This window comes from uncultured Metabacillus sp. (genome assembly GCF_947503125.1).
In the GTDB taxonomy this organism is placed as follows: Bacteria; Bacillota; Bacilli; order Bacillales; family Bacillaceae; genus Metabacillus.
Genome location: NZ_CANNCR010000025.1, coordinates 1 through 57,671 on the forward strand (window position 1 = coordinate 1; position 57,671 = coordinate 57,671).

57 protein-coding genes, 4 pseudogenes, 1 riboswitch and 1 other annotated feature (1 of these 63 running past the window's edge) are annotated in these 57,671 nt (G+C 39.5%); of the genes and pseudogenes, 55 read left to right on the forward strand and 6 right to left on the reverse strand.

What is annotated here, in order from left to right; genetic code table 11:
* Nucleotides 1–77 precede the first annotated feature (77 nt).
* The 12 genes and pseudogenes from Q1B07_RS15815 to cotJC all read left to right on the forward strand — a co-directional run.
* Nucleotides 78–572, forward strand: a pseudogene (locus Q1B07_RS15815) (asparagine synthase C-terminal domain-containing protein); the annotation flags it as partial.
* Between the two features lie 150 nt (nt 573–722).
* Complete coding sequence (locus Q1B07_RS15820; RefSeq protein WP_299091906.1) at nt 723–1,613, forward strand: M23 family metallopeptidase; 891 nt, start codon at nt 723–725, stop codon at nt 1,611–1,613.
* A 713-nt stretch (nt 1,614–2,326) separates the two neighbouring features.
* Complete coding sequence (gene spoIIID, locus Q1B07_RS15825) at nt 2,327–2,602, forward strand: sporulation transcriptional regulator SpoIIID (protein WP_046588600.1); 276 nt, start codon at nt 2,327–2,329, stop codon at nt 2,600–2,602.
* Nucleotides 2,603–2,819: 217 nt separating this feature from the next.
* Nucleotides 2,820–3,821, forward strand: coding sequence for a rod shape-determining protein (locus Q1B07_RS15830; RefSeq protein WP_299091908.1), 1,002 nt, complete (start codon nt 2,820–2,822; stop codon nt 3,819–3,821).
* A 211-nt stretch (nt 3,822–4,032) separates the two neighbouring features.
* Nucleotides 4,033–4,839 (forward strand): flagellar hook-basal body protein, encoded by an 807-nt coding sequence (locus tag Q1B07_RS15835; protein ID WP_299091911.1) that lies wholly within the window; start codon nt 4,033–4,035, stop codon nt 4,837–4,839.
* 15 nt (nt 4,840–4,854) lie between these two features.
* On the forward strand, nt 4,855–5,685 hold the full coding sequence (locus Q1B07_RS15840) for a flagellar hook-basal body protein (protein WP_299091914.1): 831 nt from the start codon (nt 4,855–4,857) through the stop codon (nt 5,683–5,685).
* Between the two features lie 12 nt (nt 5,686–5,697).
* Nucleotides 5,698–5,964: a DNA-directed RNA polymerase subunit beta gene (locus Q1B07_RS15845; protein ID WP_299091917.1), complete on the forward strand. Its 267-nt coding sequence runs from the start codon at nt 5,698–5,700 to the stop codon at nt 5,962–5,964.
* A 394-nt stretch (nt 5,965–6,358) separates the two neighbouring features.
* Nucleotides 6,359–6,799: a 3-hydroxyacyl-ACP dehydratase FabZ gene (gene fabZ / locus Q1B07_RS15850; protein WP_046588608.1), complete on the forward strand. Its 441-nt coding sequence runs from the start codon at nt 6,359–6,361 to the stop codon at nt 6,797–6,799.
* Between the two features lie 160 nt (nt 6,800–6,959).
* A complete protein-coding gene (locus Q1B07_RS15855) occupies nt 6,960–7,292 on the forward strand; it encodes a hypothetical protein (protein ID WP_299091923.1) in 333 nt (110 codons plus the stop codon).
* 274 nt (nt 7,293–7,566) lie between these two features.
* Nucleotides 7,567–7,812: a spore coat associated protein CotJA gene (locus tag Q1B07_RS15860; protein WP_299092056.1), complete on the forward strand. Its 246-nt coding sequence runs from the start codon at nt 7,567–7,569 to the stop codon at nt 7,810–7,812.
* 5 nt (nt 7,813–7,817) lie between these two features.
* Nucleotides 7,818–8,078 carry a spore coat protein CotJB gene (locus Q1B07_RS15865; protein ID WP_299091925.1) on the forward strand — a complete coding sequence of 87 codons (261 nt, stop codon included), beginning with the start codon at nt 7,818–7,820 and terminating at the stop codon, nt 8,076–8,078.
* A gap of 56 nt (nt 8,079–8,134) precedes the next feature.
* Nucleotides 8,135–8,704, forward strand: a complete 570-nt coding sequence (gene cotJC / locus Q1B07_RS15870) for a spore coat protein CotJC (protein ID WP_299091927.1) — start codon at nt 8,135–8,137, stop codon at nt 8,702–8,704.
* 189 nt (nt 8,705–8,893) lie between these two features.
* Here the strand turns inward: cotJC and Q1B07_RS15875 are convergent, their stop codons facing one another.
* Together Q1B07_RS15875 and Q1B07_RS15880 are read right to left on the reverse strand one after the other, a co-directional pair.
* A complete protein-coding gene (locus Q1B07_RS15875; RefSeq protein WP_299091930.1) occupies nt 8,894–9,334 on the reverse strand; it encodes a YwpF family protein in 441 nt (146 codons plus the stop codon).
* A 204-nt stretch (nt 9,335–9,538) separates the two neighbouring features.
* On the reverse strand, nt 9,539–9,949 hold the full coding sequence (locus Q1B07_RS15880; protein WP_299091933.1) for a helix-turn-helix transcriptional regulator: 411 nt from the start codon (nt 9,947–9,949) through the stop codon (nt 9,539–9,541).
* A gap of 240 nt (nt 9,950–10,189) precedes the next feature.
* On the opposite strand from Q1B07_RS15880, the gene Q1B07_RS15885 reads away from it, so the two are divergent.
* The 9 genes and pseudogenes from Q1B07_RS15885 to Q1B07_RS15925 all read left to right on the forward strand — a co-directional run bounded on the left by Q1B07_RS15885 (nt 10,190) and on the right by Q1B07_RS15925 (nt 16,859).
* Nucleotides 10,190–10,606: a hypothetical protein gene (locus Q1B07_RS15885; protein ID WP_299091936.1), complete on the forward strand. Its 417-nt coding sequence runs from the start codon at nt 10,190–10,192 to the stop codon at nt 10,604–10,606.
* A 189-nt stretch (nt 10,607–10,795) separates the two neighbouring features.
* A complete protein-coding gene (gene ssb / locus Q1B07_RS15890) occupies nt 10,796–11,143 on the forward strand; it encodes a single-stranded DNA-binding protein (protein ID WP_299091939.1) in 348 nt (115 codons plus the stop codon).
* A gap of 148 nt (nt 11,144–11,291) precedes the next feature.
* On the forward strand, nt 11,292–11,738 hold the full coding sequence (locus Q1B07_RS15895) for a hypothetical protein (protein WP_299091942.1): 447 nt from the start codon (nt 11,292–11,294) through the stop codon (nt 11,736–11,738).
* Nucleotides 11,739–11,914: 176 nt separating this feature from the next.
* A complete protein-coding gene (locus Q1B07_RS15900; RefSeq protein WP_299091945.1) occupies nt 11,915–12,625 on the forward strand; it encodes a GntR family transcriptional regulator in 711 nt (236 codons plus the stop codon).
* A gap of 213 nt (nt 12,626–12,838) precedes the next feature.
* A complete protein-coding gene (locus Q1B07_RS15905; protein WP_299833047.1) occupies nt 12,839–13,936 on the forward strand; it encodes an amidohydrolase/deacetylase family metallohydrolase in 1,098 nt (365 codons plus the stop codon).
* Nucleotides 13,914–15,017, forward strand: a complete 1,104-nt coding sequence (locus Q1B07_RS15910) for a DgaE family pyridoxal phosphate-dependent ammonia lyase (protein ID WP_299091950.1) — start codon at nt 13,914–13,916, stop codon at nt 15,015–15,017. The genes Q1B07_RS15905 and Q1B07_RS15910 overlap by 23 nt, the downstream gene beginning before the upstream one ends.
* A gap of 1 nt (nt 15,018) precedes the next feature.
* Nucleotides 15,019–15,336: pseudogene (locus Q1B07_RS15915) on the forward strand (KDGP aldolase); the annotation flags it as partial.
* Nucleotides 15,332–15,436: pseudogene (locus Q1B07_RS15920) on the forward strand (sugar kinase); the annotation flags it as partial. The pseudogenes Q1B07_RS15915 and Q1B07_RS15920, both read left to right, overlap by 5 nt.
* Nucleotides 15,437–15,536: 100 nt before the next feature.
* Entirely contained in the window at nt 15,537–16,859 is a 1,323-nt protein-coding gene (locus Q1B07_RS15925; RefSeq protein WP_299091953.1) for a gluconate:H+ symporter, read from the forward strand.
* Between the two features lie 365 nt (nt 16,860–17,224).
* Here Q1B07_RS15925 and Q1B07_RS15930 read toward each other — a convergent pair whose 3' ends face one another.
* Both Q1B07_RS15930 and Q1B07_RS15935 read right to left on the reverse strand, forming a co-directional pair.
* Nucleotides 17,225–19,987: a DEAD/DEAH box helicase gene (locus Q1B07_RS15930; RefSeq protein WP_299091955.1), complete on the reverse strand. Its 2,763-nt coding sequence runs from the start codon at nt 19,985–19,987 to the stop codon at nt 17,225–17,227.
* The gene (locus Q1B07_RS15935; protein ID WP_299091957.1) at nt 19,980–21,611 is read right to left on the reverse strand and encodes an SWIM zinc finger domain-containing protein; all 1,632 of its coding nucleotides are present in this window, start codon (nt 21,609–21,611) and stop codon (nt 19,980–19,982) included. The genes Q1B07_RS15930 and Q1B07_RS15935 overlap by 8 nt, the downstream gene beginning before the upstream one ends.
* A gap of 267 nt (nt 21,612–21,878) precedes the next feature.
* Between Q1B07_RS15935 and Q1B07_RS15940 the strand changes: the two genes are divergently transcribed.
* From Q1B07_RS15940 to Q1B07_RS16005, 14 genes and pseudogenes are all read left to right on the forward strand, one after another.
* Nucleotides 21,879–22,022: a hypothetical protein gene (locus Q1B07_RS15940; RefSeq protein ID WP_197089672.1), complete on the forward strand. Its 144-nt coding sequence runs from the start codon at nt 21,879–21,881 to the stop codon at nt 22,020–22,022.
* A gap of 259 nt (nt 22,023–22,281) precedes the next feature.
* Nucleotides 22,282–22,464: a hypothetical protein gene (locus Q1B07_RS15945; RefSeq protein ID WP_299091966.1), complete on the forward strand. Its 183-nt coding sequence runs from the start codon at nt 22,282–22,284 to the stop codon at nt 22,462–22,464.
* A gap of 272 nt (nt 22,465–22,736) precedes the next feature.
* Nucleotides 22,737–23,126: a GerAB/ArcD/ProY family transporter gene (locus Q1B07_RS15950; protein ID WP_299092059.1), complete on the forward strand. Its 390-nt coding sequence runs from the start codon at nt 22,737–22,739 to the stop codon at nt 23,124–23,126.
* 116 nt (nt 23,127–23,242) lie between these two features.
* Nucleotides 23,243–23,725: a hypothetical protein gene (locus Q1B07_RS15955; protein ID WP_299091970.1), complete on the forward strand. Its 483-nt coding sequence runs from the start codon at nt 23,243–23,245 to the stop codon at nt 23,723–23,725.
* 297 nt (nt 23,726–24,022) lie between these two features.
* Nucleotides 24,023–24,202, forward strand: coding sequence for a hypothetical protein (locus Q1B07_RS15960; RefSeq protein WP_299091973.1), 180 nt, complete (start codon nt 24,023–24,025; stop codon nt 24,200–24,202).
* 18 nt (nt 24,203–24,220) lie between these two features.
* A pseudogene (locus Q1B07_RS15965) lies at nt 24,221–25,024 on the forward strand (substrate-binding domain-containing protein); the annotation flags it as partial.
* Nucleotides 25,021–26,460 carry a sensor histidine kinase gene (locus Q1B07_RS15970; protein WP_299091975.1) on the forward strand — a complete coding sequence of 480 codons (1,440 nt, stop codon included), beginning with the start codon at nt 25,021–25,023 and terminating at the stop codon, nt 26,458–26,460. The pseudogene Q1B07_RS15965 and the gene Q1B07_RS15970, both read left to right, overlap by 4 nt.
* Nucleotides 26,457–27,914, forward strand: a complete 1,458-nt coding sequence (locus tag Q1B07_RS15975; RefSeq protein ID WP_299091977.1) for a response regulator — start codon at nt 26,457–26,459, stop codon at nt 27,912–27,914. Before Q1B07_RS15970 ends, Q1B07_RS15975 begins: the two co-directional genes overlap by 4 nt.
* A 103-nt stretch (nt 27,915–28,017) precedes the next feature.
* Nucleotides 28,018–29,313 carry an ABC transporter substrate-binding protein gene (locus Q1B07_RS15980; protein WP_299091979.1) on the forward strand — a complete coding sequence of 432 codons (1,296 nt, stop codon included), beginning with the start codon at nt 28,018–28,020 and terminating at the stop codon, nt 29,311–29,313.
* Nucleotides 29,314–29,453: 140 nt separating this feature from the next.
* Entirely contained in the window at nt 29,454–30,419 is a 966-nt protein-coding gene (locus tag Q1B07_RS15985; RefSeq protein WP_299091981.1) for a carbohydrate ABC transporter permease, read from the forward strand.
* 1 nt (nt 30,420) lies between these two features.
* Entirely contained in the window at nt 30,421–31,242 is an 822-nt protein-coding gene (locus Q1B07_RS15990; protein ID WP_299091983.1) for a carbohydrate ABC transporter permease, read from the forward strand.
* Between the two features lie 246 nt (nt 31,243–31,488).
* Entirely contained in the window at nt 31,489–33,027 is a 1,539-nt protein-coding gene (locus Q1B07_RS15995; RefSeq protein ID WP_299091985.1) for a YifB family Mg chelatase-like AAA ATPase, read from the forward strand.
* A 97-nt stretch (nt 33,028–33,124) separates the two neighbouring features.
* Entirely contained in the window at nt 33,125–33,496 is a 372-nt protein-coding gene (locus Q1B07_RS16000; RefSeq protein WP_299091987.1) for a hypothetical protein, read from the forward strand.
* Nucleotides 33,497–33,729: 233 nt separating this feature from the next.
* On the forward strand, nt 33,730–34,917 hold the full coding sequence (locus tag Q1B07_RS16005; protein ID WP_299091989.1) for a YecA family protein: 1,188 nt from the start codon (nt 33,730–33,732) through the stop codon (nt 34,915–34,917).
* Nucleotides 34,918–34,965: 48 nt separating this feature from the next.
* On the opposite strand, the gene Q1B07_RS16010 is transcribed toward Q1B07_RS16005, so the two are convergent.
* Entirely contained in the window at nt 34,966–35,097 is a 132-nt protein-coding gene (locus Q1B07_RS16010; protein ID WP_299091992.1) for a hypothetical protein, read from the reverse strand.
* A gap of 23 nt (nt 35,098–35,120) precedes the next feature.
* Nucleotides 35,121–35,177: riboswitch (cyclic di-GMP riboswitch) on the reverse strand.
* 93 nt (nt 35,178–35,270) lie between these two features.
* The gene (locus Q1B07_RS16015; protein WP_299091995.1) at nt 35,271–35,957 is read right to left on the reverse strand and encodes a GntR family transcriptional regulator; all 687 of its coding nucleotides are present in this window, start codon (nt 35,955–35,957) and stop codon (nt 35,271–35,273) included.
* Nucleotides 35,958–36,291: 334 nt separating this feature from the next.
* Here Q1B07_RS16015 and dapA point away from each other — a divergent pair, with 334 nt between their 5' ends.
* The 20 genes from dapA to Q1B07_RS16115 all read left to right on the forward strand — a co-directional run.
* Complete coding sequence (dapA, locus tag Q1B07_RS16020; RefSeq protein ID WP_299091998.1) at nt 36,292–37,191, forward strand: 4-hydroxy-tetrahydrodipicolinate synthase; 900 nt, start codon at nt 36,292–36,294, stop codon at nt 37,189–37,191.
* A 55-nt stretch (nt 37,192–37,246) separates the two neighbouring features.
* A complete protein-coding gene (locus Q1B07_RS16025) occupies nt 37,247–38,254 on the forward strand; it encodes a tripartite tricarboxylate transporter substrate binding protein (RefSeq protein ID WP_299092001.1) in 1,008 nt (335 codons plus the stop codon).
* A gap of 173 nt (nt 38,255–38,427) precedes the next feature.
* Nucleotides 38,428–38,877 (forward strand): tripartite tricarboxylate transporter TctB family protein, encoded by a 450-nt coding sequence (locus tag Q1B07_RS16030; protein ID WP_299092004.1) that lies wholly within the window; start codon nt 38,428–38,430, stop codon nt 38,875–38,877.
* A gap of 10 nt (nt 38,878–38,887) precedes the next feature.
* On the forward strand, nt 38,888–40,393 hold the full coding sequence (locus tag Q1B07_RS16035) for a tripartite tricarboxylate transporter permease (RefSeq protein WP_299092006.1): 1,506 nt from the start codon (nt 38,888–38,890) through the stop codon (nt 40,391–40,393).
* A 22-nt stretch (nt 40,394–40,415) separates the two neighbouring features.
* Complete coding sequence (locus Q1B07_RS16040) at nt 40,416–41,366, forward strand: phosphoglycerate dehydrogenase (protein WP_299092009.1); 951 nt, start codon at nt 40,416–40,418, stop codon at nt 41,364–41,366.
* 43 nt (nt 41,367–41,409) lie between these two features.
* Complete coding sequence (locus Q1B07_RS16045; protein WP_299092011.1) at nt 41,410–42,576, forward strand: iron-containing alcohol dehydrogenase; 1,167 nt, start codon at nt 41,410–41,412, stop codon at nt 42,574–42,576.
* Between the two features lie 96 nt (nt 42,577–42,672).
* Complete coding sequence (locus tag Q1B07_RS16050) at nt 42,673–43,980, forward strand: four-carbon acid sugar kinase family protein (protein ID WP_299833057.1); 1,308 nt, start codon at nt 42,673–42,675, stop codon at nt 43,978–43,980.
* On the forward strand, nt 43,967–44,971 hold the full coding sequence (gene pdxA, locus Q1B07_RS16055) for a 4-hydroxythreonine-4-phosphate dehydrogenase PdxA (protein ID WP_299092017.1): 1,005 nt from the start codon (nt 43,967–43,969) through the stop codon (nt 44,969–44,971). Before Q1B07_RS16050 ends, pdxA begins: the two co-directional genes overlap by 14 nt.
* 454 nt (nt 44,972–45,425) lie before the next feature.
* Entirely contained in the window at nt 45,426–46,208 is a 783-nt protein-coding gene (locus Q1B07_RS16060; RefSeq protein WP_299092020.1) for an IclR family transcriptional regulator, read from the forward strand.
* 27 nt (nt 46,209–46,235) lie between these two features.
* Nucleotides 46,236–47,702, forward strand: coding sequence for an alpha-ketoglutaric semialdehyde dehydrogenase GucD (gucD, locus tag Q1B07_RS16065; RefSeq protein ID WP_299092023.1), 1,467 nt, complete (start codon nt 46,236–46,238; stop codon nt 47,700–47,702).
* Nucleotides 47,703–47,796: 94 nt separating this feature from the next.
* Nucleotides 47,797–48,699: a dihydrodipicolinate synthase family protein gene (locus Q1B07_RS16070; protein WP_299092025.1), complete on the forward strand. Its 903-nt coding sequence runs from the start codon at nt 47,797–47,799 to the stop codon at nt 48,697–48,699.
* 4 nt (nt 48,700–48,703) lie between these two features.
* The gene (locus tag Q1B07_RS16075) at nt 48,704–49,657 is read left to right on the forward strand and encodes a U32 family peptidase (protein WP_299092028.1); all 954 of its coding nucleotides are present in this window, start codon (nt 48,704–48,706) and stop codon (nt 49,655–49,657) included.
* A gap of 16 nt (nt 49,658–49,673) precedes the next feature.
* A complete protein-coding gene (locus Q1B07_RS16080; protein ID WP_299092031.1) occupies nt 49,674–50,630 on the forward strand; it encodes a fumarylacetoacetate hydrolase family protein in 957 nt (318 codons plus the stop codon).
* Between the two features lie 205 nt (nt 50,631–50,835).
* Nucleotides 50,836–51,966 carry a 2-keto-3-deoxygluconate permease gene (locus tag Q1B07_RS16085; protein ID WP_299092034.1) on the forward strand — a complete coding sequence of 377 codons (1,131 nt, stop codon included), beginning with the start codon at nt 50,836–50,838 and terminating at the stop codon, nt 51,964–51,966.
* Between the two features lie 49 nt (nt 51,967–52,015).
* Nucleotides 52,016–53,140: a UxaA family hydrolase gene (locus Q1B07_RS16090; RefSeq protein WP_299092037.1), complete on the forward strand. Its 1,125-nt coding sequence runs from the start codon at nt 52,016–52,018 to the stop codon at nt 53,138–53,140.
* Nucleotides 53,141–53,158: 18 nt separating this feature from the next.
* A complete protein-coding gene (locus tag Q1B07_RS16095; protein ID WP_299833062.1) occupies nt 53,159–53,476 on the forward strand; it encodes a UxaA family hydrolase in 318 nt (105 codons plus the stop codon).
* Entirely contained in the window at nt 53,473–54,630 is a 1,158-nt protein-coding gene (locus tag Q1B07_RS16100) for a UxaA family hydrolase (protein ID WP_299092042.1), read from the forward strand. Before Q1B07_RS16095 ends, Q1B07_RS16100 begins: the two co-directional genes overlap by 4 nt.
* Nucleotides 54,631–54,865: 235 nt before the next feature.
* Nucleotides 54,866–55,378 (forward strand): MarR family transcriptional regulator, encoded by a 513-nt coding sequence (locus tag Q1B07_RS16105; RefSeq protein ID WP_299092062.1) that lies wholly within the window; start codon nt 54,866–54,868, stop codon nt 55,376–55,378.
* A 9-nt stretch (nt 55,379–55,387) separates the two neighbouring features.
* Nucleotides 55,388–55,603: a binding site (T-box leader), on the forward strand.
* A 246-nt stretch (nt 55,604–55,849) separates the two neighbouring features.
* Nucleotides 55,850–56,101 carry a hypothetical protein gene (locus Q1B07_RS16110; RefSeq protein ID WP_299092045.1) on the forward strand — a complete coding sequence of 84 codons (252 nt, stop codon included), beginning with the start codon at nt 55,850–55,852 and terminating at the stop codon, nt 56,099–56,101.
* Nucleotides 56,082–57,671, forward strand: the 5' portion of a protein-coding gene (locus Q1B07_RS16115) for an insertion element protein (RefSeq protein WP_299092048.1). The gene runs 372 nt beyond the window's last position; 1,590 of the gene's 1,962 nt are visible here — the first part of the coding sequence; its start codon is at nt 56,082–56,084; its stop codon lies beyond the right edge, outside the window. Before Q1B07_RS16110 ends, Q1B07_RS16115 begins: the two co-directional genes overlap by 20 nt.

The following is a 57,671-nucleotide window of genomic DNA, read 5'->3' on the forward strand; positions in this document are numbered from 1 at the left end:
GTGGCAAGTTTTTTGCATTTAAAGCCCTTAAATTCAAAGATTATTAACTTTTTTAATATAAAAGTTTTTACAATACGCATACATGGCTGAAGGGGGATATATTACTTAAGGCAGATAAAATGACGATGGCTAACTCGTTAGAATTGCGAGTCCCATTTCTAGATAAAGAGGTTTTTCATCTTGCTTCAAAAATTCCAACAGATATGAAGCTTGCTAATAGAACAACAAAGTATATTCTTCGAAAGGCAGCGGAAGGGATTGTTCCTGAACATATATTAAATAGAAAAAAATTAGGCTTCCCCGTTCCAATTAGAAGCTGGTTAAAAAATGAACTATATGACTGGGCCCTGCTTGTTATTCATGAAAGCGAAACTAATTATTTTATCAATAAGAAGTATGTGCTTCGCCTGCTGTCAGAGCATTGTACCGGAAAGAAGGATAACAGTCGAAAGCTTTGGACGGTGCTGATCTTCATGATCTGGCATCAAGTGTTTATCGAAAAAAAATATAGCTTTAATGATGATGCCTTAAATGGAAATGTTGCAGCTGAATATAAATCGAGAAGACAATAAACTGTGCCTTTGCAATTATCACAATTATAGAAATATTTAAGGAAGCACATATTATTTTAAATACTGCACATACTAAATTTTAAAAAATTTTTTAAGATGTGTATATAATTCAGCAATTGTGTTCAGAATGATTGCTGAGGTGATGATAGAATGAGAGAGGAAGAAACTAAACGTACTTCTCAATCAAAAATTCAACAATTTTTTAGAAAACGTTGGGTATTTCCGGCAATCTACCTAATGAGTGCAGCAGTTATCCTTACAGCGGTTTTATGGTATCAAAGCATCAGCAACAATGTAGCTGAAGACTTACAAAAAGAAAACCAAGGAGAAACAGCGCCAGAAGCAGTAGAAGTAAATACATTAAAAGAGAACGTTGCAATGCCTGCTGTAGATTCTGAAGCTGTCCAAGTTGTTAAAAAGTTCTATGATCCAAATGCTTCAACAGAAGAGCAAGAAGCCGCACTTGTATTCTATAACAATTCCTACAGAATGAACAAAGGAATTGATATTGCAAGAGAAGATCAAAAAGAATTTGATGTTGTTGCATCGCTAAGCGGTACAGTAACAAACGCAACAAAAGACCCAATCCTTGGCCATGTTGTTGAAATTGAGCATGAAAATGATGTCGTAACTGTTTATCAATCATTAGCAGATGTTAGTGTACAAGCTGGTGACAAGGTAGAACAAAACGAAGTAATCGGTAAAGCTGGTAAGAGCCTATACAACGAAGAAGATGGTGTACATGTACACTTCGAAATTCGTCAAAACGGTGTAGCTGTGAACCCAGAATCTTATATGGATAAGCCGGTAACATCCATCGAGGTTACAGAAGAAGAAGCATCTCAAGAGGAAGCTACTGAAGAAGAAGCCACTCAAGAAGACGCTGAAATGAGAGAAGAAGCTCCAAAAGAAGACGCTGAAACAGGTGACCAACCTGCAGAAGAATCTCCAGAAGCAGATAAAGATGCTGAAACAGGAGAAACTGAAGACAGCCAACAATCTAGCGAGCCAGAAACTAAAAATAACACATTAAATTCGTAAGGATAGATCCAATACGAGGTTGAACTCACACAATAATGAGGTCGGCCTCGATTTTTTTTGGGAATTGGAAATTGGAGAGTGGTTCGATTCCTGAGGTTGGTGGTTCAAAAATATTGGTATCTGGTTCATATATATCGCTAGGTGATACAATCATGAAGTAAGAGGTTCAAATCCATTATCCGCTGGTTCAATTCTTAAAGAACGTGATTCAAAAAAATCAGTTAGTAGTTCAAAATAATCATTTATGTGGTTCAATAAAACTCTGAACAAACCTTTCTCCAATTTAGAGCTCAAATCTAACCAGCTAAATTCTCTAAAAAGCATTCATCCTAACTAACCAAAATTTGGAATCCTCCTTATTCATCTCGACAAATTTCTCAGGAAATAATTTAGAAATAAACATTCCCGTTAAAATAATTTCCTGCAAACAATCACCTTAAAATACATTAAATTCAGGCAAAAACTTAATAAATTTATAAAAAAATGAATAAAACCCTTGTCCCTCTTGACTTTTCTTGCATATTCCCTAACCCAAGCTAATAAAATGTTACAAACCTATCAAAGAGAGTGTTTGAGGTGAGGGATCGTGAGTGTATATTTTAATCGCAGTAGCAGGGGCATCATACGATCATCTAAGAGAAAGTCAGCCAAAATGTCTTGGTATGCGAGTCTCATTTCACACTTCTCACATCCATATTAGGGAGGCGAGTGGTGTGCACGATTACATCAAAGAACGCACAATCAAGATTGGGAAGTATATCGTGGAGACAAAGAAAACAGTTCGCGTGATTGCGAAGGAATTTGGCGTTTCCAAAAGTACCGTCCATAAAGATTTAACGGAGAGGCTACCTGAAATTAATCCTGATCTTGCGAATGAGGTAAAGGAGATCCTTGATTACCATAAATCAATTAGGCATCTCCGTGGTGGAGAAGCAACAAAGCTGAAATATAAAAAAGACGAGATTTTAGAAGAGCAGCCAGTAAAATAAAGCGTTTGTATCTGTTTCTTAAGTTTTGGAGGTTTGAGTGTCGTATACTCATTTCTATGCTATTAGCTTCTATTTCATTCTATGTGAATCGACAAATTCCTACATAAACCAGTGAATTTATTTTACAAAATCATACTTTTTTTTTGAATTTATGATACAATATTTAATTAGGTCAGTTATTCTGGGAATGAAGATTTGCAAGGAGGATATAGAGATAATGTTTGCTAGGGATATAGGTATAGATCTTGGTACGGCAAATGTATTGATACATGTTAAAGGAAAAGGCATCGTGCTGAATGAGCCATCGGTTGTTGCATTAGACAAGAACTCAGGAAAGGTTCTTGCTGTTGGTGAAGAAGCCAGACGTATGGTAGGACGTACTCCTGGGAATATCGTTGCGATTCGCCCTTTAAAAGATGGCGTTATTGCAGATTTTGAAGTGACTGAAGCGATGTTAAAGCATTTTATTAATAAACTGAATGTAAAAGGTTTATTGTCTAAACCGCGCATGTTGATTTGCTGTCCGACAAATATTACATCAGTTGAACAAAAGGCGATTAGGGAAGCCGCTGAAAAAAGCGGAGGGAAAAATGTGTTTCTTGAAGAAGAACCAAAAGTAGCAGCGATTGGTGCTGGTATGGATATCTTTCAGCCATATGGGAATATGGTAGTTGATATTGGCGGTGGAACAACTGATGTCGCTGTTTTATCAATGGGCGATATTGTCACCGCCTCTTCAATTAAAATGGCTGGGGACAAGTTTGACCTTGAAATTCTAAATTACATCAAACGTGAGTATAAGATGCTAATTGGCGAACGTACAGCTGAAGACATCAAAATAAATGTTGCAACAGTATTCCCAGGCGGACGTAATGAAGAAATAAGCATACGCGGCCGCGACATGGTTACAGGTTTGCCTAGAACGATTACAGTCAATTCGAAGGAAGTGGAAGATGCCCTTCGTGAGTCTGTTGCTGTTATTGTACAAGCCGCTAAGAGTGTCCTAGAGCGTACTCCTCCAGAGCTTTCAGCTGACATCATCGACCGCGGTGTTATTTTAACTGGCGGTGGAGCATTATTACATGGATTGGATCAGCTTTTAGCAGAAGAGCTTAAAGTACCGGTTCTCGTTGCAGAAGCACCAATGGATTGCGTGGCAATCGGAACAGGTATTATGCTTGATAATATGGATCGCATTTCACGCAAAAAATTAGTTTAATATATTGTTCGATTAAGAGTCTGATTTTCAGACTCTTTTTTTCATAAATGAATCCTTTGTCCTATAGTTTTTTTGTTTTTTCTAAAATATAACAACCATTTCCTGAAAAAATGTAATGAGAAAACAGTTGTACTCCTTTATAATAAATGGTAGGGAATTCTGTCGAAAGAATTCGGATTGTGCGGTAATTTATACAAAGGTGGTGTATGAGATGTTAAGAGGATTATACACAGCAACAGCAGGCATGCTGACACAGCAAAGGCGGACAGAAATGCTTTCAAACAATATGGCGAATGCCAACACACCGGGCTACAAAGCAGATCAATCATCGATTCGCGCCTTTCCGGAAATGCTGTTAAAAAGAATGGAAAATGTTGCAGTCCCTGCCACAGTGGGGTGGTTACATACAGGTGTTTACATACAAGAGCTAAATAGTCATTATCTCCAAGGTGATCTGCGGGAAACGGGCTTAAAGAGTGATGTAGCCCTTGTTGAGCAAAATGTTCCGGTTCATCAAGAAACAAATGTAAAGGGCGCGCTGTTTTTTGCAGTAGAGAATGAATCAGGAGACGAGCGTTATACACGTAATGGACATTTTACTCTTGATGAAAATGGGAGACTGCTTTCAAATGGAAATCAAGTATTATCTGTAACCGGCCAGCCAATTTTCATACAATCTGGTGAGTTTCAAGTGACTGAGGATGGTGATATTTTCGCTGACGGAGAATTTGTTGCACAAATTGATGTCCGCTTTGAAGCAGATGTCCGAAATCTTGTAAAAGAAGGAAACGGCTTATATCGGACGGCAAACAATCAAGCCCTGCCTTCAGCCGCTAATAATGCTGAGATCGAATACAATTTGAAACAAAACTTCCTGGAAGGCTCTACCGTTGATGTTGCAAGAACGTATACAGAGATGATGACTGCATACCGTTCATTTGAAGCAAACCAAAAGGTGCTGCAAGCTTATGACAAAAGTATGGATAAGGCCGTTAATGAAATTGGCCGCTTAAGATAATAGGGGGAACATATCATGTTACGCTCAATGATTACAGCGACGAATACGATGAGCCAGCTGCAAAAACAGCTTGATACAATTGGCCATAACCTGGCAAATATTGATACACAAGGCTTTAAACGGACCGAAACCTCTTTTTCCGAGCTTGTGAGACAGCAAATCGACAACCAGCCAAATGAACAGGATAAAATCGGTCGGTTTGGCGAATTAGGGATTAGGCAAGGAACGGGAGCAAGACTGGGCAGCAGCCTGGCTTTGACGCAAGGAAGCTTGAAGCAAACAGGCAGAGCGCTTGATATTGCTTTTTCAGTTCCAAATCAATTTCTGCAAATCGATGTAGATGGGGAAATTCACTATACAAGGGACGGCGCCTTATATTTATCACCAGCAGTCGATGGGACAAACCGTTTAATGCTTGCCACCGCTGAAGGAAGGCCGGTTCTGGATGAAAATCAAAATCCGATTATGGTTGAGGATACCTTTAAAGAACTTGTCATTTCAGAGGATGGAACAATTACAGCGATCCCGCAAAATGACGGAGATCTCCCGCAGGTCTTCAGTCTCGGCGTTGTCCAAATAGATCGCCCCCAATTGCTTGCCGAAAATGGCAGCAACCGTTACAGGTTAACGGACTTAGGCAATAATCAACAAGGTGATGTTCTCACCTATTTAGAAGGAGCATTGCGTGGGAACGTCTCGTTGAAGCAAGGTTCATTGGAAATGTCCAATGTAGATTTATCAAAGGAACTGACCGATTTAATGATCTCACAGCGGTCCTACCAGATGAATGCAAAATCGATCACAATGGGTGACCAAATGCTTGGATTAATAAATGGTGTAAGATAGGAGTATAGACTATTGGTTGAAAAACAGACGGCAAAAGCAGCTAGTCGAGAAGAAGTGAAAAAAGCCAAAAAGACAAAGGAAAAACAGCAAGAAAAAGTAAAGATCCGTGTCAGATTAATACCGATATGGTTAAGGGTGCTGCTTGTACTCATTTTCATGGTCATCAGCACTATCGTTGGCGTCATTGTAGGATACGGTGTGATCGGAAATGGCGACCCTGCTGACGCACTTGATAAATCAACCTGGCAGCATATCATCGATTTGGTTGAAAAAGAATGACAAGAAGATTATACTTTGCATATAAGGGAAGGTGAATGCCTTCCTTTTGTCGTATACTTATTAATAGGATTTTTTAAAAAACTATTTGTAATTATGAACGCAATTTAAAGTTTGAAATGAGAGGTTGGATGTTGGATTAATAGGAATCGGCGAACCACAGATTCCTTATATTCTAGAAAAAGATGAATTTTATTACTTTCTTTAACCTTAAGACTTTTTCTATAAGTTTTTAAGGTATAAATAGAAGGTATATAAAGGCAATCGGTGAATTGCCGATTGCTTCCAGTCCCCCCTCTCATCTCGACTTCAAGAGTAACTCTCCTTCGAAGTGATTTACTCTATATCGAAATGAAACGACATACAAAAAAATAAAAAATAGTAAGGAGCCATACATATGTTAGATACTCAACAAATAAAAGAAATCATCCCGCATCGCTATCCATTTTTATTAGTTGACCGTGTGTTAGAGGTTGAAGAAGGCAAGCATGCAGTTGGCATAAAAAATGTAACAGCGAATGAAGAGTTTTTTAATGGCCATTTCCCGGACTACCCGGTTATGCCTGGAGTGTTAATTGTTGAAGCACTTGCCCAAGTAGGTGCAGTTGCCATGCTTAAAAAAGAAGAAAACCGCGGCCGCTTAGCATTTTTTGCTGGAATTGATAACTGCCGCTTTAAAAAGCAAGTAAAACCTGGTGATCAATTGCGCCTTGAGGTTGAAATTACACGTGCACGCGGCGCAATTGGAAAAGGAAAAGGAATTGCAACGGTTGATGGAGAAGTCGCATGTGAAGCGGAAATCACGTTTGCACTAGGTGAGAAAAAGGAAGAAGCATAAGAAGCAAAGAGACAAATGGACCATAATCACAGGTCGTTTGTCTCTTTTTTTGCCTATTGTTTGAAAAAGCAATCTCGTTCACCAAGAATCAAATCAAAAAAACAGGGGAACCTAATAAAAGAACATGGCCTCATTCATAATGAAGAAAGGAGCAATACACATGAATAAGAAATGGTTATTAACATTATCTGGCTCACTGCTTGCAGGCATGATTGTAACAGGATGTGCCGATGATGCAGACCCTGCACCACCGGATGAAACACATGACCAGCTTCCTGATGAGAATGGCAATACTCCGTCAGATGAGGGCGGCCAATCTCCAGTTGATGAAAACTTAGATGAAAACATGGACCCTCAAGGTGATGGACAAGAGCAATTAGAACAGGATGCAAGGGAAGATACGAATGGGAATGCCGGTGAAGATACGACAAAAGAAGGCAATCAAGATGCGACTGAAAATGATATAACCGAAGATGATCAAATTAAAGAATAAATGAGAAAAGGGCTGACCGCTTTGGTTGGTCTTTTTTACATTAAGAAAGAAATTGGCAGTGGTCGCTTCTCAGCAAGTTTTCTTTATTTTCAATTTGGTTACCCCGCTAATTTTCTTCTATTTTAACCCCATGAAATTTTAACTTTTTCCATAAATCATTCATAAGTAGGATTCGTAACTGAATATGATGGTGATAAAGGACTTAAAAAGTGTGACAAATAAGCTGTGGAGAAGTTGATTTTTCCGCAAAAAAGAGGTGTAAAAGGTGAAAGATATGAATTATCCTCATGAGCAGCCGGCAACATTCACTAGAATGAAGGCGTATCGACCATTTCATAGCCGCTTTGATCCTTGCCCGCCAATTGGATTAAAGTTTTATTCAACACCGCCTCATTTATATATGGGATTTCAGCCGCCCAACCTTCCGCAGTTTCCGCCTAGGGTTGCCTTGAAAAAGGGTACGCTTTGGCCTGCATTATACGATCCATATGAAAACCCGTATGAAGGAAAAGGGAGGTAGTGAATGTGAAGCAATTACCTGATGAATATTACCACTTGCTTGAGGAAATTCAAGCGATCGACTTTGTCCTTGTCGAACTGACCCTTTATCTTGATACCCATCCAAATGATATGCAGGCTCTTCAGCAATTTAACCAATATGCCTTAAAAAGCAAAGAGTTGAAGCAAGTGTTTGAGTCAAAATTCGGGATGCTGCAAGGCTATGGAAACAGCTTTGCAGATGCAAATTGGAGCTGGGGAACTGCTCCATGGCCATGGCAGGTTTAATATGATAAAGGATCGGTGCTACCCGGTCCTTTCATTACGAAAGGAGACAACAGATCATGTGGGTATATGAAAAGAAGCTTCAATATCCAGTAAAGGTAAGCACATGTAATCCGACTCTTGCGAAATATTTAATTGAACAATACGGCGGTGCAGATGGGGAATTAGCAGCGGCATTGCGTTATTTAAACCAGCGTTATACGATTCCGGGTAAAGTTATAGGCTTATTAAATGATATTGGAACAGAAGAATTTGCTCATCTGGAAATGATTGCAACAATGGTTTATAAATTAACCAAAGATGCTACACCTGAGCAGCTAAAAGCAGCAGGTTTAGGTGAACATTATGTCGATCATGATTCGGCCTTGTTTTATCACAATGCAGCGGGTGTACCATTTACAGCAACTTATATTCAAGCAAAGGGTGACCCAATTGCAGATTTGTATGAAGATATTGCTGCAGAAGAAAAAGCGAGGGCTACATATCAATGGCTTATTAATATTTCAGACGACCCCGATATAAATGATAGTCTTGCCTTTTTAAGAGAACGGGAGATTGTCCATTCACAACGATTTAGAGAGGCAGTCGAAATTTTAAAAGAAGAACGTGATCGTAAGAAGTTCTTTTAAAGGAAATCTCGGAGCGACGGTGCGTTCCGAGATTTTTCTATGGAAACAATAAAAGGATTAACTGTGGACAAGCGCTCACGTATCAGCTCCAAGGCACAGGACGTGTAAATGCAGTAAAGATACGAGGACATCGCTTTTTTGACTGCATCTAGTTCCTATTCGCCTTATGCTTGTCGCCTTGCGCTTTTCTTACAACTTCGTTGATTCTTTCCGCTGATGAACGTTTTCTGAAAATGTTTTAATGAGGGCATCTCCTGATAAGCCCTGCCCCATTAAGGAACGAAGCAGCTGCTCTGGATCATGGATTGGTCTGGATGTTAATAGTCGGCCATCTAATAAAATTGATAAATGATTTTCTAAAGGAGTAATGGTTTTAACCTTTGCCATGATTTGGGCAGGCGCATTTGTCTTTTTCGAAATGGTCACTAGGACTTTCATTTTCTTTTTCGCTTCCGATAGCTTTTCGAAGTAGGTTTGAAACTCTTCTGGAATGAGTGCCTCAATTAACCAGGAGTTCTCTCCATCCTCGAGGTTAATGATTAACCCATCTTCAAGCGGGATCTCTTTGATTGTTTTCTCTTGAACCATATCTTGTTCAATTTTCAAGCCCACAAGCTTAAATGTTTTCATCGCCATCACCCCTGTAAGCAAATTTTTTTATGAAAAAGAAAGTTATTGTACTTAGTTTTATTGTCAAGCTCCGAGACACAGGACGCCTATTTTTAACTGCTAGTGTCTAGTACAAAAAAATTTCTACTCATGCGCTTCCTCTTTTTGTTAAATGAAGTCCTTATTTATTATACCATAGGAATAATTAATGCAAAAAAATGATCGTTACTCAGATAATTTCTTCGTTTTTTCGATGACGGTAATTAACATTTCTTCAATCAGCTTGCGGTTCTTTGGTTTAGCTAGTAAAAGCTGTTGCAGACATGCCAGCATTTTAGGATTCTTAATTAAATAATCAATAACTTGTGGCAGTGAAGGCTCCTCACAATAGTCTCCATATACCTCAAAAAGGTAATCATTTGTTTGTTGCTTCCTTCCAATCAGTTCATCGATGCTAATATTAAATGCATTGCTTAAGGAAAGCAGATAGGATAAGGCGGGCTCTTGGACACCTGTTTCAAGTCGCGTTATAACCGGTCGGGATACATTTATCCTTTCAGCGAGCTGTTCCTGCGACCATCCATTTTGCTCCCGATAATATTTCATATTCATGATAAATGTTTTTAGCTCTCTCATTTAGACCTCCTGCATGTTCTACTACTGAACATCCTGCCAACTGTTCGATAATTAAACGAAAATAGATATTTGGACCTATATTGAGAATAGCGAAAAAATATGAAGAAAGAATGAGATGAGTGTTAAGTTTTTCTTAAAATTCGTCAAATATCACCAAATATCATTATTCGCTTTATACAGTCATCATGAAAAATGACATATAATGACATTGTAAATTATTTGAAATGAGGTTATAAAAAAATGGTTCTATTTAAATTAAAAAGTCTTTATGTCAAACAGAAAAAAAGAGAGTCATTACAGGTTAATGAGACACCAACTGAGGGCGACATCGTATTGAAAATAGCTGATTTTAAAAAAGGCAAACAGAAAGATTACTATTTTCTCGTTCCTACTCAAGCAATCGTTGAAATTCACTATGAAACAATCGATCAAAAAAATTTATTGCGTTTTGTTTTCTATTTAGAACAACGAAATCTATCTATTCAATACTTCACATGGAATGAGGTAGAACAACACTACATAGAAGCACCCCTTAAAAATGAAATAATTCAATCCCATTCCTTCCAAGTCATTCTTCAGAGTATAAGCTATTCAGGCGATCAGCATATTTCATTCATTGTAAATTCAATTCAACGCTTAACAGACTTACCGAACTAACTGAAAAAACAATGAAATTGGCGAAATTTGCGGAAAGAATAAGTGATCATTTTTCAAATTAAAAAAATGTATTAGGTGATAAAAGAGTTTCAGGAGCTGCTAAAAAATCAAAATAAATTTTTACTGATTTTCCCAACAGAGTGAAATCTATTACAATTCATTTGTACATAAAAGGAAAGGAGGGACAAGGTGATCAATCAAATTATTTTAGTAGGTCGTCTAACAAAAGATCCAGAACTTCGCTACACAGCAGATGGATCGCCAGTCGCAAACATCACGTTGGCTGTAAGCCGGCAATTTCGTAATGCAGCAGGTGAAATTGATACAGATTTTGTTAACTGTACACTTTGGAGACGAACAGCAGAAAATACAGCAAACTATTGCCGAAAAGGCTCAATTGTTGGTGTGACAGGAAGAATACAGACACGCAGCTATGAAAATGCTGAACGAACCCGTGTCTACGTCACTGAAGTTGTAGCCGATTCCGTTCGCTTCATGAGCGGCAAACCACGTGAATTAGTAGAGCAAGAAAGCTAGTTCCGCTTTACTCTGTACTAGAAAAAATCAAAAGTACCCCCTTAACTCCTCGAAGATTGAGAGGCTGGTTACTGCTAGATTCCCTCAGCAAGCCAGCCTATTTTTAGGAGAAATAATGGTATAATAGCTAAAAGGAGGTGAAAGAAGGATGGAAGAATTATTAAAAACCTTTATGAGTCAAATGAATCAGCAATTTTTACTTTTAACGAAGGAAATCCACGAAATAAAAGATGGTGTAGCACGTTTAGAAGGAAGAATGGATAAGTTAGAAAGCAAGATGGGACTCCTTGAAGGAAGAATGGACAAGTTAGAAGGCAAGGTTGATTCTTTAGAAGAAAGAATAGAGAAGCTTGAAAAAAGGATAACTGTTTTAGAAGAAAATCAAAATGAATTAAAGCAAACGATCAATCAGCATGCCACAGAATTTAGAAGCCATTTTAAAAAGATTGAGGAAGAGCTTAAACAGCATCGCGAAGCTTTTAATATTTATGCTGCAGATCTAAGCTCAGTAAAAACAAATGTTGAGTATTTAAGTGGGAAAACAGGTGTGCACGATATGAAAATAAACAACATCGAAAAAAGGCTCGAAGTATAATAACCTACTATTCCCACTACCGCTATTTTTTTATATGCTGCTTCAAAATAAAACTTCTCCAGTCATTCCTCAAGAAAATTAGATTCCTACACTTTCAAAAAAATTATTGGTACAATAAGGGAGAGATAAAACAACTATATGAACAATGAGTAGATACATTGGAAAGGTAGATCTTAATGAGATTGTTACGAAATAAGGGACCATTTTATATTCAAGTGAAAAATGAATTGAAAGAGCGGATTATTAAAGGCGTATACCCTAAAAATTCGTTAATCCCACCTGAACCCGAATTAGAAAAGGAGTTTGGCGTTAGTAAAATTACGATACGCAAAGCGGTCGAACAACTGGCGATTGAAGGCTATGTGGAAAAGCATAGCGGTATCGGCACGAAGGTATTGGCGAATCGGGCCGTCTCAAAATTATCGAAAGGGCAGGGGTTTTCAGAATATTTATTATCAACAGGATATACCTTGAAAAAGGGCAATGTAACGATCTCTAAAGTTGATGTATCAGACCATCCCGTTTTGTCTGATCATTTTGAGCAAGAGTGCTATTGTATTGAGCGCATTTATACGTTAAATGATCAGCCATATATTCATTTTACCCACTATATTCCCAATCGTTTTTCACTATCATTAGATCCTGAAATGTTTAAGGATTCCTTGTATGAATTGTTGTATGAAAAAGGCGTTTATTTTAATCGGTTTCAAGATGAATTTGGTGTGGACACACCGAATGAAAAAATCGCCAAATTGTTAAAGATTGACCCGAAGCCGCTATTCCAACGAACCCGCTTTTCTTATGATATCAATGAACAATTAATCGAGTATTCGATCGGCTACTATAATACCGATATTCATAAATATGTCGTTAATCTGAATGTATAGGGTAGAAACATAGTGATTTCTATCCTTCTAGCTGCATGGAATATTTTACATGCAAATTTTCTCATTAAACATTATAACGTTATATTTACTTTATTCTTTTTCTATGTTATCTTTACGTTACATTAAGAAATTATTTTTTATCCCAAAACATTATAACGTTATGATCAATAAAATTGTAAGCGTCTTTAATTGACTATGAAAAAGGTGATATAGATGAAGGATTTTGTATTGCGTCATGTAAAGCGATTAAATGAAGAGGAAATCGATATCGTCATTGAGGACGGAAAAATTGCCCAGGTAATGAAGGCTGGGGATGGTCATGGAGAGCATGTTATCGATTGCTCCGGCCTATATGTATCAAGCGGGTGGATTGATTTACATGTCCATGCCTTTCCGGAATTTGACCCGTACGGTGATGAAATCGACGAAATCGGAGTAAAGCAGGGAGTAACGACTATTGTTGATGCGGGAAGCTGTGGCGCTGATCGTATTGCCGATTTAGCAGCAAGCGGAGAAAAAGCAAAAACGAATGTATATGCCTTTTTGAATATTTCATGTATTGGCTTAGAAAGAGTTGATGAATTATCAAGGTTAGAGTGGATTGATAAAGGGAAGGTTGTACAAGCTGTAAAGGAATATAAGGATATAATTGTTGGCTTAAAGGCACGGATTAGTAAAAGTGTTGTTTGTGAAAATGGTATTGAGCCTTTGAGAATCGCTCGTGCCCTTTCTAGTGAAACAGACTTGCCGATAATGGTTCATATCGGCTCGGGACCGCCAAAAATCGATGATATTATTCCGCTTTTGGAAAAAGGAGATGTCATTACCCATTATCTTAATGGAAAGCAAAACAATCTTTTTGATGAACATGAGAACCCCCGCCAAGTATTAAAAGATGCCATTAAACGCGGTGTTCATTTAGATGTTGGTCATGGTACCGCAAGCTTCTCCTTTAAGGTGGCGGAAGCAGCAAAGCGTCATCATATCGCTTTAAATACTATCAGTACAGATATTTATCGGATGAACCGATTAAAAGGGCCTGTTTACAGTATGGCTAATGTTTTGACGAAATTTCTGTCCTTAGGATATTCGCTTGAAGAGGTTATCGCAGCGGTTACGATCAATGCCGCTAACTGGTTGAAAAAACCGGAGCTTGGCTGGATAAAGGCTGGAGATGTTGCTAATCTGACTCTTTTTGCAGTGGAAAATGAGCCGATTACTTTAATCGATTCAGACGGTGAAAAGCGCGTATCAGATCAACGAATCGAAACTAAAGGAGTGGTTGCAAATGGCGAATTCATTAAATGCTAAATATGGACTTAAACGTGTGATTAATGCAAGTGGAAGAATGAGTATATTAGGTGTTTCAGCTCCAACGGATACGGTAATGGAAGCAATGAAACAAGGAGGTCAAAACTATGTGGAGATTGCAGATTTAGTTGATAAAGCCGGTGATTACGTAGCTAGGATTTTAGGTTCAGAGGCAGCCGTAATCGTAAACTCGGCATCAAGCGGGATTGCCCTTTCTGTTGCCGCAATGGTGACACAAGGAAATCGCCGTAAAAGTGAGCGTCTTCACCAAGAAGAAATTACGAAAAGAGAAATCATCATGCTGAAAGGTCACAACGTACAATACGGAGCACCTGTTGAAACGATGATCTATTTAGGCGGGGGAAAATTAGTTGAGGTAGGCTACGCCAATGAAGGAAAGGCGGAGCATATCGAGGATGCGATATGTGAACATACAGCGGCTATCCTTTACGTCAAATCACACCACGCCGTCCAGAAAAATATGATTTCAGTTGAAGAAGCTTGGGAGGTTGCCAAACGAAATGGTGTTCCACTGATTGTTGATGCGGCAGCAGAAGAAGATCTTCAAAAATATGTGCAATACTCAGACCTGGCAATCTATAGTGGCTCAAAGGCGATTGAAGGACCAACCTCAGGGATTGTGGCCGGTAAACGCAAATACATTGAGTGGCTAAAGGTTCAATTACATGGCATTGGCCGCAGCATGAAGGTCGGAAAAGAATCGGCATTTGGCTTACTTCAAGCGCTTGATGAATACGGCAATAAAGAAGACAAAAGCGAACAAGAGAAAGAAACCTTGCAGACATTAATGACATTGAATGAACTCAATGGCATCAAGGTGACAATTGTCCAGGATGAAGCAGGTCGGGCTATATTCCGGGCGCGTATTCACATTGATCCATACGGGGCACATCTAACCGCAAAAGAAGTGAATACAAGGCTGCGCGAGGGTGACATAGCCATTTACACTCGTGATTATGGTGTGAGACAGGGCTATTTTGATATCGATCCCCGTCCTCTGCAGCATGATGATATTGAGGTAATTGAAGCGAAAATCCGTGAAATTGTAGGGGGTAAATAAGATGGCAAACATAACAAATCGATTTTACAAAGACCGTGTCGCATTAAATGTGCTAGCAAATAGTGTAGAAAATGCAAAAGAGGTATTTGAAGCAGCTGAAGGCTATGTATTAGTCGGTGTTCTTTCAAAGGATTATTCGACAGTGGAAGAAGCAGTTGCCGCAATGAAAGACTACGGTGAGCAAATTGAAGATGCCGTATCGATTGGGTTGGGCGCTGGTGATAACCGTCAGGCAGCTGTAGTAGCTGAGATTGCGAAACACTACCCTGGCAGTCATATCAACCAAGTGTTCCCTTCTGTCGGAGCAACACGCAGCAGCAGGGATGCTTGCCCATACTATAGCGGGTGATACTCCAATGTCAACAGAGCGTGACATCATTCAAGCGATGACTGTATCGCTAGGCGATATACAAAGATAACCATAATTAAAAATAGAGAGACTGCGAGAAAAGGGGAAAAAGCTCCCTTTCTCGCAAAGTGAATGAAAACGTTTACGTACAGGGAGAAGGGGGAAGACCTATGGAATTATATTTGTTAACGATTACCTTGCTGTCAATTGTCATTGTTATTTTAGGTGTCGCATGGTGGAAATGGCATGCGTTCATTAGTTTAACGGTTGCCAGCTTGTTTTTAGCGGTGATGTCCGGATTATCAATGGACAAAATCGTCACTGCTTATGAAACCGGAGTAGGCAGCGTGTTAGGTCATTTAGTCGGAATTTTAGCGTTGGGGACGATTTTAGGAAAGTTGATGTCTGATTCAGGTGCTGGAATGCAAGTAGCGGATTTCTTCATTCGCATCTTTGGTGTAAAAAAATTGCCATGGGCGATGCTGCTTTCAGGCTTTATCATTGGGATCCCAGTATTTTTTGACGTAGGGATTGTCATGCTGCCTCTTGTTATTTCAATCTATCGAACGACAAAGCAAAATATATTACTAATCGCCATACCTGTTCTAGCAGGATTATCCATTGTACATGGCTTGGTACCTCCACACCCTGGAGCTATGACGGCAATCGGCATCTATCAAGCGGATATCGGAAAGGTTCTGATTTATTCACTGATCATTGCGCTGCCAGCTGCAGTTATCGCAGGACCGTTATTTGCAAAGTGGGTGAAAAATCGCGTAATACCAGAAGGTGAGCCAGAGTTAATTCGTGTAAGCAAGATGTCAGAGAAATTGCCAAGTACAGGCATTTCCTTCTTCATCATCTTATTACCGGTAATTTTAATGGTCTTATCCGTTATTGCGCCGTATTTGCCAATACCAAGCGCTGTTCTAAAGTTATTTCTCTTTATTGGAAGTCCTGTCATTGCCCTGTTAATTTCGTGTTTTGCAGCCTTTTACTTCCTTGGGATTCGTCAAGGAATGGATAAAACGTATATTCAGAAGCTTTCAGAAGAATGCTTACTGCCAGTTGGATCGATCATTTTAATCATCGGGGCAGGCGGAGGCTTTAAACAAATCCTTATTGAGAGTGGTGTAGGTACATCGATTGCCCAAATGTCCGAGCATTTCTCCCTCTCACCGATTGTATTGGCGTTTATCGTATCAGGCTTGATCCGCATCGCCACAGGGTCGGCAACAGTCGCCTTAACAACAGCCGCCGGAATCGTTGCGCCAATTATCGAACACATGTCAGGCGTAAACCTGGAATTGCTTGTAATCGCAACAGGCGCTGGATCGCTCATGCTCTCACACGTCAATGATGCGGGATTCTGGATGGTAAAAGAGTACTTGGGCTTAACCGTAAAGGAGACCTTTAAGACTTGGACCGTATTAGAGACGTTGCTTTCGTTTATTGCTTTTGGAACCGTTTTATTGTTTGATTTGTTTATTTAAATGAAATTTTGTTTGGTGAAGCATCGCACTTTCTTTCAAGGACATTTCTTCGTATGGAAAGAGGGGGAGTGTCTTCATCAAGTCGATAAAGGACATTTTACACGTGAGAAAAACGAAAAGTGTCCGTCACAACTTTTCTCTAAAAAGAAACGATTAAAAAGCAGCCTAATGATAACAAATTGGGCTGCTTCCAGTTTTACTTTGAAACCTTCTTTTCAATAAGAGTCACAAGCTTCTCCCACTGTGGGGCTTTTTTATCTTCAGCTTTCTTTCCTTTTTTCTGCTTTGCTGCCATGAGTTGTACCCCTTTAACTCCGAAATTTCCAATTTATAGATTATTTGACAAAATTCAGTGTTCCATCATCTTAAATCGACAACGTAAACAGCTCTTCCAGTTCATCAGATGATAGTTCGGTGATCCAATTTTCACTTTGAATAATTTCATCATTTAACGATTGCTTTTTCTCCAACATTTCATCGATTTTTTCTTCAATGGTACCGGTTGTAATCAGTTTATGGACATGAACAAATCGGTCCTGGCCGATCCGGTATGCACGGTCGGTTGCCTGGTTTTCAACAGCCGGATTCCACCAGCGGTCATAATGGATGACATGATTGGCTGCGGTTAAGTTTAAGCCTGTACCGCCGGCTTTCAACGAAAGGATTAAAAACGGATACTCCTTCTTTTGGAAGGATTCGACCATGCGGTCACGCTCATTCTTCATCACGCTTCCGTTTAGAAAGAGAACCTGTTCCCCGAATTCTTTTTCAAGCAGATCCTTCATCATTTCACCCATGCCAATATATTGTGTGAAGATGAGGCAGCTTTCCTGCTGCTCACGAATCGTTGTCGTTAATTCAATGAGCTTCTCTATTTTATGTGACCGGGTGACGAGCTGCTTTGGCTGCGGCTCTTTTAAATAAAGGGCAGGATGGTTGCAGATTTGCTTCAGCTTGCCGAGCATTTTTAAAATTAATGCCTTCCGCTGCATGCCTGCTAGTGATGTGACCTGTTCAAATGTATCCTTTACAAGCTGCTCATAAAGGGAGGCTTGCTCAACTGATAATGGAACATATTCCTTTTGCTCCTGCTTTTCAGGAAGATTTAAAGCGACATGTTCATCGCGCTTCGTTCTTCTTAATAAAAATGGCTTAATATAACGCTGCAGCTGCTCAATCTGTTCGGTGCTGCGATCCTTTTCAATCGGCAAAACATACCGCTTATGAAAGCTGTGCAGGCTGCCTAAGTATCCGTGATTGAGAAAATCGTAAATCGACCAAAGCTCAGTCAGGCGGTTTTCCATTGGCGTACCGGTTAAGGCGATATGATGACGGCCGCGCAGCTTGCGAATCGCTCGCGACTGCTTCGTATGGGCATTTTTAATGTTTTGCGCTTCATCTAGGCAAATCGTGCTCCATGAAATGGAAGACAGTTCCTCAAAGTCGGAATGTGATAATCCGTATGAAGTAATCACCACATCTGCATCCTTGATCGCTTTCGCAAACTTTTCTTCTTTCGCCCGATTTGGGCCGTAATGCAGCTTAACATTCAGATGTGGGGCAAATTTATCAAATTCCCTTTGCCAGTTTCCAAGCACAGAAGTCGGCGCGATAATCAATGCAGGGTGTTCAGGTTGCTCATGTTTCTTTACATATGAAAAATAGGCGATCATTTGAATCGTCTTTCCAAGCCCCATATCATCGGCTAAGCAGGCACCAAAGGAAACACTTCGTAAAAATAAGAGCCAGTCAACTCCATTTTGCTGATAGGGACGAAGTGTGCCGTGAAATTCGCTTGGAATCTTGTTGGTCGGCAGTTCACTCGTATCTGTCAGCTTTCTAAGCATTCCTCTCATTTGTTGATTCAGCTCGATTTGAATGTTGGCAAATGCCCGGGTATCAAGAACATCATCGTCATCCGAATCAATATCCTTTGCTTGCAGCTCCTGCTGTAAAATATCAGAAAGATGAAGGCCTTCGCGATCAGCTCTTTTTAAGATCGCCTGCACCTGTTTAATGAAGGCAGGGTCAAGTTTAATCCATTGCCCTCTAAAATTAACAAGGCGGCGCTTCTGGGCAACGAGCTCAAGAAACTCCTCTTCACTCATTTCTACTCCGTTTGTGGCAAAACGCCAATTAAAGTCGATCAGAGAATTCATTCCAACAAAGGACTGTCCCCGCGGAGTAGACGATACCTTTGCCTTAAGCATAAGCTGTGATTCCTTAACAACCTGCCACCACGAAGGAAGGAGAATTTCTACCCCCATATTGATCAGTGTTTCACTGGCGTCTGTTAAGAATAACCATGCTTCATCCTCGGTCACAAAGGTTGTTCCTGTTTGAAAGCTCAGCCATGGAACGATTTCCGCGAAACGCTCCTGCTCCCGTTCAATTTTAGCTAAATATGGGCGCCATTTACGCGGCAGCTCGCCTTCCCCTTGAAAGTGAATCATTTCTTCTTCATTGTCTTTACTGCGCAGCAAAATTTCCAGTTGCCAGTCGTCACCATCTATTTCAGGCTCATTTAAGCGGAGGCCGACAGTAAACGGTGTGTCATCGATATTCCAGCCGATTTTTTCGAGAAAATCGGCTTCATCAATAAAATGTCCTTGAAACGTTGTGAGGACTGGATAGGATTGGACGATTTCTGCCCAGGCTTCACGGAGAAGATGATCATGTTCAATTAAATCTGCCAGGGAGGCTGAAAACCATTCCAAGGCAAATCCCTCTAGTTGGTTTTCAGCATCTTTAAAACGGGTAACCCCCTGCTTCCAGCCTTCGAAATCTGGCACATATTGCCCATTGGCAATGAGGTCATAAATCAGGTGGGCGTCGTTTGCCAGCCGCTCTGCATCCTCTGATAGGGTAATCGTTGCAAGCGAATTATAGGTTTCTTTTCCAAGCAGCTCAACCATCATCCATGGCGAAAGCTGCACAGCTGGTATGCCGATATAACTTATGTCCTCAAGCTTTGTTCCGAAAAAAGAGGACTCATGCCATGTGAAAAGGTAGCGGATGAATTCATGCACTTCTAATGGGCTCTCGTCATGTGCCGCTGTGCAATACACATAAAAATGATAATCTTCAATTTGCTCGGCATGAACGACAATATTGACCGTATTAATCATGAATCAGCTTCCCTTTCTTCAGTTCTTCTTTAAAGGCACGAAGGCGTTTATGCTCTTCAGATAAATGAAGAATATAATTTTCCCACACTTCTTCCCTTTTTAACTTTTTGTACTGTGCCTTCATTCGTTTTAAGTAGCGGACAGCCATTTTATAATTTTCTCTGGATTTCATGCTAATTTCCTCTTGAACAGATTTCACATAAAGCGGCAAAAGAATTCCCGGCTCTTTTTTCTCAATTTCCTTTAAAAGATAGGAGTCCATTTCATGAAGCGAAAAGCCTAATAAGGTTTGGAGTTCAATCCATGTTTTATATTCCTCTTTATCCAACAGATAATCATGAAACTCTGCATAACTAAATGGCAGCATGTTGCGGCAGGCTTTTTCAAAAAGCTGATGATCCTTCACGGCATCGCCATATTGTTTGATTAATTGAATCGAATAGCGGATCACCTGCCGTTTTTCTTCAAAAGAGATCTCGCTATTGATGTATTCTGTTGAATGCTCCATCATATAGGAAACCCATCCCGAAAGACGTTTCCAATTTTTCTTTTTTAAAATATCCTCCATCCAATTAAAGGTCAGCGGCAAGGCAGCCGGGGTAAGCTTGCGCAACGTCGCAAAAATGTGCTCATCATGTGACTGGAGAAAATCCATGTGCATTAACGCGATTTCCATTTCTACTGCAGATGGTGATTGATTTTTGTGTTCATGCTCAAGACGCTCTTCTAGCCATTCCCGCTCAATCGAGATGAATTTATCACGCCGTAAAAGCTCAATCCACAGCAATTGATAAAGGTTGACCCGTTCATATTGATAATGCTGGCTTGTATAAAGCAGCTCCCTGAAGCGTTCTATACTATCAACTAACAGCGGATCAAGTGCAAACGGCAGGGCATAGCGTTTCATCTCACGGATCGCAATTTGGACATTATCGATGATTTGATCAATATATGGATAAATAATATGTTGTAACATATAGTCAGTTGGCTTCGTCTCATTAATCAGATGCAATATTTTTAAAAAGACAGTAACAGATGCCTGGACAATAAAAAATTGCTTCATCTCAGGGGATTTAGGTGCCTTTTTCCTAAGATTCGAATAATAATGGTGAAACAGACTTTGGAACAGCTGGTGTTGTGATGGAACCTGCTCTTGCCATTCATCATAGACGCGGTCAAAAAAGGCAATCCAGCTCGCTAAGGATGCATCTTCATAATCCTTTTCAGGCTTTAACAACGAGCTTGCTTTGCGCATATGTTTCAGTACATCATCTACTGGCTTTTCTTCCTTCCATAGGTCAACAAAAGTGCCGACGCGGTCAACACTTGCATATACATAAAGGAAAGCAGCGATCCGATGTCGGCAAATAGTAGTAGAAGGACAAGTGCAGGTGCTCATCATAAAATCGTCTAAATCTAGCTCAACCTGAACACTTGTCACATCCTGTACCTTTGCCGAAACGGTATGACTCGTTGCGCTTACATTATAAATACTGCCTTGTCTATATAAGATGAGTCCTTTTTTTATTAAATTCCGATCCTCCTCATTCTTGGGAGACAGCAATTGTTTAATTTGTTCACCGGCACCAAGCACTAGTTCTTTACTAAGTTCCTGACCTAGCATATGGATATGAACCCCTTTCGAATGAAAACCTAATTCTTCTATTATACCTCAAAACGAAAGGTCTAAAAAGGTTTAGGACGAGAATGAACAGGGGACATAAAAAAGAGAAAGCAATCGAATCGTGTTGTCGAAAGGAACTTTAGTGATGAACATCACGAAAGCATGGAAAAATCAGGCGATTATTATTTGCTTGCATGCTTGCTTGATTGCAAGTATAATAGTCCCATATTGTCTGAAATTGTAAAAAAAGAAAGGGATTTGTAAAATATGAAAGATAGTCAGCTAAAACAAGAAGAGCTGCTGCAAATTCTGTTACGCGCTCATGACAAAGGCGAAAAAACAACGGACATCACAACAACTGAATTACTAGAAGACTTGATCTCACAAATAAAGAAAGTATATGCATCATAAAAAATCCGGGCGCTTTAGGGCGTCCGGATTTTTTGATAAACAAGAAAAACTTCGTCATTCAAGCATAAACCTGGAGGATTAGAACTTACTTTCGTCCTCCGAGCTTAATTTTTTCTCACATTTAGAATTGACTAGACCAGAATTTTGCAACTTTATAAAATAATTTTACAACCTCCTATTCTAATCTCCTGGAAGCAGGAGAATATTAATCCTTTATCTTTGACAAGATAAAGGATAACGAATAAAAGGAGGCTTTGTTATGCCAAATAATGGCCGAATCGTTAATAACTCATACCAAGATAAATCAAAAATATTTAAAAATGGTGTTCAATCAGCGACAAATTATGTGCAAAACGCAATTGAAAATGCTGCTGAATCCACACAAGATGCAACTCAAAATCTTGTAAATAATGTCATGAAGAGAAGACGGGATAAAGAGTGATAATGTGCATTGAGATGTTCAGGTCCGTCAACTAGCCCTTTACAAAAAGGGCTGCTTTTGGCTGTAAGGATATTCCGATTTGGTAAACGCTATTAGTCAAATTTGTTTTCCTTTAAGGTCCGATAATTATCGCTCATCTTAAGTCTGAAAAGGGTGGCAAAGTGAAAAAGGAACAGATTAGTGCGCTTCAACTATTTTATATCCTTATCGGGGCTCAGTTTGGAACGGGGTTTATTTTGGGGTTGGGAGGAAAGGCTGGATAGGATGCATGGATTGTCATTTTGGTTGCTGCTTTAAGTAGTCTTGTTTTAGTAGGAATTTATATCAAGTTGGCAGCCTTGCACCCTGAATTTACGTTGATTCAGGCCCTTCCCTTTATAGTAGGGAAATTTATATCCTATCCACTCATTATTATTTACATCGTTTATTTTATCTATTTAGCTGCGAGAGTGTGCCGGAATTTGGGCGAACTGTTACTATCAACCATCTTAGTAAAAACCCCAATTTTAGTGGTCATTGGAATCTTTGTCATGTTGATCGTCTATTGTCTCCGTGGCGGAATTGAGGCATTGGGACGCATGGGGTTGATGGCAATTGTTTTTCCATTTGTTTTACTATGCATTGGACAAATAAAGGAATTTATGGAGAGAAAACCGCTATAGTGGTGTAGAACCACATTATGGTATATTTTTGAACGATTTACATCAAACTACTAAGAAGAATGTAAATAAAGCTTGGTTTTGTTCATGCTAGGCAATAGATGGGATCAGGTGATTCAATGGAGATTATGAAAGCTGAAGGTGAATGGTTTGCTTGGTTATTAGTGATCATTTCGGTACTTATTGTTTTGCTTATGCCTAAGAAAAACCTAACATGGGTTGGCATTTTTATTACTTTTGCTGTAGCCGGGTATTTGACCTGGTTAGCTGATTCAATTGTTGGAGGGTCTTTTGATTTATTTGATTTGGCCGGGAAAAACACAATCGAGATTGGTGATGCATTTTTATTAAGCTTTGTTCCGCCAAGCTTAGCTACAATATTTGTTAATTTCTACAACTCGAAGTATAGATGGATAATTGCCGTTATTTTTACACTTCTATCTTTTGTTTTGGAGCAGGGTTTAGTTCGAAGGGGCTACATGGAAAATAAAAATTGGGAAACAGTGTATGGAATACCCGTGTATTTTGCAGTTTTCGGATTTTTATTCCCTTGGTTTCTAGGGCTGCTTTCAAAGAAAATGATGAAAAGTGATACTAATTAGAAAAATAGTTCTTTATGAAAGGGCTTTTTCTTTGTTTACCAGAAAACTATAAAATCCTCTGTACTGTGAATAAGCGCTCATGTATCAGCTCCAGTGCCTAGCCACTCATGAATTGAAGCTTCAAAATATGCCTCCTATTCATGAGTGGCTTATTTGCCTTAGGCTGAGTAAAGCGCTTGCTATTTTCTGAAATTTGCGACAGTTCTTTATTTACAAATGAAAAAATCAATAGCTGTCATTTCCTGCATAAATCATCTAAAATATTAGCAAGCGTTTTCATATAAAAGGTGGGGGATCATGGTCTATTTCCGACGATTTCTATACATAGCAACACTTCTCGTATTCTTGCTAACTGTTTTTTTTACATTATATTACGGCAAAGAAACGTTTCATTTCTCTGGCGGGACTGTCCCCAGTTCAACTACTTCCAATTACCACATCGTGCTTATCCCAGAGGAGCTTGACAACGATTATTAGCGTCTTGTTGAACAGGGTGCGCGCGATGCAGCCCAGTTTCATGATGTGTACCTGGAGTATCTCGGCCCAAAGCAAGCCAACAATGACGAGCATGTAAAAACGATTGATATGGCGATTGCCGGTCTTGTTGATGGGATTATCACCCAAGGGTTAGGCGAAGAAGAGTTTGAAAGGCTCATAACAAAAGCAAAGGAAAAGCTGATTCCCGTTGTAACGATTGACACAGATGCCCCAAATAGTGACCGCGCAGTATACGTGGGCACAGATAACTATTACGCAGGATTTCTTGCCGGCAAAGCGATGATGAATGACACAGCGGGCCCGCAGCAAGTTGGGATCATAACCGGCCGTCATGATGCACCACATCAAAAGCTTCGCGTCCAAGGCTTTAAGGATGCAGTCGCAACGGAAAAGCGCATCAAGATTATCGCCATTGAAGAGTCAACGATTACTGAAATCGGCGCAGTCGAGGCTGCCCATAAAATTGTAAAGGAACACCCGCAGGTAACAGCCTTCTATGGCACCAGTGCACTTGATGGCATCGGCATTGCCCAGGTTGTCAAAGACCTGAAAGCAGAGGATAACCTGTACATCATCGCTTTCGACATCCTGCCGGAAACACTCGCCTACATGGAAGAAGGAACAATTGAAGCAACAGTCGTTCAATTCCCATACCAAATGGGCTATGAGGCAGTTGAGAGAATCATTCAGCTCAAAAAAGGGGATAAGTTAAACCCACTTCAGCATACCGATACAAAGGTGATCTATAAAGAGGATCTCCCGATTTCACCTGCAGCAATGGGGGGAGGACAGCTGCCATGACCAAAATACGCAACAAGCTATTACTCTACTTTTTCGCCTTTGTCGTATTATTTAACATCGTATCCTATTCCATCTATTTGAGCAGCTCACAAATGGTTTCCGAGTATCACGATAGCTTTGAGCGCTTTTTATTGTTTAATGAAATCACTCAGCAATCCACGCAAATCTATGAAAAAATCAATGCCTATGTGGTTGAAAAAGACCCTGCTTTTATTGAGGACTATCAAGATATAAAAAAACGCCTTCTTGAAAACAACGAGCGACTGACAGAGGAAGCAATGACAGGGATGAATCAACAAGAACTCTCCAAATATCAAAGAATGGTCGGCAACCTTATTTTTGAAAGTGACGTAACCATCGCGGCCGTTCGCTTTGGTAATGTTGATCAATATACAACACATGCGAAAGAAGTGCGCAGCATCTCATCCTATATCTTAGAATCAACCTTACAGCTCCTAAACCTTGAGCTCGCGGATTATCAAACGTTTTATCAGGAAATGGAAGAGCGCAGGCACGCATTCAAATGGTTCATCATCAATTTGTTCAGCTCAACCCTGCTTTTTGCGCTGTTAGCGGCTGTTTGGTTTTCACGTGGACTAACCAAGCCTCTTCGCAGTCTTTCAAAAGCCGCCAAGGAAATTTCAGCGGGCAATTTTGACGGTCCGCCGATTCAGGTCAATACAAATGATGAAGTAAAGGTATTGAGCGATTCTTTTCAGCATATGCGCGAAAATATTAAACAATTAATTGAAGAAATAAAGGAAAAATCGGAGCTCGACCAGCTGCTGAAGGAGCTTGAGCTTAAGCATTTGCAAAACCAAATCAACCCGCATTTCTTATTCAATACGTTAAACACTGTTTCAAGAATGGCGTACCTGGAGGATGCAGCCGTCACATCACGCCTCATCCAATCTGTCTCAACCCTGTTGCGCTCAAGCCTCGGCGACATCAGCAAAACCGTAACCTTAAGAGAAGAAGCAAATGTCGTGAAGGAATACTTTTACATTCAAAAAACAAGATTTGCAGAACGAATCACATTTCAAACAAGCATTGATGAAAGCTGCCTAAACGTAAAAATCCCTGCCCTGACCCTTCAGCCATTAGTCGAAAACTCCTTTATTCATGGAATAGAGGCTCTTGAAGAGGGCGGGATCATCAGTCTCGCAATCTATCGGGACGAAGCCGATGTCATCATCGAAGTATCGGACAATGGCAAAGGGATGGATGAGGAAAGGAAAAACCAAATCCTTTCAAATACAGTAGCTGATCTTCACGAGGATCATAGCGGGCATTCAACAGGCATTGGTCTGCGCAACGTCATCAAACGGCTCAAACTTGTTTATAAAAGGCCAGACACCTTAACGATTCACTCAGAGAAAAATAAGGGCACAACCATCCGAATCAAACTTCCATATCGAGAGGAGGAAGCAGAATGAAGATCGTGATCGTTGACGATGAAATGATCGAACGGAAAGCGATGAAGAAATTGATTGAAGAAAGCTTTTCACACATGAAAGTTGTTGGAGAAGCAGCAAATGGAAGGTTCGCCATTAAACAAGCAATACAGCATAAGCCCGATGTCATGATTATGGATATTCACATGCCAGGCATTGATGGTCTTGAAGCAATCAGGCAAATCCTTCAGGAGCTTCCCAAAACAAAATTTATCATGGTCTCTGCCTATAATTCATTTGAATATGCGAAGGAAGCGATGAAGCAAGGGGTAAAGGAATACATCCTGAAGCCAAGCAATAAGCAAGAAACTCTGGAAGCGATTATAAGGGTGGAAAAAGAAATTAATGAAGAAAAGCGCGAGCTCTTTGAAACAGAAAAAATGGCCAAGCAGCACCTTATCACCGCGATGATGCAAAACGAATGCACAGAGGAAACCGAGACCATGTACAAAAAACATTACCCAACGGCAAACATGGCTTTTTTCCAGGTGATCACAACAACACAGCCAGAATCTGTCTCTAAATGGCTAAACGAAAGAGCACCCTGCCCCTATATAAAAAAGGACCTGGGAGACAAATTGATCGTGCTTTTCATCACGGAGAAAAAATCGGCCCATCACGTAAAAGCTGATGCGCTCACAATCGCGCGCGCCATATGCCAAACCTTGCCGTCATCAACAACTATTGGCATCGGCAGCCCTTTTGCTCAGCTTGATAAACTGTCGATTTCCTACCAGCAGGCGTTACTGGCGTCTGCCCAGCTAAAAAAAGATGCGCATGTATCTTATGGCTATCCACTCGTTGAGGAAAATGTTGAGGATGGGACATTCATTAAGCTCGAAAAATCCTTGATGAATGAAATTAAAGCGGGACGACTAGAGCAAGCTAACGACTATTTTCTGCTATATTACGATTATGTAAGCAAAGAAACAGAGGAAAAAAACATCATTCCTCTGCTAGGAGAATGGGGCATCCGCTTAAAGCAATCATTGGAGCAGCACGGCGTATTCTTCCGCGATCTCCAAGTGCTTGAAGCGAAAACAAAGGATGATTTTCTCGAGCTGATTCGTCAATTTTGTGAAAAAATCATCCTGCAAAAGGAAGAAAATGATTCGATCATGATGGCGAAAACGTATATTCATACTCATTACAAAGAATCGCTTAGCCTTGAAGATGTGGCGGAATATGTAAAGCTTACACCAACGTATTTTACAAAGGTGTTCAAAGAGCAAACGAAACGAACCTTTATTGACTATGTAACAGACTATCGCATTGAAAAAGCAAAAGAGCTGCTGCTTCATACAAAGCTTAGTCTAAAGGAAATTGCCTTTGAGGTTGGCTATAAAGACCCGAATTACTTCAGTCGTGTCTTTAAAAAATGGACGAATTGCTCACCTAAGCAATATCGCAGTTTTGAAAGTACGACCACAAAATAATGCAGAAATAAATAAAATAGTGAAGAAGATAAACGGAAAGAAAGCAGATATCCCCCTCTATAATAGAGATCGAAAGCGATTTCAAACAGAGGGGGATTTTTAGTTGAAAAAAAGTTTTCTATTATCATTGTTGTTAATTTTCTCATTAATCATTTCAGCTTGCAGCTCAAATTCGAGTACGGAAGAAAAACCAGAGGGAAATAGTGAGGGCGGCGGAGATGCTCAGGCTCCGTTAGATATCTTTAGCTGGTGGACTGGTGCTGGTGAAGAGGATGGCTTAAAAGCTTTATTAGCGATATTTGAAGAAAAATATCCAGATATTCCGGTTGAAAATGCAGCGGTAGCCGGTGGAGCCGGTACAAATGCAAAGGCTGTTTTAGCGAGCCGCATGCAAGGGGACGATCCTCCAGCAACCTTCCAAGTACATGGCGGTGCAGAGCTAAATGAAGGCTGGGTAGCAGCTGGCAAAATGGAACCGCTTAATGATTTTTATGAGGCAGAAGGCTTAAACGATAAATTCCCGCAGGACTTAATTGACATGGTTTCAAAGGACGGAAATATCTACTCCGTTCCCGTCAATATTCACCGCGGAAACGTCCTTTGGTACAACAAAAAAGTATTTGAAGAGAACGGTTTACAAGCACCAACAACTTTTGATGAGTTCTTTGAAGTTGCAGATGCGCTAAAAGAAAAAGGCATCACTCCTTTAGCACTTGGAGACAAAGAGCCATGGACAGCAACACATCTATATGAAACCGTTCTCCTTGGCGTGTTAGGAAATGAAGACTATGGCAAGCTTTGGACAGGGGAACTTTCATTTGATGATCCAAAGGTTGTCAAAGCAGCAGAGATTTTCCAAAAAATGCTGACGTATATTAACGACGACCACAGCTCACGCAACTGGCAGGATGCTTCACAGCTAGTCGCAAACGGTGAAGCAGCCATGAATGTCATGGGTGACTGGGCAAAAGGCTATTTTGTAAATGATTTAAACTTAAAGGTTAACGAAGACTTCGGCTATATCCCAACACCAGGAACAGAAGGCCAATTCATGGTCATTACTGACACATTCGGCTTGCCAAAAGGTGTTGAGAATTCTGAAGGTGTTAAGAAATTTCTAAGCGTACTTGCATCTGTCGAAGGCCAAGACGCATTCAACCCATTAAAAGGCTCAATCCCTGCGCGTGTTGACGCGGATATCGAAAAATATGACCAATACGGAAAAGACACAATGGAGGACTTCAAAACAGGAAAACTCGCGCCAAGCCTTGCACACGGCTCCGCAGCATCCGAAGGCTTCCTAACAAAAGTCAACCAAAGCATCAACATCTTTGTTACTCAACAAAACACGGATCAATTTACGCAAGACATGACAGCTGCAGCTGTGGAATTGAAGTAAAATCTTCGGGACTGTTCTCAACCAGAGGTAGGGAAGGGACAGTCCCTAAAAACAGCATAGGTGCATTCCCGCAAGACACCTCTTAATGCTAGAGGCTCGTGTCAGGGGGAAAGTCCGGCGCCAAAAAAGGAGGAAAAACCATGGAATCAGTCAAACCTTATCCGCAACAGAAGACGGTTTCAGTCCTGCCTAAAAAGAAAAAGCGTTCAAGTGATCATCTCTTGGCCATCGCTTTTATCCTGCCATCATTTTTACTTATCCTGATCTTTGTTTACGGCTTTATTGGATGGACCGGTTATGTGTCATTCAGTAATTGGAACTCGCTCGTACCAGACTTTTCTTTCGCAGGTTTAAAAAATTACCTGTATTTGTTCCAGGATTTCCGCTTTCAAGCCGACCTGCGGAATTCGATCTTTTTTACGATATTGTTTATCGGCCTTGTTATCATAAGCGGCATGGGTCTGGCAATCCTGCTTGACCAAAAAATAAAAGCTGAACCGGTTTTTCGTAATCTGTTCTTCTTCCCGATGGCCTTATCATTCGTTGTTACAGGTGTTGTTTGGCAATGGCTTCTTAACCCTTCAACAGGTGTAAACTTATTTCTCAACAAGCTTGGCTTAAGCCCGAAATGGTATACCGATACATCAATATTAGCAGGTTTTGAATGGGGAAGAATCGAATTCGGGATCCCTGTGGCTCTTATCGCAGTCGTTATCGCAGCGGTTTGGCAAATGACAGGCTTCTCGCTTGCGATGTATTTAGCTGGCCTGCGCGGCATACCTGATGAAGTGAGGGAAGCAGCGCGGATGGACGGGGCAACGGAATTTCAGCTTTATCGAAAAATCATCCTGCCATTATTGCAGCCGATTACGGTCAGTGTCATCATTATCATGGCACATATTTCCCTGAAAATATTTGACCTCATTTATGCAATGACAGGTCCAGGAGCCAATTTTGTCACAGATGTGCCAGGAGTTTACATGTTTGAAACCACCTTCCGCGGCAACTATTACGCAAATGGCGCAGCGATTGCGATCATCATGCTTGTATCAGTGGCGATATTCATCGTGCCATACTTAATCCATAGCAGAAAGGCGGAGAACTAACATGGCCATACAACGCTTAAGCAAACCAATCATCTATCTCATTTTGATCGCCATGAGCCTTTTCTTTCTCTTGCCAGTCTATGTCATGGTGATCACAAGCCTGAAACCATTTGATGAGGTCACGCTAGCAACGATGTGGACGCTGCCGTCATCACTCGACTTTAGCGGTTATGCGGAAGCTTTCAGTAAACTATCACCAAACTTAATTAACTCATTTTACCTCGTCATCCCGGCAACATTGCTGTCCGCCTTGTTAGGGGCAATGAACGGATATGTTTTGTCGAAATGGAAATTTAAAGGTGCGGATGTTCTTTTCACGATTATTTTATTCGGTATGTTCATCCCATACCAAAGCATTCTGATTCCTTTAATTCAATTCCTGCGTGAAATCGGACTCTATAACTCAATCCCAGGACTTATCTTTGTGCACGTTGTGTACGGCCTGCCAATTACAACGTTAATGTTTCGTAATTTTTACGCAAACATACCAGATGAAATGATTGAATCGGCACAAATTGATGGCGCCGGCTTCCTGGGCATTTTTCGTTACATCATGATCCCTTTGTCAATTACAAGCTTTGTCGTCGTAGCGATCTGGCAATTTACAAATATATGGAATGAATTTCTTTTCGCCGTCACCATCACAACGTCAGACCAGCAGCCAATCATGGTCGCCTTGCAAAACCTGTCCGGCTCGCAAATCGTCCAATGGAATGTGCAAATGGCCGGAGCGCTGCTGGCCGCATTGCCGACATTGCTTGTTTATATTTTGCTGGGCAAATATTTTGTGAGAGGACTGCTGGCGGGATCGGTGAAAGGGTAATGATCATTTTTAAGGCTCTTGCAAATGTAAGAGTCTTTTATTGTTTGGGACAAAAAAACATGAGAATACAAGAAAATTGACTTTCATCATAAAAAATCCTTTTAGGGACACTTTTCTTACTTCCCAACTGAGATTTGACCTTTCCCCTAGTAATTTTATAAATTTATTGACTATCAACGAATAAATTAGTAAAATTTAATGGAACATATGTTCTCATTCGATGAAGTATTGAGGTGAGTATTTTTAATGACTACAATAATATCAAGCGTTGGCCTTAAAGGATTAGACGGATATAGGATGGAGGTAGAGGTTAATTTACTTCCTGTTCAGGGAGGAATAAGTATAATTGGATTGCCCGATAAAGCTGTGAAAGAATCCAAAGATCGAGTGTTATCCGCGCTTATTTCAAATCAATTTTTTATACCTCATCAAAAAATCATCATAAATTTATCTCCTTCTGACCAAAAAAAAGAAAGTCCTTTATTTGATCTGCCAATAGCAATAGGAATTCTTAAAGAGATAGGCTACTTTAAAGAAATAGATATTTTAAAAGAAAATGCATTTTTAGGTGTTTTAACATTAAATGGGGAAATTAAACCCGTAGAGGGAATGCTTCCAATTGTTTTAGCATTGAAAAAACAAAGATTTAAAACAGTATTCTTACCATATCATTCATCATTACCATTCGATATCATTGAAGGTATTGAACTTAAATTTGTTCAAAATATTAAAGAAGTAGTACAAGCGTTAAAAGGCCAATTAGAATTGCCAAACAGCAAATATTTCAAATTAAATCAGTCATCCCCCCTTTCTGCCTCACAACATTCACAACTAGATTTCCAGCATATATACGGGCATAAACAAATAAAAAGAACATTAGAAATAGCTGCTGCAGGCGGACATAATGTTTTAATGATTGGGCCGCCTGGATGTGGAAAAAGCATGTTGGCAGAGGCATTTCCAACTATACTCCCACCACCTACAAAAGAACAGAAACTTGAAATAATGAGTATATATCAACTTGCTGGTATACCTAATATCGATCTAACACATCCACCATTTCGTTCACCACACCATACTTCTTCATCAGTTTCTCTAATTGGAGGAGGCTCCAGACCAAGACCAGGAGAAATCTCACTTGCTCATCATGGAGTCTTGTTTTTAGATGAAATGTTGGAATTCTCAAAGAGGTCGTTAGACATGCTTCGCCAACCAATAGAATCGGGAAAAGTATCAATAAGCAGGGTAGCACAATCCATTACATATCCTGCAAATTTTATCTTAGTAGGTGCAATGAATCCTTGTCCATGTGGTTATTCCAGTTCCAAATCACATTATTGTACATGCACAGCAAAAGAGCTTAAAAAATACCAAAATCGCCTCTCAGGACCCATCCTAGATCGAATTGACTTATTTTTATACCTTCAACCAGTAAATTTTGAAAAAGAGGTTGAAGCTACAGAATCTTCATCTGAAATTCGAGAGAGGGTGATCTACGCACGAAATAAACAATACAGGAGATATAAAAAAGAGGTTTGCAATGCAAAGGTTTCCTATGAAAGTCTACAAAGTTCTGCCAAATTAACCAATGAACAGCAAAAATTTCTTCATCAATGGTCCAGTAAAAAAAATTATAGTAACCGGGTTCAAATTAAGCTTATTAGGTTAGCAAGAACAATTGCAGATTTATATGGTAGGGAGCAAATTTCAAATGCAGACTTATGGGAAGCATTTTCGTTTAGACGGATAAGTGAAAGTTATGTTCCAAAACAAAACATAAAGTAGGAAATAGAAAATCTATACAAATTTCTTCATACAAATTTTTATTAGCAAAAAAAAGTTAAAAAATGTAGAATGGTGTTGAAGGAGGTGAGCACGCACGGTGGAAGAAAGATTCAACCGCATTGAAGAAATGTTAACTACTCTAATAAAAATGGTAGGCAATATTCGTGAAGAACAAGCTTCAATGAAAGAAGAACAATCGTCAATAAAACAGGAGTTGACGTCTATGAAAGAAGAACAAACATCAATGAAACAGGAATTGACTTCAATAAGAGAAGTACAAACGTCAATGAAAGAAGATCAATCTTCAATATGGGAAGAACTTCGTCTCATGCGTACGGAGAGTGAACAACGTCATAAAGAAATGATGAATCGCTTTACATTGCTTGAGGCTGACCATGAGCATACATGGGAAAAGACTGTCCGGAATGAAAGAGAGATTGGCATAATAAAGAAGCACATTGAGATTTAACCTCCAAATAAAATCCGCTAAAAAAACACTTCTCTTTTATTGCCTCAAAAAGCATGAACAATCAAAATTATTTTCAACTATAAGAAGCAGTTCTTCTTATTGTATAGGAATTGTTTCTTTTTCTGTTAGAATACAAAGTAGGAGATTCCTAAAAAGAATAGAAAAGAAGAAATAAGGCTAGAATGTTAATAGTGTAGTAGAAAACGATCGATCGGCAGAAAGTGGTGTGAAAAGTGAGCATAAAAAGAAATGACCCATGCATTTGTGGCAGCGGGAAGAAATATAAGCAATGTTGTTTGAAAAATAATGTAGTGATGCTAGAAACAATTCGTGATAATGAATTAAATCAACTCCAGTTCGAACTTTTTGCATTTGCAACTAGCCACTTTGAATTTTTATTAACGGAAATGATGGATGACTTTTTGGATGGTTTAGATTTGTTAGAAGAGGAGGAGGACTTAGTTTCTTTATACTTTACTGTTTGGGCAATTTTTTCCGTTCAAATCGAACCAGAGGAGACCATCTTTACACAATTTCTTAACCAGAAAAAGAAAAATCATACGCTGCGATCATCAACATTACAGCAGCTTGAAGCATGGGATCATACTGTTGCTTCCTTCTCTATAGTGAAAAAGATCATCGATGATCTCCATATTGAGGTTGAGGATGTCATTACGAATGAAACGAAACAAGTAAAGCTTTCTGAAAAGCATGAGGACATTGAAGAGGGAGGAATTCTCCTTGGCTTTTTGCTTCCGTATGGAAACTATTATTCATATTTCACGATGTATCTCGATTTTTCAGCAAGCGAAGCGTCAAGTATGGCTGCAGAGGTTTTAGCCGACTTTGATGCTAGTGACTATCCAAGCGCCGAACTGTTTATGGTTCATGAATTCCCAAAATTCCTCCTAGGTATATTCGCTGGGCAAATGGGCGGCCCTGATCTTGATCAATTGAATTGGACAAACCCAAAGTATGAAGAGGTTGCTGAGATATACAAAGAACATAGCCAGGAAGAAGAACTCCCAAAGCAATTTCAAGACCTAGGGGTTATGCTGTGGTTTATCTACTGCCAGCAAACAAACCCATATTTCCGTAAACCGGAGATCTATGCAGCAGCATTGCATTATTTGGTAAACGAAAATATTCCATTCTTTGACTTATACACGCAATCAGAAATTGCCGAGATCTATGAAGTGAGTACAGCTTCATTGTCAAAAGCATATCACCAGCTTAAAAATGGCCTGGAAGATGAATTGGAGCAAATAGCCGATTTCATGACTGATGATATATATGACCTATTAGATGATGAAGATATTTATGATGAAGATGATTACGATGAAGAGGATGATGATTACATTGACCTCGAAGATTTGTTTTTTGAAGAGGAAGAATCTTCTATAAATAAAAAGAAAAAATAATGCAAATCAAAAGTGCCTGGCCACAACCAGGCGCTTTTATGTTATGTTTTAGTTTAACAACAGCGTTAACATCGCTGTTAATAGCGCTGTTGCCAAAGGTAATGAAACATATAAAATCGTTCGATTCCTTTTTTTGATTCGTTCAATTTCCTCGGGTGTTGCCCAATGATAGTTCGACATCAACATATTCCCCTTTTATCCTTGATGGTAGCTGTCTTGCTTTGCGTCATCACCTTTTAGTGATTTTGCCGTTGTTTATAGTATCGGGTTGAAATATGTCGATTTTAGTAGGTCTTTTTTACTATTTTTTTATTTTCATGCCATTGTTGGTGAAAAGGAAAATCCCATAAAAACTAAATAATGCCGCCGTTTTTTTGAATTTTATTGACAAGTTTATCCTTAGAATCATCTAGGTGATTTTTAATGACAGCTTTGATATCAGAGACATTGCCTTCTTTTAAAGCTTCAATAATGGCGATATGCTGATGGATAGCAGATGTAATCATTTCTTTTGAGATAAGGGAGCTTTCAACAGCTAAAAATCTATAATTCATTAAGTTCATATATATGTGCATATTTTTTTTGTTTTTCCCTAACTTAAGAAACTCGAGATGAAAGGCCAAGTTATAATCCTTTCTTAAATAATCTTCGAGCGGGTCAATTTCAATGTCGTAAAGTGATTTTTCAGTGATCTGCTGCATTTTTGAAATTTCCTTCAGTAAGCTATCTTTTGGTAGCTGGGAGACTTTATCAACGACCCAAAATTCTAACATTAATCGTGTATCCATAATGTCTAATACGTCATGAATTTCGATAGCGTTTACAAATGTCCCCACCTTTGAAACAGTGGTAACTAATCCATCCATTTCAAGACGATTAAGTGCATCTCGGATGGGGGTTCTGCTTACTCCTAAATGCTGTGCCAATTCCGGTATTAATAGTTTTTGATTAGGATCAAATTCCCTGCGAATAATCTTATCCTTAAGAATCGTATACGTTTTATCCCAAAGGTTGGAATTGTCGATTTTTGGAAGCTCCATGTAATTCTACTCCTCAATAAATAAAATATAGAATTTTCTGTTATATACATCATATTTTAAACGATAAAAAAATAAACGTCAAATAGGTATATAAAATTCAAATGTTTTCAAAATAATATAACTATTGACAAGATTCAGAAGTCAGTCTAAGATACAGATAAATGATGTATACAACATTTTAATGATGGGTTTAGAAAAGACATGGAGGGAAAATGGTAAACGGTTTCAAGGAATCGAAAAATATATATAAATATTTTCTTTCATTCTTGAGCTTTATCGCCCATCACCTGTAACTGTTATAGTGTTTGAAAACAACTAAATAAGGGGGATTGAAATGATTAAGCCAGAAGGGATTATCCCTGCGATGATAACTCCATTTACAAGTGACCAGGAGGTTAGTGAGCAAGGGATAAGAAAATTAGTAAATGATTTAATAGAAAGTGGTGTTCACGGCCTATTTTGTTTAGGAACAAATGGCGAATTCTTTTCGCTTACTTTTGATGAAAAGGTTGAAATTGCAAGGATCATAGTAGATGAAGCAAAAGGGAGAGTTCCCATCTATGTAGGAGCCGGTTGCATAAGCACAAAAGAAACAATCAGCCTGGCTAAAAAGATGGAGCAATTGAATGTGGATGCCTTGTCAGTGATTACGCCTTATTTCCTAGCATTCTCTCAGGAAGAGTTATACGAACATTTTAAACAAATTGCAAATTCAACCCGGCTCCCTATTATTTTATATAATATTCCGGATCGAACCGGCAATAGTTTGCAAGCGCATACAGTGGTGAGATTATCTGAAATAGATAATATTGTTGGAATGAAAGATAGCAGCGGTAAAATTGATAATATTTTACAATACCTAGATGCGGTTAACCCGAATTTTTCAGTTTTAGCTGGAACGGACTCTCTCATCTTGCCTACTCTTATGGCTGGAGGAAAAGGAGCCATTGCAGCAACAGCAAATGTGCTTCCACAAACGGTGGTTTCTATCTATGAAAACTGGAAAATCGGAAAATATGAAGAAGCTCAGATCGCACAGGATCAACTTAGGGATCTAAGGTTAGCCATAAAGTTAGGAACATTGCCAGCAGCGTTAAAAGAAGCACTCAATTATACAGGTTTTCCGGCAGGTCCTTCCAGGTTGCCTGTAGAGCCTTTATCCTCCCTGGAGAAAAGTAAATTAGAACATACAATGAAAAAATACAATGAAAAAAATTTGATCAATTCAGTATAAACTTGGACTTTGATAACTCAAAGGATGATAGCTAATTTTTAAGGGGGCTTTGTATATGAAAAAATTATTTAGCTTCATGTTTGTTTTGTTAATAACGATTGTATGCTTAACAGCATGTGGTTCATCAGGTCAAGATAAAGAGACGGCTTCTGGCCAAGGAGGGAATTCTGATTCGAAAGGATACCCTACAAAGCCAATTGAATTGATTGTTCCTTGGGATGCAGGCGGCAGTACGGACCTAATTGCAAGAACATTAGCGAAGGAAGTAGAGAAGGAATTGGGACAGCCAGTTATGGTAGTGAACAAACCAGGAGCCGGCGGTACTCTCGCAGCTACTGAGGTTGCGAAGGCACCAGCAGATGGATACAAAATCATGATTTCATCCAACAGTCCATTTACTTCTCAACCGAATATTAAACCAACAAAATATTCAATTGAAGATTTCAGAGTTATACATGGCACTACATATGAAAATATGGCGATTTTAACTCATGCAGATTCAAAGTGGGAAACTCTAGAAGATTTAATGAAGGAAAAAGATAGCGGAACCTCAATTAAGTATGCAACCTCTGGGGCGGGTGGATTCTCCCATCTTGCAAGCGCGACATTTTTTGATGAATCTGGATTAACGGGCCAATATGTTCCTTTTAAGTCCGGAGCAGAAACGATCACAGCATTGTTAGGCAAACAAGTTGATATTATTACCGTTCATCCAGGAGAGGCAATGGAACATGTAAAGGCAGGTAAACTTAAATTCCTTGGTGTCTTCAGTGAAGAGAAGGCGACTGAAATACCTGATGTACCAACCTTTAAGGAAAAAGGGATGGATTTAGTATGGGGAGTCTATAAGTTCATTGTCGTACCGAAAGATGTACCGGAAGATGTTTACAAGAAGTTAAATGAAGCATTTGCCAAAGCTTACTCTTCTGATAGCTACAAAGAATTTCTAAAAAAATCGAATATAAGCGGTTATGATGAAAGCCCGGAAAAAATCGAAGAAAAAATTAGAGAAGAAGTGAAAGAGACGAAAGTGTGGATTGACAAAATAAAATTTGCACAATAGGAACCGTTTGGGTACAAACATGACATGCTGTTTGTACCCATCAATTAATGAAGGAAGTAGAATTAGATTGATAACGAGAAATCAATCTTTGTTTGAATAAATAACTTTGGACTATTGCAGCAGATTTACTAACCGTAGAAAACTCATTAAATAGAGAAAAGGGAATGATATTAATGAAGAACGCAGGGGTTTGGGTAGGTAGTTTTATTTTATTGTTTGCCCTGACTATTTTTTTCACAGCGTTAACTTATGATTATTATGGATCAGTTGGGCCGGGGCCCGGTTTGTTCCCTTTATGGTTAAGTGGGGCTCTGATTGTGCTGTCACTTTTGTATATAGCGGATTCTATGTTTAAAAATAAAATTAGCTTCAGTGATATTCTGCCAAGAGGAAAGGGATTAAGAAATACTGTATTGTTTATCCTGGCATTCATTTTGTTTATGATCATGGTTCCTTTTACTGGATTTTGTATAGCTGGAATTATCATGCTGTTTATTGTATTTCTTCCTAGTTATAAATGGTATATCGGACTCGGAATTTCTACCATTGTCACGTTATTTTTTTTCTTTGTGTTCTATAATTTGCTTAACATACCGTTACCGGTAAATTCTTTGGGATGGTAGGGGATTTATAATGGAGTCAATCAATCTATTATTATCTGGTTTTGAAACTGCTTTATCCTGGTCAAATCTATTATATTGTTTTATTGGCGTAACGATTGGAATGCTGGTTGGAGTGCTGCCAGGATTGGGACCAACCACTGCAACGGCGGTTCTTCTCCCTATTACCTTTGGGATGGGGCCTATATCGGCGATTATCATGCTTTCTGGAATCTATTATGGTGCGATGTATGGAGGAACGATTACGTCAGTGCTTATTAATACACCAGGGGAGTCTGCGTCTGTTATCACTTGTCTGGATGGACATCCTCTCGCAAAACAGGGAAGGGCGGGTGCTGCATTAGGGGTTGCAGGCATTGGGTCCTTTATTGGCGGTACCGTTGCCATTTTAGGCTTAACCTTTTTAGGACCGCCTATTGCTGAGTTTGCTTTAAAGTTCGGTCCTCCTGAATTTTTTGCATTGATGGTAATGGGGATGATCATGGTCATTGGATTAATGGGTCAGTCTCTCATTCGAGGACTAATTGCAGCCTTCATCGGACTTACACTTGCAATGGTCGGCATGGATCCGATTACCGGACTTGACCGCTTTACATTTGGGCAGGCGAAATTAATGGAAGGCCTCGATTTTGTCATGATCGCCATGGGGTTGTTCGGTATGTCAGAAATCCTTATAGGGATAGAAAATCAAGCGAAAATGCAAAAGCCTCCAAAAGTAAAGGGGGTTCTACCTAGAAAGGAAGAGTGGTCACCTGCCTTAAAGTCAATTGGCAGAGGTACAGGATTGGGCTTTTTTACGGGGTTGATTCCGGGTACTAACTCGGTGATACCTGCCATTATGTCTTACTCTTTGGAAAAGAAGCTGGCAAAAGATCCATCGAGATTTGGGAAAGGTGCAATCGAAGGAGTAGCAGGACCGGAAACGGCAAACAATTCGTATTGCGGAGGCGCTCTGATCCCTCTATTCACACTTGGACTGCCTAGTTCACCGACAATCGCTGTATTACTTGGTGCTTTTATTATGAATGGCCTTACTCCCGGACCCACACTGTTCCAGTCCAATCCGGACATTGTTTGGGCTATTATCGCAAGTATGTTTATCGGGAATTTTTTACTACTATTGATGAATCTTCCTATGGCAGGAATATGGGCTAAAATTGCCATGGTGCCTGCAAAGTTGCTTTATCCTATTATTCTGATCATCTCTCTTCTTGGTTCCTATAGTGTTAACAACAGTCTATGGGACGTTGGAGCAATGCTGGTGTTTGGTGTAATCGGTTACTTTTTTAAAAAGGTTGATATCCCAATTGCCCCGATCGTTTTAACCTTTGTTTTAGGTGGGTTGATGGAAAACTCTTTGCTTCAATCGCTTTCAATGTTTGAAGGAAATTTCCTTGGATTTTTTAGCAGGCCAATCGCAGGCTCTGTACTTGTATTTTCTCTTGTTGTTTTTGTTTTCAGCCTCGTATCAGGGTTTAGAAAAAAGAAGGACCTGATTGCTGGCGACTTTGAAATGTAATAAATGAGGAGGCAAGGTTATTATGAAAGTCATTTCTACCTCACCGTCATTTGGTATGTATTCGAATGAACCGATCGAATACTTGAATCATCATGGAATCGAATTAGTACGTATTTCTGATCAGGCGCCTCAATCAGAATGGTTCTCTGCTGTAGAGGATGCTGATGCTTTAATAATTGGATATACAGAAATAAATCAACATCTTTTAGATCATGCTCCAAATTTAAAAATCGTTTGTAAGCACGGAGTAGGAGTCGACAATATTGACTTGGAAGCAACAAAGCAAAAAAGTGTTTGGGCAACCAATGTTCCAGATGGAAATAAAATGGCGGTTGCAGACTACGCGTTTGGCTTATTCTTCTCCTTGGCACGAAATATTCCCCAGGCAAATGCATTAACAAAGGGAGGCGAGTGGCCAAGGATAATTGGAACAGAGGTTTTTGGAAAAACATTAGGGGTTGTAGGTCTAGGGAGAATAGGGAAAGAGGTCGTACGCAGGGCGAAGGGATTTGACATGAGGATTATTGCTTTTGATCCTTATCCTGACTTAGCATTTGCAGAAGAACATGGTGTTGAATTTACGGAACTTTCTGATCTCCTGAGACGAAGTGATTTTGTTACCCTTCATATGCCATTGAATGAACAAACAAAAAATTTAATTGGATCAGATGAGCTAAATATGATGAAAGATACAGCCTATTTAATTAATGTCTCTCGAGGAGGCATGGTTGATGAACATGCCCTATATACCGGGTTAGTAGAAAAAAAGATTGCAGGAGCAGCAGTAGATGTATTTTTAAAGGAGCCTGTTACAGATCACCCGTTATTTTCCTTACCAAATTTCATTGCCACCTCACATATTGCAGGTTACACATATGAAGCAATTAATAAGGTTGGTATGACTTGTGTGGAAAATATCGTCAATGTACTCGTAAAGGGTGAAAAACCTGTTCATGTGGTAAATCAGCTTTAGTACATATAGTGAAATTCGTCGTTGCAGAAAGGAGTGGAAGTTTATGAATAATCTTTATCAATTTTTTACTGCAAAACATATTATCTCTGGAGCTGGTTCGCTTGACCAACTTTCAGAACATCTGCATCTTGTCAATAAGAAAATAGCATCTGCATTTATTGTGGCCCAACCAGCTCTACAAAGATTAGGTTTTATTGAAAAAGTAGAAAATCAACTAGCAGAAAAAGGGATCAACACTTTTACAATAAATAAGATTATGCCGGAACCAACTATTCAAAATATAGAGGATGTTTATCGGGAAATCGCTGAAAAAGAGTTTGATCTATTGATTGGAATTGGTGGTGGCAGTGTTCTGGATGCCACAAAGCTGTTATCTGTATTAAAAACAAACGATGTTTCCATTCGAGATCTATTAAGCGGGAATCAAATTGAAAGAAAAGGTATCCCAACAATCTTAATTCCTTCTACTTCAGGGACAGGATCAGAGGTCACTCCAAATTCGATCGTAACAATACCTGAGGAAGAGTTAAAAGTAGGAATTGTAAGTAAATACCTTCTTCCAGAACTGGTTATCCTTGATCCAGTTTTAACCTTAAGTCTCCCGAAGTCGATTACGGCAGCTACTGGTATGGATGCTTTTACTCATTCACTTGAATCCTTTATATCGAATAAAGCAAATCCAATTAGTGATATGTTTGCATTGGAATCCATTAGACTTATATCTTCAAGTCTACTAGAAGCCTATCATAATGGATCTTCTATTGAAGCGAGAGAAAAAATGTTAATCGGATCTATGTATGGGGGAATGGCATTAACAAGCGCAGGAACAGCAGCTGTACACGCTTTGGCGTATCCTCTTGGTGGAAAGTTTAATATTCCTCATGGTGAGGCAAACTCGATGCTGCTGCCGCATGTGATGGAATTTAATATGGATGTGATTACGGAAAGACTGGTTCAAGTAAGTAAAGCCATGGGTATTGATCATTCTGAGGAATCCAAAGAGAAGATTGCTGAGAAAGTGATCGAACAAATCGAGGAATGGACAAAGGAATTGAATATATCTCAAAATTTAAATGAATTCGGAGTTCATGAATCAGACATCCCTCATTTAGCTGAGTCGGCATCCAAAGTAACTCGGTTATTAAATAACAATCCGAAACAGTTGACGATTGAACAAATGAAGATCATCTATCGAAAATTATTGCCATAAATAGCAGGACCTGATGAAGATGGTTAAGAATTAGTAAAATAGCATTCATTTGATGAAAGTAATGGAATAAAACCTGGCAGCTGGGGGTGTAAAGATATGTCGAAGAAAATTGGAATTATTGCGGATGATTTAACTGGCTCAAATGATTCGGGTGTACAATTTGCAAAAAAAGGGTTTACCTCCACTGTTGTGATGGATATTGAAAAGAAGAATGCTGTATCTGATGCAGAAGTGCTCGTAATAGATACCGACAGCCGTGCGAAATCTTCGGAACGAGCCTATGAAGCAGTTGTAAAGGCTGCTTCTCTTCTTTTTGAACAGGGGTATTCCCATGTCTATAAAAAAGTCGATTCGACGTTAAGGGGAAATATTGCTTTAGAACTCGATGCTCTTGCAAGCGTGTACCGTCCGGATGTCGTGGTTATTGCTCCCGCATTTCCAAAGCTCAACAGGACTACAGTTAACGGGTATCACTATGTAAATGGTGTTTTGATCAATGAGACAGAGTTTGGCAGGGATCCTAAAACTCCTGTTACTGAATGTTTTATTCAAAAACTTTTGGGGGCTGCTATCAAAGAGGATGTTGCACTTGTTGATGTCTTTATATTGCGCCGCTCTTTGGAAGAAGTAATCACCTTCATCAAAAAAACATTTGCAGACGGAAAGAAATGGTATGTATGTGATGCTGAGTCTGAAGCAGATTTGGAAATGATCACAAAAGCCTTCGCAAGTATCAACAAACGCATGATTTGGGCTGGATCAGGAGGCTTGGTGGAGTACCTGCCAAACGCATTAAAATTAAAGCCTCTTTCAGAACAGCAATATGGGGAAATAAAGATTGAAAAAACATTAGTTGTATCAGGCAGTTTATCACAGGTAACAAAAAAGCAGATTAAGAGTTTAAGAGATTTAAACGAAGTCTGCTTTATCGAAATCAATCCAGTAGATTTAGTGAATCATACTCTTCATGTTGATGCTTCGCTTTTTCAGGCGGGTGCAAATGCACAGGCTAAACAATTGGTTGTTTATGTTGACAGCTCTAAGGAAAACCGTGATGCAGCCAAAGAAGCCGGAAAAAAACTTGCCATGAATGGAAACCAGGTGAGTGAAGCTATAGCGACTGGTCTTGGCAAAGCCGCTTCTGCCATCCTTGATGAAAGGCATGATATTAATAGTTTGATTTTAACAGGCGGCGATACGGCTAAAGCTGTTTGTTCCGAACTAGGTGTGAGCCAGATGTCACTGTACGGCGAGGTTGAGCCGGGTCTGCCATTCGGTCGTATTACAAGTAGGGAAAGAACCTACTGGGCAGTTACAAAAGCGGGCGGATTCGGGAATGAGGACTCACTTGTAAAGGCAGTTAACTATATGACAGGAAAGGTGGAACAATATGAATCAAAATAAGCCAGTAATCGGGATAACAATGGGAGATGCTGCAGGCATTGGGCCGGAGATTATTTTAAAAAGTCTTGCGAATGAGGAAATGTATCACATCAGCAATCCACTCGTCATTGGCGACAGCAAGATCCTTGAGCGGGCAAAAAGCTTTGTAAACAGTGAATTGGTGATTCAGTCCGTTTCAGCCGATGATTTGGAGAATGTTCCTTTTCAGTTTGGAACTGTCCACTGTTTGGATTTAAATTTGCTGCCAGGTGATCTCCCTGTTGGTGAAGTTTCACCAGACGCTGGGCATGCAGCGTTCGAATACGTAAGGACAGCAATCGCGCTTGCTAAAGAACAGAAGATTGCTGCTATTTGTACAGCGCCATTAAACAAAGAAGCGTTGCAAAAGGGAGGACACAAGTATCCAGGCCATACTGAAATTCTTGCAGACCTGACCGGTACCCAGGATTTCTCGATGATGCTTTCAGCGCCAAACCTCAAGGTCATCCATGTTACGACACATGTCGGGATTATCGATGCTGTGAAGATGATTAATCCAGAACGAGTATATCATGTGATCAGGCTTGCTCATGACACGCTCGAAAAGGCAGGCATTTCTTCACCGAAGATTGCAGTATGCGGCATCAACCCGCACGCCGGTGAAAATGGCCTGTTTGGTTACGGGGAAGAAGAAGAGAAGGTGATTCCAGGAGTTGAAAAAGCCCAGGCAGAGGGAATTAATGTAGTTGGCCCGCTGCCGGCTGATACTCTGTTCTTCCGCACAGTCCGCGGAGATTTTGACATTGTCGTTGCCATGTATCATGACCAAGGTCACGGACCAGTAAAAGTTTTAGGGCTCGATGCTGGGGTTAACATCACAGTTGGACTGCCAATTATTAGAACAAGCGTAGACCACGGAACCGCGTTCGATATCGCAGGAACTGGAATCGCAGATGAAAAGAGCCTGAATGAAGCAATTAGGCAGGCGGTTGAACTTTCACCAAAGGGATAAATTCAAGTGGAGCTGTTCCCAAAGGAAATGGCCATATCTAAACTGAAAGCCGAACCTCATGATAACAAAGTAGATGGTATTAATTCGATGAATTATGGAACGATGAGCAATGAGGAGTGTTGCTAGAAGGTTAATCGTACAATTACGGTCTTATTTAAAAAAGGCTGTCGAATAATTGAGACTGTTGAAAAAGTAATGCTTTTTGAAAGTATCGAATATTTCCAAATATACAGACGATAAAAGAAGCTAACAACCTACTATAGATAGTTTGTTAGCTTCTTTTTCTCTTTAAAAACGGACTTCTTCAGTGCCCCTCGTATAGTTGGCAAAGAATGAATGAATAAATTTAAAATAAATTATTTGAAAATTTAAACATATATGGTAAAATGAATTTAAGTTCAAAATAACAAACTAAGTTTAATATAGTAAACCAATGGAGATGAAGTGATTTTTAATGAAAGAAAAGTATTGGGTTCCAGCTTTGGAGAAAGCGAATAACATTTTAGCAGAAATTGGTGAATATCCAAATCAATTGCGTCTTATTGACTTATCAAAAAAATTAGGGATTAATAAAAGCTCATTATTTTCCTTGTTGAATACCTTAGAAACCTTACGGTGGATTGTTAAGGAAGAAGGGGATACATATTCATTAGGTCCCGCATTGGGTGCGTTAAGTGCAGCATATTTCAAGCAGTTTAATTTATTGCAATCATTTTATAAGGAAGCGGGCCTGTCCGTTTCAAAAATTAATGAACATATCCAGTTAGGAACATTAATGGAAGGAGATGTTGTTTATTTAGGGAAAATGGAAGGAGATTCGCGAGTCAGGCTCATAACAGATCCTGGGATGCGATTCCCTGCACATGCCTCTGCTATAGGGAAAATTCAATTAACTCAATACACGAAAACGGAACTTGAGAGAATTTTCCATAGCAGTAAATTGGAAAAAAAGACACCGTTTACAATATCAAGCATTGATGAACTTTATAAAAACGTTAAACAAGCGAAAGAAAATGGATATGCGATTGAGAATCAAGAGGCTTCTATAGGGTTTCATTGTGTAGCTGCACCTATTTATAATTTTGAAAATAAAATTATTGCTGGAGTTAGTTTTACGATGATGACAGATAGTTGGGAACAGAAAAAAGATCAGGCAAAGGATGAAATTATCAAGCTTGCGAATCGATTATCTCAGTTTGCCGGCTCTACAGGTCTCTCCAAAGGAAGAATTGAATAGAAAATATAAAAAAGGAGCGGAACTCTTATGCAAACGGCATTTAAAGGAAATATCTATAAAAACTTTATCAATAATAAGTGGGTTGAATCAGAAACACAGGAAACCATCAAAAGCATCAACCCGGCTAATAAAGATCAAATAGTAGGTTATGTTCAATATTCAACAAAAGAAGATCTGGAAAAAGCAGTACAAGCTGCACATAAGTCGAAGAGATCCTGGAGGAAACTTGGCCAAGCAGCACGAGGACAGTTGTTATTTAAAGTAGCAAATATTCTTGAAGAAAACCTGGATGATATTGCTGAAACAATGACAAGGGAAATGGGAAAAACTCTTCCAGAAGCAAAAGGAGAAACTGCTCGCGGTGTTGCAATTCTTCGCTATTATGCAGGAGAAGGAATGAGGAAAGATGGGGATGTAATTCCGTCATCTGATAAGGATGCGCTTATGTTTACAAAGCGAACACCACTTGGAGTAGTAGGTGTTATTACCCCTTGGAACTTTCCAGTAGCCATTCCAATCTGGAAAATTGCACCGGCCCTTGTGTATGGGAATACAGTCGTTCTAAAACCTGCAACTGAAGCGGCAGTAACTGCTGCAAAAGTAGTTGAATGTTTCGCTAAAGCTGGACTTCCAGAAGGTGTAGTCAATTTTATTACTGGCTCGGGTTCAGTCATTGGCCAGGCTCTGATTGCTCATCCTCTTTTGAATGCGATTACATTTACAGGATCCGAAACTGTTGGAGAAGGTGTTGCAAAATCAGCTGCAGCCCGCGGTATTAAATTTCAGCTAGAAATGGGAGGCAAGAATCCAGTCATCGTTACAAAAGATGCTGATTTAGATGTAGCAGTTGAAGCTGTTATCAGCGGTGGCTTCCGTTCTACCGGCCAAAAGTGTACAGCAACGAGTCGTGTGATTGTTGAATCTGAGATTTACGATGCCTTTAAGGAAAAGTTAGTTCAAGAAACAAAAAAGATTACTGTCGGGGATGGCTTAGAGGATGGAATCTGGATGGGACCTTGTGCCAGCGAGAGTCAGTTTAATACGGTAAAGAAATACATTGAAGTAGGAAAAAATGAGGGAGCTTCTCTTGTTTATGGAGGAGAGCCATTAACTAGCGGACAATTTGAAAAAGGATTTTTTGTTTCGCCAGCAATATTTGAAAATGTGAAAACAGATATGATTATTGCTCAGGAAGAAATATTTGGCCCAGTCATTTCACTTCTAAAAGCAGTTGACTTAGAAGAAGCGATAGAAATGGCAAATCATACAAAATATGGTTTAAGTGCATCCATCTTCACATCTAATATAAGCTCTTTGCTTGAATTTATTGATGGAATTGATGCAGGTCTCATTCGAGTCAATGCGGAAAGCGCAGGAGTAGAACTTCAAGCGCCATTTGGAGGAATGAAAGCATCCAGCACTGGTTCACGTGAACAAGGGGAAGCTGCAAAGGAATTTTTCACTGCCGTTAAAACTGTATTTATTAAAGGGTGATGTAAGCGGATTCAAGCGGACTTAAGTATACTCAAAAGGCTCTACATTCAACATTGCCTCTTCAGGGGAATTTTATTGAAAGGAGCAAAGAAGAATGAGGTTTAGAGGAATAATCCCGCCAGTTGTTACGTTATTTGATAAAAATGGAAATCTTGACTTGGATTTAAACAAAAGGTACTTGGACGAACTAATTAACCAGAACGTTCATGGAATTTTGCTAATGGGAAGTTCAGGGGAGTTTTCCTCTTTAACATTAGATGAGAGAAAACTATATGTTAGAGAAATGATTAGAAGTATTAATAAGCGGGTTCCTGTTTTAGTGGGAATTGGGCACACAGCCTTAAAAGATGTACTTGATTTAAGTGCATGCGCTGAGGAACATGGAGCAGACGGTGTGCTTGCAGTTAATCCATATTATTGGCCGCTCTCAGAAGAGCAGTTATATCGCTTTTTTGGGGAAATTGCAGAGAATACAACATTACCTGTCCTTTTATACAATATCCCGGCTTTTAGCGGACAGTCGCTCTCAGTAGAATTGGTTAAAAAATTAGTGATGGATTACCAAAATATATGTGGGATCAAAGAAACAGTAAATGACTTTGGACATATTCGCCAAATGATCAAGGAAGTTATAAAAGTGCGGAGTGACTTTATGGTTTTTTCAGCTTTTGATGAACATTTATTGCCGGCTCAAATGATTGGGGCGGCAGGAAGCATTAATGGCACTGCTGGTTTCGCACCTGAAATTTCTGTTAGTTTATATGAAGAATATCAAAATGGTAATCTTGTAAAGGCAGAAGAGCAGCATAAAAAACTATCTATATTAATGGATATCTATACGTTTTGTCCATCATTCTTTTTAGCAATAAAAGAAGCTGTACATCAAAGGTGGTTTAGTGTCAAGCCAGGGAACCGTTCACCATTTGATGTATATCCATCTGAGCTTCCAGAGAAAGTGGATTCACTTTTAAATAATATCAAAATGAAAGAAGGTTAAAGATATGAATGAATCTAGGGATTTACTAAAAAGACTGGGTTACCCGTCCACAGATTTAATAGAACTTCCTGCTTCTACTAAAACTTTTCCAGACGGTGCACAGTACCGGATTGAATTGCCAAGTGTGGAAGGACCGGTTGCTTTAAATGAAACATTAAAAGAAATTGATCGCTATGGCCTGACAATTCACCGAATTTCACAAGGAAGCGGAATCATGCTTCAAACAGATGAGGAAATTCTTGAAATGTGCAGGCTTACTGCGGAAAGGGGAATGGAACTTAGTTTGTTTGTCGGACCACGGGGTACTTGGGATATCAGTGCAGGGCCTATGACAAGTGCTGGGAAGTCCCAAGCTTTGCGCCATGAAGGCGCGGATCAGCTTGTCTATGCAATGGAAGATTTAAAAAGAGGGGCGCGGTTGGGACTTAGAGGTGCATTGGTAGCTGATGAGGGGCTTTTACTGATGACAAAAGAAATGAAAAAAGACGGACAGCTTCCAGAAGACTTTGTTGTCAAAGTGTCCGTGCAAATGGGGGCGGCTAACCCAGTTTCTGTAAAACTAATGGAGGATTTAGGTGCAGGGACTTATAATGTTCCATCCTCACTTACCTTGGCTAAACTAGCCTCTATTCGCCAAGCCATTGATATTCCGATAGATTTATATGTTGAGGTTCCGGACAACTTTGGCGGTTTCCTTCGCTATTATGAAATTCCGGAAATTATTCGTGTGTTAGCACCGGTTTATATTAAATTTGGTCTACGGAATCACCCAGATGTATATCCTTCAGGAAAGCAGTGGGAAGCAACAAATATTTCCCTTGTGCAAGAGCGTGTCCGCCGCGCAGCTATCGGTGTACAAATGATTGAACGTTACTATCCAGAAGCAAAAACATCGGTATTAGGTGCTGAAGGACTTGGAATTCCGAAGAGTATCATGTCAGCTGCAGTAAATGAATAGAAAGGAGAAGATTTATATGAAATTTGTATCTTTTCGAACCCAATCGGAAACACATATTGGGATATTAAAAAAGAATCATATTTTAGACTTAAATGCTTTAGAAAAACGGTCTAAGAAAAACAGTTTCGAAAGCCCTATGATTCCAAATGATTTGAAACAGCTTATTGAGCAAAGCGAGGTCATTCTTCCTTATGTTACAACGCTTCTTAAGGATCATGATAAAGATTTGGAAATGAGCGAAAATGGATTAGTCCCCCTTTCTGAAGTGGAAATTTTAGCTCCAATTGCACAGCCGGAAAAAATAATTTGCGTTGGTTTAAATTATCTGGATCATTGCAAAGAAACGGGATTGGAGCCGCCAGCATCACCGGTAATTTTTTCAAAATATGCAAATGCAATTATTGGTGAAAACCAAGCAATTGAACTTCCAATTAACTCAAATCAAGTTGACTTTGAAGCAGAGTTGGCAATTGTTATTGGGAAGGAAGCGAAATATGTTTCAGAAGAAGAAGCAGAAGATTATATCTTTGGCTATACCATTATGAATGATGTAAGTGCAAGAGATCTTCAATTTACAGATGGTCAATGGTCCCGTGGAAAGTCAGCCGATACGTTTGCCCCAATTGGGCCAGCAATCGTAACGAAAGATGAAGCTGGGGATCCGCATAATCTGGAGATTTCTTTACGCTTGAATCTTGAAATCATGCAGCAGTCCAACACGAAGAATCTAATTTTTAACATTCCATACATTGTATCATTTCTATCTCAGTCAATGACCTTAAAGCCTGGGGATTTAATTGCAACAGGTACTCCGCCGGGAGTAGGAATGGGAAGAAATCCGCAAGTATGGTTAAAAGATGGAGATCAGCTGACCATAACGATTGAAAACATTGGCACTCTATCCAACCATGTTAAAAAACACATTCCTAATTCAGGAGCTACATCAAAAGAGAAATCCACTTCTAACCTCTAAGTAAACTCTCTCATATATGTTGCGGATCATCTGATTTTGATAGTGACAGAAAAGATAATCAGAATGAAAATTTCAACTTAGCTATAAAGTTGATAAAACTTTTCAATTTAGTGACAACATATTTTTCGGTTTTTTGTAAACGGTTTCACATTTTTTCTGGGCACCGTTTTTCGAAACAATAAGAATAATTGAGGAGAGTGGAGAAATGAAAATCAAACAGTCAATTGACAAAGTTCCAGGTGGCTTAATGGTTGTTCCATTATTAGCAGGTGCTCTATTAAATACAATTGATCAACTACATATTCCTTTTATTATGGAACTCCTAAAAGGTTTGGGTGTTGCACCGACACCGGACGGGAACTATGAATTCTTAAAAATAGGCGGCTTTACACAGGCTTTGTTTAAGGATGGAGCCTTAACTTTATGTGCGCTGTTCCTGTTTTGTGCCGGCAGCCAGATGAATCTTCGCGTAGGAGGAAAGGCTTTAAAAAAGGGTGTTCTATTGACAACATCAAAGTATTTGGCTGGTTTTCTCGTTGGAATGGCGTGGGGGGCAATGTCTGATCCAGTGAATGGTTTCCTTGGTTTATCGACAATGGCTATCATAGCTGCAATGACCAATGGCAATGGGGGAATGTATGCAGCATTGACAGGACAATATGGAAATCGTTCGGATGTAGGAGCAACAGCGGTTCTCTCTCTTAATGATGGCCCATTTTTCACTTTGATGGCTTTAGGTCTGATGGGAGCAAATTTCCCGTTAATTGCCTTTATTGCAGTTCTTTTACCAATTTTAATTGGGATGATATTAGGAAATCTTGATCACGAGATACGCAAATTTTTAGCTGCAGGAGAAACATTGGTCATTCCTTTCTTTGCTTTTGCCTTAGGTGCGGGCATGAATCTGGCAAGCTTTTTTAATCCGGAAGTCGTTGGTGCTGGAATTGTCTTGGCTTTAATGACAGTTATCTTTTCAGGGGGAGCAATGGTGCTTACATTCAAACTTTTCCGGGAGAAAAGTTATATTGCCCCATGGGCGGAAGCTTCTACTGCCGGAAATGCGGTGGCTACACCGGCTGCAATCGCGGCGGCAGCATCTGTAGCAGCTGGATCAGGATTAATGACAGCTGCTGAGGCTCAGGTTTATCAAGATTTGGTTGCTGTCGCATCTGCACAAATTTCGATTGCTACGATCAGCACGGCATTGCTTGTCCCAATTGCTGTTATTCTGGCAGATAAGTATCAAAAGAATAAAGGGATTGACGGAAAAAAGGAATCGTTTAAAAGTGAGCAAAAGATGAAGAGTAATTCCGACATTGAAGATGCTGTCATTTGATTTTATTGAATATTCATAACAATTTACTAAGTGAAAGGGGAGTTTGAAGTTGGAATATTCTTTTGAAGGTTATATCAGAGAAGATGGAAATGCAGGAATACGAAATCACATAGGTGTAATTTGTTCGGTTGTTTGTTCAAGTGTTGTTGCCAAAGAAATTTCTGAGAGGGTGCCTGGGACAGTTCCATTTGTACATGGAAACGGATGTGCACAACTTGGGGATGATTTCAAATTAACTAAAAATATGCTCGTAGGAATTTCTTCAAATCCGAATCTTTATTCCGCCCTCCTAGTGGGATTGGGCTGTGAAACGAATCAGATCAGCGGATTGCTTGATAGTATTCCAGATACTAAGCCAGTAAAGGGGATAGGGATTCAGCAAATGGCGGGCGGAGAAAACACCATTAAAAAAGGTGTGGAAATAGTCGAACAATGGGCAAGAGAAGCAGCAACTCAAAAGCGGGAGCGTCTCTCTCTTTCCACATTAACTGTAGGAATTTTAACAGTCGATATAGATGAAAGTTCCTTAAATAAGATGGCACCAGTGATAGGAGGAGTCGTTGACCGATTGGTTGAACATAATGCCAATGTCATGATGGGGATCTCTCAAACATTAGAACCAGCAGGTCAAATACTGTCTGAACGGTCTGAAATCGTTGAGGTGAAAAATAGACTGAGGAAAATGGCGGAAGGTTTGCAGCGGAAACACTGGAAAGATGTAAGAGATGAATCAATTGCTTTTCAGGGCTTTTCAGAGAAAGAAAAAAAACTTGCAGTTTTGGAAGCTGAGATGACAGGCACAACTCCAATAAAGAGTTTGCTTGGTTATAATGAAATCCCTGCAGAGAAAGGCTTTCATCTTATAACTGTTCCGACCAATATAGTTGAGGCCTTGTCAAATATGGCTTCCAGTGGATGTAATGTTGTGATGATTGTCAGCAGAAGAGGTGTGCTGACAGGTTCATCCGCTTTGCCTTGTATGACACTTACACCGCAAAATGAGGATGAGTATTTTGACGAACTCATTGATTATATCGTTACTGCAGAAGAGGTTTCATATCAAGTAGAAGCTATTTTAGCAGAACTTTTGGAAATATGCTCTGGAAAACAAACAAACCTTGAAAAATTAGCATTAGGGGAATTTTCTATTCCTCATGTAGGAACGACATTTTAAAACAAGGATGGAGGTAACATGATGAGACAAAAATTTAATGCGCTTAAGCTAAATGAGAAAGATAATGTGGCCGTGGCGCTTAGAAGTATAGAACCTGGTGAATTCCTTTCTGTCCAAGGGGATATTGGAACAATCAAAGTCATGGAGAAGATTCCTTATGGTCATAAGATTGCCACGGATTTTATCCCTAAAAGCGCCAAAATTATAAAATATGGAGAGTGCATGGGCATTTCGACGGAAGAAATCAATCCTGGGTACCATGTTCACGTCTTTAATGTCCGGGGATTAAAAAATGAAGAAAGGCTGAGTGCTCTTAAGGAGGTACAAATACCATGAAAACATTTGAAGGGTACCGGAGAAAAAATGGAAGTGTTGGCGTAAGAAACCATGTGATTGTTATCAATACTGTTGGTGAATTAGCAGGTCTTACAAAGAAATTAGCCCAGCTTGTCCCAGGTGTTATTCCAGTAGCACACCAAGCAGGAAAAGCCCAGTATCCCGAAGATTTAGAACAGACCATCCGAACGCTGAAAGGGACCGCAGGCCATCCAAATGTGAGCGCTGCACTTTTTCTAGGGATGGGTGAGAATGACCCTGCTGAAGAAATTGTCTCATTCCTGAAAAGTGATGGCCATCATGTTCATGCTATTACATTTCAGAAAAATAAAACAATCACTGATGTTCTTAAGGAAGGAAAACTGTGGCTCGAAAAGGCATTGGAACGGAGCCGTAATGAAAAGAAAGAAACAGCAGATATAACAGAATTAATCATCGGGCTAGAATGCGGCGGATCTGACGCTTGGTCTGGAATCACCGCAAACCCAGCAATTGGTGCTTGTTCTGATGCGGTTGTAAGAGATGGAGGTACTAGTATTCTAGCTGAGACGACTGAAGCAATAGGCGCGGAACATATTTTAGCCAATCGTGCAATAAATCCAAATGTAGGAAAAAAATTTCTCGAAATTGTAAAGGACTATGAGGATAGAATTAAAGATACCGGAGAAGATATAAGATCCGCAAATCCTACACCAGGAAATATGGCAGGAGGCTTAACTACACTCGAAGAAAAATCATTGGGGTGTATTAAAAAAGGAGGCAATTCTACTTTAATGGAAGTGGTTTCTTATGCTGAAAAGCCTACAGAAAAAGGGTTTATCTTTATGGATACACCAGGCTACGATGTTGAATCGGTAGCTGGGCTTGCGGCAGGAGGAGCGCAAATTGTCTTATTCTCCACTGGTAAAGGCTCTCCTACTGGTTCTCCTATCGTACCGGTAATAAAGATCGGAACTAATCCAAGACTCTACGAGATCATGTCTGAACATATCGATGTAAATGCCGGGAAAATAATTGATGGTATGAACACCATTGATGAAATTGGGGAAGAAATCTATCTAAAAGTGATGGAAACAGCGAATGGCGCCTTTACCGCATCTGAAAAACATAATAATCAAGAATTTGCGATTTGGAGATTGGCCGAAACGATTTAATAGTTTCTCTATTCAAGCAAACAAGAATGAAAATAGATAATTTAACGTTTGATTGAAATTGAAAAGGGTTAGTCCTGCTGCAGGTTTATTGTAGGTAGGGGCTGACCCTTTTACATTTTTAGTAAATAATTTTGTTAAAGGTCTTAAAAAGATTATTAAATTGTTGCATTCTTACATTCCATCTGCTAAAATCGTTTCATAGCTAACGATTATGAAAATTCACGAGGTGAGGACTATCCATTCGTTTAACGAAGCAGGGGAATTGCTCCCAGAAGAGATCGACACAATCAATCTCCTGACGAAAACGCCTATTAGCTCATTAAACCTCGATGCCATTGCCGTTGTGACAAATATTTACCGGATTGCACAAGGCTTAAGAAATAAGATGGAACGCGAAGTCCTTGTGGAATACGGGTTGTCCTGGACATCCTTTTCCATCCTATATGATTTGTGGATCGGGAATTCGGTTGAAACGAAAAAATTAGCTGAGTCAGCTGGTGTAACAAAAGCAACCGTAAGCAATATTACGAATACACTGGAGCGCAAGGAATTGTGTTATCGAAAAGTGGATACAAGGGACCGAAGAATCACATTTGTCACGATCACAGACAAAGGCAAGCAGGTAATGGAGGAGCTATATCCGAGATTTCATCAAGGCGAAGTGGAGATTGTCTCACAATTGACGCTTGATGAGCAAAAAGGCATGGCAGCATTGCTTAGAAGAATCATTCGAGAAAATCAGTTTTAATTTAATAGGAAAAAAGCGCTGAGAGGAAAAGAAATAGTCGTTATCTCCCTGTAATCAGAGAGTCGATGGGTGGTGCGAATCGACACAAAGATAACACGAATTACACTCCTTGAGCTTTCTTTGCGAAATTGCCGCAAAGAACGGGTGACCGTTAATCATTGAGCGGAAGAATGATATTCTTCAATAAGGGTGGTACCGAGTGCAAATGTTAACCACGTCCCTTTTTCGTAACGGGTTCAGTTTAAAGGTGCAAACAAGTAAAAATTAAGCAAAAAAGCATTGGAATTCACAAATGAATTTCAATGCTTTTTTTATTATAGTATCAATGTTTATGGAGAATTTTTATTTTTTTCGCACCTGAATCCGCATACAAAATCATATATATGGAAATAATTATTGTAGGGTAAGTGAATTGATTGTGATTTATAATGTGAAATTGTATGTGATTTGAAAATGGAGGTAAAAGTCCTGATGGGAATGAAATTTATAGAGCCAAAAAACAGAAGAGCGGAGAAGGTTGGTTGGAAAATATCTGAACGGACCCGTTCGATTGTGAAATATTATGCGGAATATACAGAGTTTACGGAAGAGGAAATTGTCGATGAGTTTTTGCTCAATATCTTGAATGATAAGAAATTTCTAAAGTGGGTGGAGAGTAAACGCTATAACAAGCGGATTTTAGCACAAATCTTTGATATGGAGGATGATGAAAACATTGGCTAAACTAAAACGATTGGCTACCAAATTAGATGATACAGTTGAAATCTTTGAACCTGTTTCATCTGAAGAATTATTGGACAGGCATCTTGACTATCCAATGCTTAGCCCCAGACATTTTTCGCAAAAATACAATAAATTGTTTGAACCAATAGAATTTGTGTTCAATGGTCAAATCCACAAGATTCAATTCAATTATTGTGTTAATCCTTATTGTTTGTGGTTCGGTCAGCCCCAAAAGAGATTCGAAGAGATAAAGAATAAACCGAGTCGATATAAATTAAGCAGTAAAGGAAAAGGTAAATCAGATGTGATTGTCTGTAATCCAAATCGCCAAACTCATCCCAACAAGAAAACTCATAACTGTACAGTCACTCCTGTTTCCAATTGGTCCGTAGCAGAAGAAATAAAGCGATTAGCTACGATGGACATTGTGAAGGATATTGAACCAGATTATGTTTTTCATAATATAGGGTGTGTGAATGAAGATTTTACGCCTTTCACACATCAAAAGTTCTTTTATCGCAGAGGAACAAGTAGCGGTGGTTCACAGAAATGGCAGTGCAAAGAATGCAAGAAAATAACAAATGTTCTTCCGAACAGAGAACAGAAATTTACCTACCATCAAAAAAAGAATGACATAATGCCAATGTTCGCCAAAATGCTCTTGAATCGTTCCCCTGTAAGCAGAACGTGTGAGGCTTTGGATATTGCACCCCAAACTTACTATCATAAGTTGGAATGGCTGTATCGCAGATGTCTTGAATTCCTCGAACGGTATGAACACAAGCCTTTAAAGACGATGGAATTTGATTCTCTTTGGCTTAATACGGATAAGCTGGTATACAATCTGAATAATGTTCGAAAAAAGGGTCACGGAGGATTGCGGTACGATAATCTTGAAGATAAATTAATGCAAACGCATATTGTCGTAACTGGAGATATTGATACGGGCTATATATTTCGGTCAGATGTTGCTTATGATTGGACCATCACGATAGATGATGTTCACGAAGATACTCTTTATTACAGGGAAGACCATCTTTATGAGTTTTCAAGAAAAAATGCACGGCTACGGTTCTCCTATTCACCGCAACCGCCTACTGAGAAAGATGATGAAACTGACTTTGAATTTGAACTATTGCAGAGTAATTTTCATAGAAGGAAAAAATATATAGACGGACTTCATACAAACTCCAATTACACGGCACTCGCCCATCTTTGGTTGATTAAACAGACTCTCCATTCTCGAAAATGGCGGTTTGTATCAGATGAAGATGATACCATTATGAAGGCTATCTATCGGGCATTTAACGACGAAATCCTTTCAGGTGAGGCTCATCATTTCCTTTGTAAGATTGACCGTGAAAAAGACCTTCCAGAAGCGTATAAGGAATACCTTACGGCTGCATCCAAACTAAAGGCTTGGGGAGAATTAAATGGTTTCGAGGAACTGTCTTTAAAGAAATTGGCATTATTAAAGATAATGTATGAGTTGAAAGGACAACCTCTATACAGGGTCTTATCTGACGGAGCACAGACCTATAAGGTTTGGGCAAAGAATCCAGTAGAACAT

Excerpts from the sequence above, each read along its gene's own strand:
- Q1B07_RS15970 (WP_299091975.1), top strand. The coding sequence starts at position 25,021 with ATGACCAAAATACGCAACAAGCTATTACTCTACTTTTTCGCCTTTGTC.
- pdxA (WP_299092017.1), top strand. The coding sequence starts at position 43,967 with ATGAATCAAAATAAGCCAGTAATCGGGATAACAATGGGAGATGCTGCA.
- cotJC (WP_299091927.1), top strand. The coding sequence starts at position 8,135 with ATGTGGGTATATGAAAAGAAGCTTCAATATCCAGTAAAGGTAAGCACA.
- Q1B07_RS15900 (WP_299091945.1), top strand. The coding sequence starts at position 11,915 with ATGAGATTGTTACGAAATAAGGGACCATTTTATATTCAAGTGAAAAAT.
- Q1B07_RS15925 (WP_299091953.1), top strand. The coding sequence starts at position 15,537 with ATGGAATTATATTTGTTAACGATTACCTTGCTGTCAATTGTCATTGTT.
- Q1B07_RS15955 (WP_299091970.1), top strand. The coding sequence starts at position 23,243 with ATGGAGATTATGAAAGCTGAAGGTGAATGGTTTGCTTGGTTATTAGTG.
- Q1B07_RS15835 (WP_299091911.1), top strand. The coding sequence starts at position 4,033 with ATGTTAAGAGGATTATACACAGCAACAGCAGGCATGCTGACACAGCAA.
- Q1B07_RS15995 (WP_299091985.1), top strand. The coding sequence starts at position 31,489 with ATGACTACAATAATATCAAGCGTTGGCCTTAAAGGATTAGACGGATAT.
- Q1B07_RS15905 (WP_299833047.1), top strand. The coding sequence starts at position 12,839 with ATGAAGGATTTTGTATTGCGTCATGTAAAGCGATTAAATGAAGAGGAA.
- Q1B07_RS16045 (WP_299092011.1), top strand. The coding sequence starts at position 41,410 with ATGAATAATCTTTATCAATTTTTTACTGCAAAACATATTATCTCTGGA.
- Q1B07_RS15985 (WP_299091981.1), top strand. The coding sequence starts at position 29,454 with ATGGAATCAGTCAAACCTTATCCGCAACAGAAGACGGTTTCAGTCCTG.
- Q1B07_RS16010 (WP_299091992.1), bottom strand. The coding sequence starts at position 35,097 with ATGTCGAACTATCATTGGGCAACACCCGAGGAAATTGAACGAATCAAA.
- Q1B07_RS15860 (WP_299092056.1), top strand. The coding sequence starts at position 7,567 with ATGAATTATCCTCATGAGCAGCCGGCAACATTCACTAGAATGAAGGCG.
- Q1B07_RS16110 (WP_299092045.1), top strand. The coding sequence starts at position 55,850 with ATGGGAATGAAATTTATAGAGCCAAAAAACAGAAGAGCGGAGAAGGTT.
- Q1B07_RS15885 (WP_299091936.1), top strand. The coding sequence starts at position 10,190 with ATGGTTCTATTTAAATTAAAAAGTCTTTATGTCAAACAGAAAAAAAGA.
- Q1B07_RS16070 (WP_299092025.1), top strand. The coding sequence starts at position 47,797 with ATGAGGTTTAGAGGAATAATCCCGCCAGTTGTTACGTTATTTGATAAA.
- Q1B07_RS15910 (WP_299091950.1), top strand. The coding sequence starts at position 13,914 with ATGGCGAATTCATTAAATGCTAAATATGGACTTAAACGTGTGATTAAT.
- Q1B07_RS15820 (WP_299091906.1), top strand. The coding sequence starts at position 723 with ATGAGAGAGGAAGAAACTAAACGTACTTCTCAATCAAAAATTCAACAA.
- Q1B07_RS16025 (WP_299092001.1), top strand. The coding sequence starts at position 37,247 with ATGAAAAAATTATTTAGCTTCATGTTTGTTTTGTTAATAACGATTGTA.
- Q1B07_RS16100 (WP_299092042.1), top strand. The coding sequence starts at position 53,473 with ATGAAAACATTTGAAGGGTACCGGAGAAAAAATGGAAGTGTTGGCGTA.
- gucD (WP_299092023.1), top strand. The coding sequence starts at position 46,236 with ATGCAAACGGCATTTAAAGGAAATATCTATAAAAACTTTATCAATAAT.
- Q1B07_RS15830 (WP_299091908.1), top strand. The coding sequence starts at position 2,820 with ATGTTTGCTAGGGATATAGGTATAGATCTTGGTACGGCAAATGTATTG.
- Q1B07_RS16075 (WP_299092028.1), top strand. The coding sequence starts at position 48,704 with ATGAATGAATCTAGGGATTTACTAAAAAGACTGGGTTACCCGTCCACA.
- dapA (WP_299091998.1), top strand. The coding sequence starts at position 36,292 with ATGATTAAGCCAGAAGGGATTATCCCTGCGATGATAACTCCATTTACA.
- Q1B07_RS16035 (WP_299092006.1), top strand. The coding sequence starts at position 38,888 with ATGGAGTCAATCAATCTATTATTATCTGGTTTTGAAACTGCTTTATCC.
- Q1B07_RS15875 (WP_299091930.1), bottom strand. The coding sequence starts at position 9,334 with ATGAAAACATTTAAGCTTGTGGGCTTGAAAATTGAACAAGATATGGTT.
- Q1B07_RS15975 (WP_299091977.1), top strand. The coding sequence starts at position 26,457 with ATGAAGATCGTGATCGTTGACGATGAAATGATCGAACGGAAAGCGATG.
- Q1B07_RS16030 (WP_299092004.1), top strand. The coding sequence starts at position 38,428 with ATGAAGAACGCAGGGGTTTGGGTAGGTAGTTTTATTTTATTGTTTGCC.
- Q1B07_RS16060 (WP_299092020.1), top strand. The coding sequence starts at position 45,426 with ATGAAAGAAAAGTATTGGGTTCCAGCTTTGGAGAAAGCGAATAACATT.
- Q1B07_RS15990 (WP_299091983.1), top strand. The coding sequence starts at position 30,421 with ATGGCCATACAACGCTTAAGCAAACCAATCATCTATCTCATTTTGATC.
- Q1B07_RS15840 (WP_299091914.1), top strand. The coding sequence starts at position 4,855 with ATGTTACGCTCAATGATTACAGCGACGAATACGATGAGCCAGCTGCAA.
- Q1B07_RS16050 (WP_299833057.1), top strand. The coding sequence starts at position 42,673 with ATGTCGAAGAAAATTGGAATTATTGCGGATGATTTAACTGGCTCAAAT.
- Q1B07_RS15880 (WP_299091933.1), bottom strand. The coding sequence starts at position 9,949 with ATGAGAGAGCTAAAAACATTTATCATGAATATGAAATATTATCGGGAG.
- Q1B07_RS16015 (WP_299091995.1), bottom strand. The coding sequence starts at position 35,957 with ATGGAGCTTCCAAAAATCGACAATTCCAACCTTTGGGATAAAACGTAT.
- Q1B07_RS15935 (WP_299091957.1), bottom strand. The coding sequence starts at position 21,611 with ATGCTAGGTCAGGAACTTAGTAAAGAACTAGTGCTTGGTGCCGGTGAA.
- Q1B07_RS16085 (WP_299092034.1), top strand. The coding sequence starts at position 50,836 with ATGAAAATCAAACAGTCAATTGACAAAGTTCCAGGTGGCTTAATGGTT.
- Q1B07_RS15945 (WP_299091966.1), top strand. The coding sequence starts at position 22,282 with ATGCCAAATAATGGCCGAATCGTTAATAACTCATACCAAGATAAATCA.
- Q1B07_RS15940 (WP_197089672.1), top strand. The coding sequence starts at position 21,879 with ATGAAAGATAGTCAGCTAAAACAAGAAGAGCTGCTGCAAATTCTGTTA.
- fabZ (WP_046588608.1), top strand. The coding sequence starts at position 6,359 with ATGTTAGATACTCAACAAATAAAAGAAATCATCCCGCATCGCTATCCA.
- Q1B07_RS15895 (WP_299091942.1), top strand. The coding sequence starts at position 11,292 with ATGGAAGAATTATTAAAAACCTTTATGAGTCAAATGAATCAGCAATTT.
- Q1B07_RS16095 (WP_299833062.1), top strand. The coding sequence starts at position 53,159 with ATGATGAGACAAAAATTTAATGCGCTTAAGCTAAATGAGAAAGATAAT.
- Q1B07_RS16040 (WP_299092009.1), top strand. The coding sequence starts at position 40,416 with ATGAAAGTCATTTCTACCTCACCGTCATTTGGTATGTATTCGAATGAA.
- Q1B07_RS16080 (WP_299092031.1), top strand. The coding sequence starts at position 49,674 with ATGAAATTTGTATCTTTTCGAACCCAATCGGAAACACATATTGGGATA.
- Q1B07_RS15960 (WP_299091973.1), top strand. The coding sequence starts at position 24,023 with ATGGTCTATTTCCGACGATTTCTATACATAGCAACACTTCTCGTATTC.
- Q1B07_RS15930 (WP_299091955.1), bottom strand. The coding sequence starts at position 19,987 with ATGATTAATACGGTCAATATTGTCGTTCATGCCGAGCAAATTGAAGAT.
- Q1B07_RS15855 (WP_299091923.1), top strand. The coding sequence starts at position 6,960 with ATGAATAAGAAATGGTTATTAACATTATCTGGCTCACTGCTTGCAGGC.